At 61.4% G+C, this 43,678-nt stretch carries 43 protein-coding genes and 1 riboswitch (1 of these 44 running past the window's edge); of the genes, 25 read left to right on the top strand and 18 right to left on the bottom strand.

Annotation, left to right across the window (positions count from 1 at the left end; genetic code table 11):
• Nucleotides 1-274: 274 nt before the first annotated feature.
• Nucleotides 275-1,411, bottom strand: a complete 1,137-nt coding sequence (locus ACUY3D_RS05040) for an HNH endonuclease signature motif containing protein (RefSeq protein WP_448240451.1) — start codon at nucleotides 1,409-1,411, stop codon at nucleotides 275-277.
• 332 nt (nucleotides 1,412-1,743) lie between these two features.
• Between ACUY3D_RS05040 and ACUY3D_RS05035 the strand changes: the two genes are divergently transcribed.
• Nucleotides 1,744-3,933 (top strand): YhgE/Pip domain-containing protein, encoded by a 2,190-nt coding sequence (locus ACUY3D_RS05035; protein ID WP_070683313.1) that lies wholly within the window; start codon nucleotides 1,744-1,746, stop codon nucleotides 3,931-3,933.
• Here the strand turns inward: ACUY3D_RS05035 and ACUY3D_RS05030 are convergent.
• From ACUY3D_RS05030 to thiC, 6 genes are all read right to left on the bottom strand, one after another.
• Nucleotides 3,930-4,988, bottom strand: a complete 1,059-nt coding sequence (locus ACUY3D_RS05030; protein ID WP_070683315.1) for a ThiF family adenylyltransferase — start codon at nucleotides 4,986-4,988, stop codon at nucleotides 3,930-3,932. The genes ACUY3D_RS05035 and ACUY3D_RS05030 overlap by 4 nt on opposite strands.
• 25 nt (nucleotides 4,989-5,013) lie before the next feature.
• Entirely contained in the window at nucleotides 5,014-5,793 is a 780-nt protein-coding gene (locus ACUY3D_RS05025; protein WP_239248953.1) for a thiazole synthase, read from the bottom strand.
• Complete coding sequence (gene thiS, locus ACUY3D_RS05020; protein WP_269948054.1) at nucleotides 5,794-5,991, bottom strand: sulfur carrier protein ThiS; 198 nt, start codon at nucleotides 5,989-5,991, stop codon at nucleotides 5,794-5,796.
• Nucleotides 5,988-7,133: a glycine oxidase ThiO gene (thiO, locus tag ACUY3D_RS05015; RefSeq protein ID WP_448240450.1), complete on the bottom strand. Its 1,146-nt coding sequence runs from the start codon at nucleotides 7,131-7,133 to the stop codon at nucleotides 5,988-5,990. Before thiO ends, thiS begins: the two co-directional genes overlap by 4 nt.
• Nucleotides 7,130-7,780, bottom strand: a complete 651-nt coding sequence (locus ACUY3D_RS05010) for a thiamine phosphate synthase (protein ID WP_070562798.1) — start codon at nucleotides 7,778-7,780, stop codon at nucleotides 7,130-7,132. Before ACUY3D_RS05010 ends, thiO begins: the two co-directional genes overlap by 4 nt.
• Entirely contained in the window at nucleotides 7,773-9,575 is a 1,803-nt protein-coding gene (thiC, locus tag ACUY3D_RS05005; RefSeq protein ID WP_070565559.1) for a phosphomethylpyrimidine synthase ThiC, read from the bottom strand. Before thiC ends, ACUY3D_RS05010 begins: the two co-directional genes overlap by 8 nt.
• Nucleotides 9,571-9,685: riboswitch (TPP riboswitch) on the bottom strand. It overlaps the preceding gene by 5 nt.
• A gap of 173 nt (nucleotides 9,686-9,858) precedes the next feature.
• Between thiC and rplS the strand changes: the two genes are divergently transcribed.
• The 9 genes from rplS (at nucleotide 9,859) to ACUY3D_RS04960 (ending at nucleotide 17,118) form a co-directional block, all read left to right on the top strand.
• Nucleotides 9,859-10,203, top strand: coding sequence for a 50S ribosomal protein L19 (rplS, locus tag ACUY3D_RS05000; RefSeq protein WP_070533187.1), 345 nt, complete (start codon nucleotides 9,859-9,861; stop codon nucleotides 10,201-10,203).
• Between the two features lie 229 nt (nucleotides 10,204-10,432).
• Nucleotides 10,433-11,128, top strand: a complete 696-nt coding sequence (gene lepB, locus ACUY3D_RS04995) for a signal peptidase I (RefSeq protein ID WP_239248960.1) — start codon at nucleotides 10,433-10,435, stop codon at nucleotides 11,126-11,128.
• Nucleotides 11,106-11,807, top strand: a complete 702-nt coding sequence (lepB, locus tag ACUY3D_RS04990) for a signal peptidase I (RefSeq protein ID WP_070562804.1) — start codon at nucleotides 11,106-11,108, stop codon at nucleotides 11,805-11,807. The genes lepB (ACUY3D_RS04995) and lepB (ACUY3D_RS04990) overlap by 23 nt, the downstream gene beginning before the upstream one ends.
• Nucleotides 11,804-12,454 (top strand): ribonuclease HII, encoded by a 651-nt coding sequence (locus tag ACUY3D_RS04985; RefSeq protein WP_186312162.1) that lies wholly within the window; start codon nucleotides 11,804-11,806, stop codon nucleotides 12,452-12,454. The genes lepB (ACUY3D_RS04990) and ACUY3D_RS04985 overlap by 4 nt, the downstream gene beginning before the upstream one ends.
• 87 nt (nucleotides 12,455-12,541) lie before the next feature.
• Nucleotides 12,542-12,847: a DUF2469 domain-containing protein gene (locus ACUY3D_RS04980; protein ID WP_005528899.1), complete on the top strand. Its 306-nt coding sequence runs from the start codon at nucleotides 12,542-12,544 to the stop codon at nucleotides 12,845-12,847.
• 221 nt (nucleotides 12,848-13,068) lie between these two features.
• Complete coding sequence (locus tag ACUY3D_RS04975; RefSeq protein WP_070596895.1) at nucleotides 13,069-13,506, top strand: YraN family protein; 438 nt, start codon at nucleotides 13,069-13,071, stop codon at nucleotides 13,504-13,506.
• Nucleotides 13,493-15,016: a YifB family Mg chelatase-like AAA ATPase gene (locus tag ACUY3D_RS04970; protein WP_448240449.1), complete on the top strand. Its 1,524-nt coding sequence runs from the start codon at nucleotides 13,493-13,495 to the stop codon at nucleotides 15,014-15,016. The genes ACUY3D_RS04975 and ACUY3D_RS04970 overlap by 14 nt, the downstream gene beginning before the upstream one ends.
• Nucleotides 15,013-16,191: a DNA-processing protein DprA gene (dprA, locus tag ACUY3D_RS04965; protein WP_448240448.1), complete on the top strand. Its 1,179-nt coding sequence runs from the start codon at nucleotides 15,013-15,015 to the stop codon at nucleotides 16,189-16,191. Before ACUY3D_RS04970 ends, dprA begins: the two co-directional genes overlap by 4 nt.
• Before the next feature lie 15 nt (nucleotides 16,192-16,206).
• Nucleotides 16,207-17,118 carry a tyrosine recombinase XerC gene (locus ACUY3D_RS04960; RefSeq protein ID WP_070533173.1) on the top strand — a complete coding sequence of 304 codons (912 nt, stop codon included), beginning with the start codon at nucleotides 16,207-16,209 and terminating at the stop codon, nucleotides 17,116-17,118.
• On the opposite strand, the gene ACUY3D_RS04955 is transcribed toward ACUY3D_RS04960, so the two are convergent.
• A complete protein-coding gene (locus ACUY3D_RS04955; RefSeq protein WP_070562824.1) occupies nucleotides 17,081-17,587 on the bottom strand; it encodes a M23 family metallopeptidase in 507 nt (168 codons plus the stop codon). The two genes, ACUY3D_RS04960 and ACUY3D_RS04955, sit on opposite strands and share 38 nt — an antisense overlap.
• A gap of 393 nt (nucleotides 17,588-17,980) precedes the next feature.
• On the opposite strand from ACUY3D_RS04955, the gene rpsB reads away from it, so the two are divergent.
• From rpsB to ACUY3D_RS04930, 5 genes are all read left to right on the top strand, one after another.
• On the top strand, nucleotides 17,981-18,808 hold the full coding sequence (rpsB, locus tag ACUY3D_RS04950; protein ID WP_070533169.1) for a 30S ribosomal protein S2: 828 nt from the start codon (nucleotides 17,981-17,983) through the stop codon (nucleotides 18,806-18,808).
• A gap of 254 nt (nucleotides 18,809-19,062) precedes the next feature.
• Nucleotides 19,063-19,875: a translation elongation factor Ts gene (tsf, locus tag ACUY3D_RS04945; protein WP_070533167.1), complete on the top strand. Its 813-nt coding sequence runs from the start codon at nucleotides 19,063-19,065 to the stop codon at nucleotides 19,873-19,875.
• A 244-nt stretch (nucleotides 19,876-20,119) separates the two neighbouring features.
• The gene (pyrH, locus tag ACUY3D_RS04940) at nucleotides 20,120-20,857 is read left to right on the top strand and encodes a UMP kinase (protein WP_070533165.1); all 738 of its coding nucleotides are present in this window, start codon (nucleotides 20,120-20,122) and stop codon (nucleotides 20,855-20,857) included.
• 70 nt (nucleotides 20,858-20,927) lie between these two features.
• Nucleotides 20,928-21,485, top strand: coding sequence for a ribosome recycling factor (frr, locus tag ACUY3D_RS04935; RefSeq protein WP_070533163.1), 558 nt, complete (start codon nucleotides 20,928-20,930; stop codon nucleotides 21,483-21,485).
• 127 nt (nucleotides 21,486-21,612) lie between these two features.
• Nucleotides 21,613-22,467, top strand: a complete 855-nt coding sequence (locus ACUY3D_RS04930; protein ID WP_180952038.1) for a phosphatidate cytidylyltransferase — start codon at nucleotides 21,613-21,615, stop codon at nucleotides 22,465-22,467.
• Between the two features lie 2 nt (nucleotides 22,468-22,469).
• Here ACUY3D_RS04930 and ACUY3D_RS04925 read toward each other — a convergent pair whose 3' ends face one another.
• Nucleotides 22,470-22,874, bottom strand: coding sequence for a LapA family protein (locus tag ACUY3D_RS04925; protein ID WP_448240447.1), 405 nt, complete (start codon nucleotides 22,872-22,874; stop codon nucleotides 22,470-22,472).
• A gap of 93 nt (nucleotides 22,875-22,967) precedes the next feature.
• On the opposite strand from ACUY3D_RS04925, the gene rlmN reads away from it, so the two are divergent.
• The 3 genes from rlmN (at nucleotide 22,968) to ACUY3D_RS04910 (ending at nucleotide 26,553) form a co-directional block, all read left to right on the top strand.
• Complete coding sequence (gene rlmN, locus ACUY3D_RS04920) at nucleotides 22,968-24,074, top strand: dual-specificity RNA methyltransferase RlmN (protein WP_284848272.1); 1,107 nt, start codon at nucleotides 22,968-22,970, stop codon at nucleotides 24,072-24,074.
• Between the two features lie 71 nt (nucleotides 24,075-24,145).
• A complete protein-coding gene (locus ACUY3D_RS04915; protein ID WP_070533159.1) occupies nucleotides 24,146-24,967 on the top strand; it encodes an ABC transporter ATP-binding protein in 822 nt (273 codons plus the stop codon).
• A complete protein-coding gene (locus ACUY3D_RS04910) occupies nucleotides 24,964-26,553 on the top strand; it encodes an ABC transporter permease (RefSeq protein ID WP_246816458.1) in 1,590 nt (529 codons plus the stop codon). Before ACUY3D_RS04915 ends, ACUY3D_RS04910 begins: the two co-directional genes overlap by 4 nt.
• A 91-nt stretch (nucleotides 26,554-26,644) precedes the next feature.
• Here the strand turns inward: ACUY3D_RS04910 and ACUY3D_RS04905 are convergent, their stop codons facing one another.
• The gene (locus ACUY3D_RS04905; protein WP_448240446.1) at nucleotides 26,645-27,094 is read right to left on the bottom strand and encodes a DUF2631 domain-containing protein; all 450 of its coding nucleotides are present in this window, start codon (nucleotides 27,092-27,094) and stop codon (nucleotides 26,645-26,647) included.
• A 191-nt stretch (nucleotides 27,095-27,285) separates the two neighbouring features.
• On the opposite strand from ACUY3D_RS04905, the gene dxr reads away from it, so the two are divergent.
• From dxr to map, 5 genes are all read left to right on the top strand, one after another.
• Nucleotides 27,286-28,452, top strand: coding sequence for a 1-deoxy-D-xylulose-5-phosphate reductoisomerase (dxr, locus tag ACUY3D_RS04900; RefSeq protein WP_448240445.1), 1,167 nt, complete (start codon nucleotides 27,286-27,288; stop codon nucleotides 28,450-28,452).
• Nucleotides 28,453-28,466: 14 nt separating this feature from the next.
• Nucleotides 28,467-29,675: a M50 family metallopeptidase gene (locus ACUY3D_RS04895; protein WP_448240444.1), complete on the top strand. Its 1,209-nt coding sequence runs from the start codon at nucleotides 28,467-28,469 to the stop codon at nucleotides 29,673-29,675.
• 64 nt (nucleotides 29,676-29,739) lie between these two features.
• On the top strand, nucleotides 29,740-30,903 hold the full coding sequence (gene ispG, locus ACUY3D_RS04890; RefSeq protein WP_070445607.1) for a flavodoxin-dependent (E)-4-hydroxy-3-methylbut-2-enyl-diphosphate synthase: 1,164 nt from the start codon (nucleotides 29,740-29,742) through the stop codon (nucleotides 30,901-30,903).
• Between the two features lie 57 nt (nucleotides 30,904-30,960).
• Nucleotides 30,961-32,811, top strand: coding sequence for a penicillin-binding transpeptidase domain-containing protein (locus ACUY3D_RS04885; protein WP_448240443.1), 1,851 nt, complete (start codon nucleotides 30,961-30,963; stop codon nucleotides 32,809-32,811).
• 69 nt (nucleotides 32,812-32,880) lie between these two features.
• Nucleotides 32,881-33,750, top strand: coding sequence for a type I methionyl aminopeptidase (gene map / locus ACUY3D_RS04880; protein ID WP_070533153.1), 870 nt, complete (start codon nucleotides 32,881-32,883; stop codon nucleotides 33,748-33,750).
• Nucleotides 33,751-33,860: 110 nt separating this feature from the next.
• Here map and ACUY3D_RS04875 read toward each other — a convergent pair whose 3' ends face one another.
• The 6 genes from ACUY3D_RS04875 to ACUY3D_RS04850 form a co-directional block, all read right to left on the bottom strand.
• Nucleotides 33,861-34,295 carry a hypothetical protein gene (locus ACUY3D_RS04875; RefSeq protein ID WP_448240442.1) on the bottom strand — a complete coding sequence of 145 codons (435 nt, stop codon included), beginning with the start codon at nucleotides 34,293-34,295 and terminating at the stop codon, nucleotides 33,861-33,863.
• Between the two features lie 47 nt (nucleotides 34,296-34,342).
• Complete coding sequence (locus ACUY3D_RS04870; protein WP_269948064.1) at nucleotides 34,343-34,696, bottom strand: hypothetical protein; 354 nt, start codon at nucleotides 34,694-34,696, stop codon at nucleotides 34,343-34,345.
• A 309-nt stretch (nucleotides 34,697-35,005) separates the two neighbouring features.
• Nucleotides 35,006-35,404 carry a hypothetical protein gene (locus ACUY3D_RS04865; RefSeq protein ID WP_070533149.1) on the bottom strand — a complete coding sequence of 133 codons (399 nt, stop codon included), beginning with the start codon at nucleotides 35,402-35,404 and terminating at the stop codon, nucleotides 35,006-35,008.
• Between the two features lie 40 nt (nucleotides 35,405-35,444).
• Nucleotides 35,445-35,876 (bottom strand): hypothetical protein, encoded by a 432-nt coding sequence (locus ACUY3D_RS04860; protein WP_269948065.1) that lies wholly within the window; start codon nucleotides 35,874-35,876, stop codon nucleotides 35,445-35,447.
• Between the two features lie 340 nt (nucleotides 35,877-36,216).
• Complete coding sequence (gene mtr / locus ACUY3D_RS04855; protein WP_448240441.1) at nucleotides 36,217-37,602, bottom strand: mycothione reductase; 1,386 nt, start codon at nucleotides 37,600-37,602, stop codon at nucleotides 36,217-36,219.
• A gap of 58 nt (nucleotides 37,603-37,660) precedes the next feature.
• Nucleotides 37,661-38,662, bottom strand: coding sequence for an alpha/beta hydrolase (locus ACUY3D_RS04850; protein ID WP_448240440.1), 1,002 nt, complete (start codon nucleotides 38,660-38,662; stop codon nucleotides 37,661-37,663).
• Nucleotides 38,663-38,963: 301 nt separating this feature from the next.
• Between ACUY3D_RS04850 and mqo the strand changes: the two genes are divergently transcribed.
• The gene (gene mqo, locus ACUY3D_RS04845) at nucleotides 38,964-40,466 is read left to right on the top strand and encodes a malate dehydrogenase (quinone) (RefSeq protein ID WP_448240439.1); all 1,503 of its coding nucleotides are present in this window, start codon (nucleotides 38,964-38,966) and stop codon (nucleotides 40,464-40,466) included.
• 289 nt (nucleotides 40,467-40,755) lie between these two features.
• Here mqo and ACUY3D_RS04840 read toward each other — a convergent pair whose 3' ends face one another.
• Nucleotides 40,756-42,144 carry a protein adenylyltransferase SelO family protein gene (locus ACUY3D_RS04840; protein WP_448240438.1) on the bottom strand — a complete coding sequence of 463 codons (1,389 nt, stop codon included), beginning with the start codon at nucleotides 42,142-42,144 and terminating at the stop codon, nucleotides 40,756-40,758.
• Entirely contained in the window at nucleotides 42,137-42,952 is an 816-nt protein-coding gene (locus ACUY3D_RS04835) for a PhzF family protein (RefSeq protein WP_448240437.1), read from the bottom strand. Before ACUY3D_RS04835 ends, ACUY3D_RS04840 begins: the two co-directional genes overlap by 8 nt.
• 51 nt (nucleotides 42,953-43,003) lie before the next feature.
• On the opposite strand from ACUY3D_RS04835, the gene ACUY3D_RS04830 reads away from it, so the two are divergent.
• Nucleotides 43,004-43,678, top strand: partial view of a DUF4921 family protein gene (locus ACUY3D_RS04830; RefSeq protein WP_448240436.1) — the 5' portion only. The gene runs 639 nt beyond the window's last position; only the first 675 of its 1,314 coding nucleotides appear in the window; it begins with the start codon at nucleotides 43,004-43,006; the stop codon falls past the right edge of the window.

Raw genomic sequence — 43,678 nt, 5'->3', positions numbered from 1 at the left:
GCCATGCAACTCAACGACAGACCACGCGCAACCCTAGGCTTTGCCAAACCAGCCGAAAAAATGGCCGAACTGCTAGGCTATGCCACCGAAATCTAAAACCGTGTTTCCACGACCACTAGAATCCGCCGCTTCTTCTGTACGGACAGTGGGTTGGACAAGCCCGTGGAGTGGAGCGATCGCCGAAGGCGCGGAAGGCCTCATGAACGTTGAGGTTTCCGCGTGGTGCCGAGCTGAGTCCGGCGTGTGGACGTGCACGGCTACGCTGCCGCGAAGATTATCCGGGCGGCGCAGTGCTGGGTGGCGATGGGTGTATGTCCGGTGGAACGGGTGGTTGGCTTGGAGGGGTTCGCGTCGGGCTCGTGGCCTGTCGGTTCAAGGCCTCTTGGTAGGCCGGCTGCGCGGTAATCGGCGTTCCCCAGGGCGGGATGTAGTCAACCGGTCCCTTCAGCCGAAAGACATAACCTCTGCCGGTTGGGCTCGTAGGGTCATCGTCGTTAATGCCATTGTGGTAGGCACACAGCATGGTGAGGTTGGGAGGATTGGTTTCTCCGCCCGCTTGCCATGGGATGATGTGGTGGACTTGGCAGTAATCGGCTGGCTTGTTGCAGTCTTCGATCGCGCAGGTGGGGTGCTCCGCGCTGGCCATGATGCGCTGCTCGAGGCTGGCAAAGCGCGAAAGCCGGTGCAGCCACACCGGGCCGATGGTGGGGTGGACCAGTGTGGCGTAGCCTGTCTCGGCGAATTTGTAGGTTAAAAACTCTGCGCCGCTCATGCGCCCGCCGTTGGTGAGTTCGAGCTCGATGTCGTCGCCGTCGTGGTGGATGATTTTGTCGAGCTCGTCGAGTGTTATCACGACGTTTGTTCCCACCGCCGGACGGGAGCCAACGCCCTCCTTGAAGAAGACCTGGCGGGTGGCGTCTAGGAGGTCGGTAGGGTTAATGGATTCCAGGGTGCTGCGCATGGTGGAGATGTTGAGCGCGGAATCAGTAACCGTAAGCGAGTATGGACCATTCTTGCGGTAAGTCAGCCGCACCCCTGGTGAAGGCACGCGTTTCGGTTTGAGTTCCTTCACTCGCTGCGCCGCCACTGAAGGCACCCGTTCCGAGGGCACGGAGGCGAGCGCGACGCGCAAATTCCAGACGTCAACCTGCTTCTTCAGCTTCGCGGTGTAGGACTCAATCAGGCTCAGCGTGGCCAGGTCGTGGCCTTGGCGTTGGGCCGCCTGGCGGGCGGTGCGCTGCTTGCCGGTGAAGCGGGTATCGCCGAAATAGATGGCATGAAGCGACGCCAGCTCCGCCGCATCGCCGTGCGAGGCGCCAAGCGCGCGCAAGCTTTCGGGTGTGCTGGTTGCTGCTTCCACCAGCGCAATCCCCGAGTTGCGAAGGCGGATGTAGGTTTCTATATCCCCCATGTGCACAGAGAATAAAGCGGGTTAGCCCATCCCGCAACCGGAGAGGGAAACGCCCTGCCTACAGACAGTAAAGGACAGGGGCTTGCCGGGTGAAAGCCCGATTCGAATGCACTCGCTCGCCCGTCACAAGGGAGTGCGGGGTGATGTAATTCAGGTAGTGCGCAGCGCGGCACAACGTGACGAATGGCCATAAGTTCACAATGTCAACTTATTCGGTGGTATGTTTGTTGAAACAAATGACCTAGTGGCCTCGCTCACGTTTGCGTGTCTAGCTTAAAGGGCTGGATAAACGAATAAAAGCGGACCTCAACCATCACGCTAAGGAGACGGACATGAGCCGTGAGGCTGAATCCAACCGGGAAGCAGACGCGAATAGCGCTTCGCCCAGTCTGGTAAATGAGGGGAGTGCTGCTACCCAGAGCGCGGCAGGCCACGACAGCGAGGCCATGGGGTGGCACCGCGTCCTCGATTGGCGCCCCACGAGTACCTTGTCGCGCGTGCTCATCGTCTTCCTTCTCGTCGCACCCATCGTCATCGCCGGCACCATGATGTGGGCCATGTGGGACCCCTCCAAGTACATGCGCAACATTGACTTGGCGGTGGTGAATGAGGATGCGGGCGTCGAGAAGCAAGGCACCTACACCAACTACGGTGATCAGGTCGTGGAAGGCCTGATGGAGACGCAGTACCTGAACTTTGCCGAGGTCAACAAGGTGGACGGTGATGAGGGCCTGCTCAAGGGCAAGTACCTCATGGTCGTGACCATCCCGAAGAATTTTTCCGAGCAGGCCGTCACCATCATCAGCGATAAACCGGTCAAGCCGGAGATTCACTTCGCCACCAATGATTACTACGGCACGAATGGTTCGGTGATTTCCTCCAGCCTCATCCCGCAGGTGCAGACCAGCGTGGAGAATGCAATTTCCAAGAAGTATGCCGATCAGGTCATCGAGGGGCTGAATAAACTCAGCGATGGCCTGGGAACCGCAGCTGAGGGCGCGGGCCGGCTCGACGAGGGCGCGGGCAAGCTGCAGGAAGGCGGCGGGCGAGCGGTCGAGGGAATCGCCAAGCTGGACGCCGGTGCGGGCGATCTCAACAACGGTACGGGCCAGCTGCTCGACGGCACGACTCGTCTCAACGAGGGCGTGGGGCGCTTGAGCGGTGGTGCGGCGCAGCTGGATGATGGCGCCGCCCAGCTTGCCGACGGCTCCGACAAACTACTCGCCGGCACCGGCCGCCTGGCGGATGGCGCGGGTCAGATCGATGGCGGTGTCAATCAGCTCACCGGGATGCTCATCCCGATGCTCAAGCAGGCGCAGGTTGTGGCCCCGGCGCTGCTGCAGCTTGTCGACGTTCTCCGCGGCCTCGGCATGCACCAACAAGCCGATCAACTCTATTCCCTGGTGTCCAAGCTCGACCCGGCCGCCAGCGGAAACATGGTGGCGCAACTGGAGAAGCTTTCCGCCGGCACCGGCCAGCTCTATTACAACCTGTCCGATCCCAACTCGGAGTACCTGGGCGGCATGATGGCCCTCAATGACGGCGCGCACCGCTTGTCCGATGGATCGCAGCAGTTGCGGGCAGGCGTCGGCGAGCTGAGCAACGGTGCCGCCCAGCTGCAGGACGGAGCATCCCGCCTGCATGAGGGCACCGGCACGCTGAAGGACGGCACGAGCCAGCTGGCTGCCGGCGGCACGGAGCTCAAGGACGGCATGGACCAGCTCAAGGCAGGCTCCAATGAATTGGCCACCAAGCTTGCCGACGGCGCCGCCAAAGCCCCCTCCATCACCCAGCCGGATACGTCGGCGCAGAACATGGCCGTGCCCATCAACTTCACCTCCTCTAATCTCCACCCTGTACAGACGGTGGTCAGCCCGGTCGACCCGACCGAGAAGAACATCACGGGCGGCGCCTCCTTGCTCTTCGTGCTGGTCTTTGGGTTCCTCGTCATGCTGCTTCTGGCGATGACGTTGCCGTATTACCTGGGCCGCCGCGGAGAGGCAGTCACGAGCCCGGTGCGCGGCATCCTCGCGGCTTTCGGGGTGGTGGCGGGCCTGAACTTCCTGGTCTTGGCCTTTATGGGTCTGATGTCCTCCACCATGGGCTGGAACCCCGCCAGCTGGCCGATGATGCTGCTCGTCATCGCAGCGATTGCCGCCGTCGGCGCGGCGACCTACCAGTTCTTCCTCGTAACCTTCGGCCGTAAGATTGGTGCCGTCTTCGCAGTCGGTGCTTTTGCCTTAGGCGTCATGGTCTTCGGCGGCGTGTGGCCGGTGGCGGCTATTCCGCGGCCGCTGAGTTTGCTGCATCCTTTCCACCCGATGTCCTATGCAAAGAATGCCTTTACCCGAGCCACCGACGGTATCCACGATGGCACCTTCTGGGCGGGCATCGCGGTGCTGTTCATCGTGACGGCCCTGGCGTTGGTGGCCTCCTGCGTGATTTTCCGCGCCCGCCACCACGGCACGGCGCGCATCCTCGACGAGCACCTCTTCCGCAGGCCGGCGGTGGCCGGCGCTTAGAAATCGTGTGCTGCGAGGCCACCGGGGAGGTTGCGCAGCTCGATGCCCATGTCCGCTGCCAGATCGGCGTAGCGCAGGACAAAGCCAGCGCTTCGCCCACCGGAAGGGCAGGCCACGTAGACCAGTTCGGAAGAGCATGAAGTTAGCGCACGGCGAACGGAATCATCATCGGTAACGGTATGCCAGGGCATTGACACCGTGGCACGAGGAAAGGCGGGGTCCTCGGAGATATCAAGGAGGGCAGCGTGGCCGGTGACAAGTTCCGGCGGCAGGATGTGCCGGGCAGGTAGGGCAGTAACGAGGGGGCGGTCGGGATCGGCACCTACCCGCAGCGTGCGGAAGCTTCCGGGGAGCGCGTCGTAGGAGGTTACGCGCCCGATCATGTCTCGATGTTCCGGGAGTGCGCCGAGCGTGGCGACCGCCGCGGTGGCCATGAGCCCTGCGATCACCGATGTCGTCGCGCCCAGCACCCCGGCCGTCGAGCACTCGAGCGCCTCGCCGCTGGGCGGGGCGGGGAAGAGATCGCGCAAGCCCACCCCGCGCCCGTCGGCGGAGTCTTTCCCGGAGTGCCACAGCGCGGCTTGCCCGCCGTAGCGCAGCACGGTACCCCAGGCCAGCGGGGTAGAGGTGAGCTCGCAGGCATCGGCGACGAGGTACTTCGTGTCAAAGGTATCGGAGCCGTCGAGGACGAGGTTGGCCTCGGAACACAGGTCAAGAACGTTGGAGGAATCGAGGCGTTCCTTAAGAGCGGTGATGGTGAGCTCGGGGGCAAGCTCGCGGGCGCGCGCGGCGGCTACTTCCGCCTTGGGCTTGCCGACGTCCCCCGCACCAAACAGCACCTGCCTGTGCAGGTTGCTGATATCGACGCTATCGGAATCAATAAGAGTGATGCGCCCGATGCCTCCTGCGGCGAGCTGTTGGATAGCCGGGCAGCCCAGCCCGCCGGCGCCCACGACGAGCACGTGCGCGGCATGAAGCCGCTCCTGGGCCGCATCGCCGAAGCCGGGCAGGAGACGTTGGCGCGCGGTCCGGGCGCGTTCGGTTTCGCTGAGCATGATGTCTGTCCTTTTAAGCAGTGGCCTACAGGACCTGGTCTGCCCAGCTGGCCAGGCCTTCGAAGGTGGAGGAAGCCTGGGCGTGCTCGCGCTGCGGGATGCGCCCTGCACTTCGGGCAAGGCGGCCGGCTTCGACGGCGTGGCGCATGGCGGTGGCCATGGCTTCCGGGTTCTGGCAGCGGTTGACCGCGCTGGCGAGCAGCACGCCGGAGCAGCCGAGCTCCATGGCGAGGGCGGCGTCGGAGGCGGTGCCGATGCCGGCGTCGACAAGCACGGGCACCGAGGCGCGCGAACAAATGAGCTCGAGGTTGTGCGGGTTGAGGATGCCCAGACCGGTGCCGATGGGGGCGCCGAGCGGCATGACGGCCGCGGCGCCTGCATCCTCGAGGCGCTGCGCTGCCACGGGGTCGTCGCTGGTATAGGCCAGCACGGTAAACCCCTCGGCGGCAAGGAGCTCGGTGGCGTCGAGGGTTTCGAGGACGTCGGGAAGCAGCGTGTGCTCGTCGGCGATGACCTCGACCTTGACCCACGATGTGCCCAGAGCCTCGCGGGCCATGCGGGCGGTGAGGACCGCCTCGCGCGCGGTGCGGCAGCCGGCGGTATTGGGCAGCGGCGCGATGTTCAGGCGGCGCAGCAGATCGAAGACGCTCTCACCGTCGCTGGTGCCGGCATGGCGGCGCATGGCCACGGTGGTCAGCTCGGTCCCGGAGGCGAGGAGCGCGCGCTCGAGGGCCTCGTGGCTCGTGGCGCCACCGGTGCCCATGATGAGGTGGGAAGAAAAGGTAGTGTCGGCGATGGTCAGCATTTAGCCTCCTTGAACTGCGGTGAGGACTTCCACGGTCGCGCCTTCGTTGAGTGGGGTGGTGTCCCACCGCGAGCGGGGGATGACCTGTTCGGCGACGGCCACCGCGGTGCCGTCAGGAGCGATGTCCTTTTCCTCCAGCAGCTGGGCGACGGTGCTGGCCGCCGTGTCATAGGGCTGGCCGTTGAGGATGAGGATCATTGTTGCTCCTTGAGGTGTCGCAGGGGATTGCAGGCTGTGAGATCAATGCTCGGTTCGGTGCCCTCGATGAGCTCGCGGGCACAGCGCGCGGCCAGTGCCGTGAGCAGGATGCCATGGCGGAAATAGCCGGTAGAGATGACGAGCCTCTCGCTGACGCGGCCAAGATAGGGAAGGTCATCCGGAGTGCCGGGGCGAGCCCCCGCGCTGGCCTCGAGGAATTCGCATTCTTCGACGGCGGGAAGGACACGGATGGCGTCGCGAAGCAGTGCGTAGACGCCTCCGGCCTGCGCTGAGGACAGGGAATCCTCGCGGGTCGTAGCGCCGACGGCGAGGGTGCCATCGCCGCGCGGGATGAGGTAGATGGGGCGGTCCTCCACGAAGCCGCGCACCACTCGGGTCAGCAGCGGCTGCAGGTGATCCGGAACCCGCAGGCGCAGGATATCGCCGTACACCGGGCGCAGGTGCAGCGGGGACTGTTCAAGCCCAGCTGAGTCAGCCCACTCGATCTCACGCGCGCCTAGTCCGGCTGCGAGCACAACCTGTTCTGCTTCGAAGTCGCCGACGGCCGTGGTGACCACGCCCGTTGCAGCATCAATCGATTGGGCTGCCGTACGGAAGAAACGTACGCCGAGTCCTTGGGCCGCGCTCAGCAGTGCAGCCGCCCATTGGCGGGGGAAGACCTGCGTGTCGCCCGGGATGCTGACGGCACCGGCCAGACGCGGGGACAGCAATGGTTCCGCGCGCCGGGCTTCACGCACGGTGATGCGCTCGACCTCCATGCCGTGGAGGGATTGATACTCGGCCAGCTCGGTGAGGTGCTGGGCATCCGCGCGATCGGCGGCGACGACGAGCGTTCCCTCGGCACGGTAGCCGGTGGGCACCTCTGTGTGTGCGGCGACCAGATCGATGAGCTCCGGGTACCACGCGCCGGAGGCGCGCATGAGCGGGAAGAGCGGATCCTGCTGGTAGACCACCTCGGCGGCGGGGGCGAGCATGCCGCCGGCGAAGTGGGTAGCCCCGGAGGCTGGTGCCGGATCCAGCACCGTGACCTCGTGGCCCCGCGCGGCCAGTTCCACCGCGGTGGCCAGGCCGATGACGCCCGCGCCGATGATGATGACGGATGAATCAGAGCTAGTACTCATCGCGCACCTTCATCGAAGCCGGACAGCAGCTTGCGGCAATAGGCTTCCGGGTCATCGGCATGCATGATGCCACGCACGACAGCTAGGCCGGCCATGCCGGTTGCCGCAAGATCGGCAGCATCCTCGGCGGTAACATCCCCGATGGCCACGAGCGGTACGCGGGAGAGCTTCACCAAATCCGGGTAGGCATCAAGCCCCAACGGGGTGCGCTCGGAGTCCTTCGTCGGTGTGGCGCGGAACGGGCCGCAGCCGATGTAATCAATCAGGTCTGCTACCTCATTTGCGGCCTCGACCAACTCGCGCGTGCCGGTGGTCAGCCCAATAATCGCGTCCGGCCCCAACAACGCGCGGGCGGCGGCCACAGGCAGATCGTCCTGGCCGATATGCACGCCGTGCACCGGCTCGCCAGCGTGGCGGAGAGCGGCGGCGACGTCCACGCGGTCGTCGATAAGCACGCGCGTTTCTGGGTTGGTCTGCGCCACCGCGCGGGCTACGTCGCGGCCCAAGTAGTAGAGATCGCGGGCCGTAATCGGCTTGGAGCGCACCTGTACCACCCCGGCGCCGCCGCGCGCCGCTGCGGCAGCGATGCGCACGACGTCCTCATGCGAGCCCGCGCCCGTGACGAAGTAGCAGCGAAGATCAGGCATGTGCGGTCTCTTCTTCCTGATAGAGCTGTGAGCCCTGGGCCTTGAACTCCTCCGACATCTGCTTCTCGCCCGCGCGGGCAGCTGCCACGACCTCCGGATCGATGGCTCCCTTACCCGGGAAGCTTGGCATCCCTAGCGAATCGGAGAAGGTATCCCGGATGTCCTGGCTGATGCGCATGGAACAGAACTTCGGCCCGCACATGGAACAGAAATGTGCGGTCTTCGCCGGCTCCGCGGGCAGGGTCTCATCGTGGTAGGCCTGCGCGGTGTCCGGGTCGAGGGAAAGCGCGAACTGATCGTGCCAGCGGAACTCGAAGCGGGCCTTGCTCATCGCATCATCCCAGGCGCGCGCCCCTGGGTGGCCCTTGGCCACATCGGCCGCATGGGCGGCCAGCTTATAGGTGATCACGCCGGTCTTGACATCATCGCGGTTGGGCAGCCCCAAGTGCTCCTTCGGGGTGACGTAGCACAGCATGGCCGTTCCTCCCATGGCGATGTGCGCCGCGCCAATGGCGGAGGTGATGTGGTCATAGCCCGGCGCAATATCGGTGACCAGTGGGCCTAGCGTGTAGAAGGGAGCGTCCGAAGCCCAGTCCTGCTCCAGCTCATTGTTTTCCTGAACCATGTTGAGCGGGACGTGGCCCGGGCCCTCCACCATGACCTGGACGTCATACTCCCAGGCGCGCCGGGTGAGCTCACCGATGGTCTTGAGCTCAGCGAATTGGGCGGTGTCGTTGGCATCCGCCAGCGAGCCGGGGCGCAAGCCATCGCCCAAGGAGAAGGCGACGTCGTAGCGCGCGAAGATCTCACACAGCTCATCGAAGTTCTCGTAGAGGAAGGATTCCTTGTGGTGTGCCAGGCACCAGCCCGCCATGATCGAGCCGCCGCGGGAGACGATGCCGGTGACGCGGTCCGTGGTCAGCGGGATATACGGAAGCAGGACGCCGGCGTGGATGGTCATGTAGTCCACGCCCTGCTCGCACTGCTCGATGACGGTGTCGCGGAAAATCTCCCACGTCAGGTCCTCAGCTACGCCGTTGACCTTCTCCAGCGCCTGGTAGATGGGCACGGTGCCGATGGGCACCGGCGAGTTGCGCAGGATCCACTCGCGCGTGGTGTGGATGTCATCGCCGGTGGAGAGATCCATGACGGTATCCGCGCCCCAGCGCGTGGCCCAGCGCAGCTTCGACACCTCTTCCGCAATGGAGGACGTCACCGCGGAGTTGCCGATATTGGCGTTGATCTTGGTGAGAAACTTCCGCCCGATGATCATCGGCTCTGACTCCGGGTGATTCACGTTATTGGGCAGGATGGCGCGGCCGCGCGCGATTTCGGAGCGCACAAACTCCGGGTCGCAGTGCTCGCGCAGGGCCACGAACTCCATCTCCTTGGTGATGATGCCCTGGCGCGCGTAATGCATCTGGGTGACGCGCTTGCCCTCCTTCGCACGCAGCGGCTGGCGACGCTCACCCTTCCACTCCTGGGAAGCGGCACCGCGGCGCTCGGCGGAGCGGCCATCATCGGCGAGGTTGCGGGCGCGGCCCTCATACTTGTCGACGTCCCCGCGCTCCGCAATCCACTCCGCGCGCAGCGCCGGCAGGCCTACCTCTGGCTCACACTCTGGGCCCCGGGTGCGGTAGACGCGGAAAGGCTCATTCGGGCCGGTGGGGGAATCATCCAACTGAATCTCGGTCTCGGGTACCTCGAGGCCGTGCTCCCGGATGGGGGAGTAGGAGTGCTTGGGGTGAATCTCGCCGGAGTCAGAATTCTGAATGGGGGTATGGGTAGCCGTCATGGCTGCTCCTCTCTTCCTTCGCTGGTGCTAACCAGACAGGTTCAAACGGTGCAGGCGCGGTATCAGCGCCACTCTCAGCCCACTTCCCGTGGGCACCCGTGGGGTATCAGTGCGCCACCCACCTTAGAGCCCGCAACGAGGAGATGTCAGGCGTTTGGCACAATTTGTTCTGCGGGGGTGGGGTGTGGAAAGATAGCGATGTTCTGTGTAATAGGCACGAACCGGTCAGCCGCCGCGAGGTGGCGCCAGGGTCCTCTGTCTTAAACTGAAAAGGAAAACACCAATGGCAAACCTCATTGACAAGGTTGATGCAGCTTCGCTGCGCGACGATATCCCGTCCTTCCGCCCGGGCGATACCCTTGACGTCAACGTCAAGGTGATCGAGGGCTCCACCGAGCGTACCCAGCTCTTCAAGGGTGTCTGCATCCGCCGTCAGGGCGCTGGCATCCGCGAGACCTTCACCGTGCGTAAGGTTTCCTTCGGCATCGGCGTTGAGCGTACCTTCCCGGTTCACTCCCCGAACATTGCCTCCATCGAGGTAGTCCGCCGCGGCCGTGTTCGCCGCGCCAAGCTGTACTACCTGCGCGACCTGCGCGGCAAGAAGGCCCGCATCAAGGAGCGCCGCTAGTTCTAGCTGCTCTGTAGCCCTCAGCCCTTCGCTTCCACACCGATTCTTGTGGGTAAGGCGGAGGGCTTTGTGCTTTCAGCAGCCTCCGGCCGAGCCGCATACCGGGATGTCGGCGCGCATTGCTAGGATTTAGCCCGTGGAAAAAGAAAACGACATTACTGAAGGTTCCCAGGGCGTGGGGAAAGAGGCGTCGGAAAGCGCAGCACCCCCAGCTGAGGAAAAGAAGCAGATGCCTTGGTTGCTGGAGACCGCGCTGGTGGTGGTTTCCGTGCTTGCGGTCGTCGGTGTTTTCCAAAACTTTGTGGGCCGGCAGTACGTCATTCCATCAGGGTCGATGGAGCCGACTTTGCATGGCTGTGAAGGCTGCAATAACGACCGGATTTTTACCGAGAAGGTCTCCTATTACGGCGACAAGACCCCAGAGCCCGGTGATGTCGTGGTGTTCAAGGGAACGCCGGACTGGGACAGGAATTGGGTATCGCCGCGCTCCGACAACCCGGTCATCCACCGCATTCAGGACGCGCTGAGCTACGTTTCGCTCACCCCACCTGATGAGAACACCCTGGTCAAGCGCGTTGTTGCTACCGGTGGCCAGACCGTGTCCTGCCAGGAGGGTGATCCGGCGGTCATGGTGGATGGCAAGCCCATCGAACAGGACTATGTGCAGGACCCGCCGACGTATCGCGTTGATGAGACCACCGGTTCTTACGCCTGTGGCGGCGCGTATTTTGGCCCCGTGACCGTGCCAGAGGGCAATATCTGGGTGATGGGAGATAACCGCACGGCTTCCGCGGATTCGCGCTATCACATGCAGGATGAGTTCCAAGGAACGATCCCGCTGGAGAACGTCCGCGGCAAGGTCATGTTCATCTTCTTCCCCTTCAACCGCATTGGTGGAGTCGATGACCCGGACATCCAGTCCTAGAGGGCGCGATGTCCTCACGGCGCTAGCACTCACCTTCGTGGTGCTGGCGCTAATTCAGGCTTTAGTGGGGCGGATGTATCTCATCCCGTCTTCCTCCATGGAACCCACCCTGCACGGCTGCCCGGGGTGCACGAATGACCGCATCGCCGTGCAGAAGGTGAGCTATTACTTCAGCGATCCGCGCCCCGGCGAGGTTGTTGTCTTTGCCGGTCCTGACTCGTGGAACACGTCTTTTGAGGTCAAGCGGTCCCGCAATGTAGTGCTGCGCGGACTGCAAAACATTGGCGCCGTTGTGGGGCTGGTGCCTAATGGCGACAACATCCTGGTTAAACGCGTCATCGCTACAGGCGGCCAGACCGTGTCGTGCCAAGAAGGGGATCCGGCCGTCATGGTGGACGGCAAACCCACTAACCAGGACTTCGTTCTGGATCCGCCGGAGATTCCGATTGATGAACGCGTGGGATCACAAGCTTGTGGCGGCGCCTACTTCGGCCCCGTTACCGTCCCGGAAGGCCATCTGTGGGTGATGGGAGATAACCGCACGAACTCCTTGGATTCGCGCGCGCACCTCGGGGATAACCTGCAGGGCACAGTTCCTGTTGAGAACGTGCGCGGAAAGGTCGCCGCCGTGGTGGTTCCGGTTAGCCGTGCGCAAACTATCGATGACATGCCGTTATAAACGCTATGCGCCGACTGAAACAGAAGAGAACCTATGAGGTCGCGCTCTCCAAGGCAGGGCTCGGTCCAGTTGCAGGGGTGGATGAAGCTGGGCGCGGGGCATGCTGCGGGCCAGTGACCATCGCCGCGTGCATCTTGCCGGAGCGCATCCTGCCCGGCTTGGAACGGCTTGATGATTCGAAGAAACTCACGCCGGCGGCCCGGGAAAAGCTGGAGCCGCTGATTAAACGCCGCGCGCTAGCGTGGTCGGTGGTGCACGTGGGCGCGAAGGACATCGATACCTTTGGCATCCAACACGCGAATGTCTCAGGGATGCGCCGGGCGGTGGCACGACTGGGGGTCCGCCCGGGTTACGTGCTAAGCGACGCCCTCTTCGTCCCCGGTCTGCCCGCCCCGCAGCTGCCGATCATCGGTGGTGATGCCGCCGCGCGATGCATCGCCGCGGCAAGTGTCCTGGCCAAGGTGTCCCGTGATCACCTGATGATGGAGCTGGCCAAGCAGTACCCGGGATATGCCTTGGAAAGCCATAAGGGCTATGGCACGGCAGTACATCAGGAAGCTATCGCCCGGCTGGGGGCGACTCCTGAGCACCGCATGAGCTATCGCAATGTAGCTGACGCACATGCGCGATTCCTCGCGCGCGCCTGAAGCCTTATTCAGGACGCGGGAACTAAGCTGGTGCTGATTCTGTGACACCGTGAATCCGGGTAATTGTGAGCGAAGGAGAAGCACACCGTGAGCGCTGAGGAACTCGATAACTACGAGGCTGAAGTCGAGCTGTCGCTGTACCGCGAATACCGCGATGTGGTCAGCCAATTCTCCTATGTAGTGGAGACTGAACGTAGGTTTTATCTGGCCAACGCTGTGGAGCTTATTCCGCATACGTCGGGTCCGGACGTCTACTACGAGGTCCGCATGTCTGATGCGTGGGTCTGGGATATGTACCGCTCGGCGCGTTTTGTGCGCTACGTCCGTGTAATCACCTACAAGGACGTCAATATTGAGGAGTTGGACAAGCCGGATTTTGTCCTACCGGAATAGAGCCTTAGGTAAGTGATCTAGATAAAAGTGGGCGGGGGACGCCATGTTGGTGACCCCGGACTAGTTATCCACAGATTTGCGGTGGCGAGGCATTAAGCCCTCGCCACAACGCAGCTAATGGGGTGTTCTGGAAGTGCCGTAAGGGGGTGTTCGGCACGGGAATTGTCTTGTGTCGTGCTTGCGGCGTGTTGTGTACACGTTCAATTCCAAGGAGCACCATAGTGACAAGAAATCTAGCAACCACTCTGCATTCACCGACCGTGGGCCAGACCATCCGCCCGGCGGATGCACTGGGAAAAGCGGGGGAGAAATTCGCCGCTGACTTTTATCGTGCGCGCGGGGCGCAGGTCATCGCTGCGAACGTCCACTACCGTGTGGGCGAGCTCGATCTCGTCGTGCGTGAACCCGATGGGACCATTGTCTTTTGCGAAGTAAAGACTCGGGCAAACCGCAATTTCGGCGTCGCGGAAGCAGTAACCCCACGCAAGTTAGCGCGCTTGCGCAAGGCGGCCGCGCAATGGCTGAGCGCCGCACGGAGCGAAGGGCAGGCGTTGAGCAAGGTCCGTTTCGACGTACTCGGGCTGGTAGCCACCGGGGCGAAGTCGGGGGAGGCGTTTGAGGTGGACTACTTCCAGGGAGTCGATCATGGCTCTCGGTAGGTGCGACACGATAGCGCTGGATGGGGTCCTGGCCCGGGTGGTCACGGTGGAGGCCAACGTTGGCCCCGGGCTGCCGGGGGTTCACGTGGTGGGGCTGGGGGATGCCGCAATCTCAGAGTCGCGGGATCGCATCCGTACTGCGGTGAGCAATTCGCACTTGCCGTGGCCCAAGACGAAGGTGGTGGTGTCCATGTCGCCGGCCTCGCTGCCAAAAGCAGGGGCGCACTTTGATCTCCCGATGGCCTTGGCAATTCTAGGAGCAGGCCAGGCGGAGAAGAGTCGCCTTAGCGGGGCGCTGGTTCTTGGTGAGCTGGGGTTGGACGGGCAGGTACGGCCGGTCTCCGGCATCATCCCGGCCATTCTGGCTGCGCGTTCACAGGGATATGACACCCTGATCATTCCGGTGGGAAACGCTGCGGAAGCAGCATTGGTGTCCGGCATCACGGTACTCGTGGCCGAAACCCTGTGGGATGCTTTTGCGTGGGCGTGCGGGAGTGATTGCCTGCCGGACGCGCACCTCATTGCGCATGCGGCAGCGCCTGCGTGCGAGCAAGTCGCCGATTTCAGCGAGGTGGTAGGCCAGAAGGAAGCCAAGTGGGCGGCGGAAGTTGCTGCTGCCGGCGGCCACCACGTGATGATGGTGGGGCCACCCGGCTCCGGCAAGTCGATGATTGCCTCGCGTTTGCCGGGGATTCTGCCGCGCCTGAGCACAGAGCAAGCAGTGGAAGCCACGGCCATCCACTCGGTGGCGGGAGCCGTCGGCACCGCCATCTCACGGGCTCCGTTCATTGCGCCGCACGCTTCGGTAACGAGGGCCGCGCTGATCGGTGGCGGCTCAGGGCGCCCACGGCCAGGAGCAGTGAGCTTGGCGCACCATGGCGTGCTCTTCCTCGATGAGGTCAGTGAGGTGCCTGCGCAGGTACTCGATAGTTTGCGCGCCCCCTTGGAAGAGGGACAGGTGCGCCTGACGCGGGCGAGCAGGGAGGTTATCTTCCCCGCCCAATTCCAACTAGTGCTGGCTGCAAATCCCTGCCGGTGTGGAGCCGAAGAACCGGCGCGTTGCGAGTGCCGAGTATCAGACAGGATGAACTACTTGTCCAATTTGTCGGGGCCGCTGCGGGACCGCCTCGACATCATCGTGTCCCTGTCGGGGCAATCAGCGGTGCTCCAAGCGGAAGGGGAAGAGACCTCCGAGGTCATCGCCCAGCGCGTGGCCGCAGCCCGGGAACGCATGAAGGCGCGCTGGGAGGGTGACGGGTTGGGAAGCGTGGTCAATGGAGCAGTTCCGGCTTCATATTTGCGGCGCCACCGCCCCGCGGCGGAGTCTGCGATGATCATGCTCGCCGCCTACCTGGCGGAAGGGGAGCTGAGCCAGCGCGGGGTCGACCGTGTTCTGCGCCTAGCCTGGACGCTGGCAGACCTCGACGGCTCATCTCGCCCTGAGCTCGAGCACGTCAGCCGGGCGCTGGATCTCCGCGGGGCTGGGACGATCGAAAGGCTGGCGGCATGAGTGAGCTCAATCTATCGAGTAGCCGGCATACGTGGGCCTATCTCAATCGCGTGGTGGAGGGTCCTTCACCAACTCTTCACGGGCTGTTGACCCAATACTCGGCTGAGGAGATTGCTCGGGGAATCTACAAAGGAGAGGATTGGATTGGGCCCTTGCGGCAAGCCACGGCTTCGCGGCGTGAGTGGCTGCGGCAAGACGAAGACTTGGCTGTAGCGGAAGCGGAAGGCGCTCGGCTCATTACGCCCGCGGACGCTGAGTGGCCCGGGGAAGAGTTCTCCCGTGCCTTCGGTTTCTATCACCAAGGGGTGGTTGATGCCCCGGCAACGTTTGATGACCAAGCAGTACCACCGCACAGTCTGTGGGTACGCGGTGGAAACCTGCGCGAAGCGGTATCTCAATCTGTGGCCCTCGTGGGCACGCGCGCGGTGAGCAGGTATGGCTGGGAGGCTGCGTCACTCTTAGCGGGTGGCCTTGCGACTCATCAATGGACAGCGGTGTCCGGCGGAGCGGTAGGCGTTGATACGGCGGTCCATGAAGCGGCCCTCGATGCGGGCGGACTGACCGTCGCTGTGGCGGCCTGCGGCATCGATATTTCTTACCCAGCGCGAAATGCGAAACTCTTTGACAGAATCGCCGAGAAAGGATGCATTGTGTCTGAGTTCGCGCCGGGCACGCGGCCGCAGCGATTCCGCTTCTTATCCCGCAACCGCCTCGTGGCGGCGATGACGAGTGGCACTGTGGTGGTTGAAGCGGGGTTCCGCTCTGGTGCTCTTAACACGCTGAATTGGGCGGAAGCGCTGGGCAGGGTTGCCATGGCCGTACCGGGGCCTATTACGACATCTGGTTCCTTGGGGTGTCATCAACGAATTCAGGATGGGCGGGCCCAATTGGTGGCGTCTGCGGATGAAGTTCGGGGGTTGGTCGGCAAAGCAGGAGAGGTAGATGTGGTGGGACAGTATGAGCTCGAGTTTCAGCCGACTGCTGTGCAGCGCCTGTCCCGCAATGAGCTTCGGGTGTATGACTCCACTCCACCGGAAAGCGCGGAGGAAGGCGCGAGCGCTGAGGACATCGCGGCGGCCGCGGGAATGCGGGTGGCGTTGACCATTCACCTTCTCGTGGCGATGCAGAAGATGGGGGTGATTACTCGCTCGGGGGCGATGTGGCAGCGCACCTGAGTACACTCATGAGACATGAGTGGTGCAAGTGGTAACGGTGAGCGGCACGTGGGCGGACAGCTGGACGAGGCGATCGAAGACTTCGCGGACTTCCAGCGCATCGTCCGCGGCCGTTCCGATGCGACCGTTCGCGGCTATTGCTCCGACCTGCGCTTGCTGGCGACGGAGGTTCCGGACTTCTCAGCGTTCACACTGAATTCCCTGCGCGAATGGTTGGCCCACGCCGTTTCCGAGGGCAAGTCCCGCTCCACACTGGCGCGCCGCACCGCCGCGGTGCGTGCTTTTTCCACATGGGCTGCGCGTGAAGGCTATTTAAAAACTGATGTGGCGCAGCGTTTGGCCACGCCAAAGGTGGGCAAACACTTGCCGACGGTGATGTCGCCTTCAGCGGCGGGGGAGCTGATGGGCAATGCCGTCTCCGCCGATGAGATCCATTTCCTGCGTGATAGTGCCATGCTCGAATTCCTCTACGCCACCGGTGTGCGCGTGGCTGAGCTCGTCGGTCTCAACATCGGGGATATCGATGTGTCCCGGCGTACTGCCCGCGTCACAGGTAAGGGCAATAAACAGCGCGTCGTCCCGTTCGGGGATGCAGCTCACGATGCGCTTTGTGCCTGGTTGGAAACGGGCCGTCCCCAGCTTGCGGGTGATACGGAGGCGGTGTTCGTGGGCACCCGCGGCGGGCGTATCGACCCCCGCCAAGTCCGCCGTGTTGTCGAGCGCGCCGCGCAAGTGACGGGAACGCCGGGTTTGACCCCGCACGGGTTGCGCCACTCGGCGGCAACGCATCTGCTCGAGGGCGGAGCGGATTTGCGTATTGTCCAGGAGCTGCTCGGGCACTCTTCATTACAGACCACGCAGGTCTACACGCACGTCTCCGCCCAGCGGCTTAAGGACGTCTACGCCCGCGCCCACCCACGGGCTTGAGGCGAATGACAGGTTCCCCAAGCAAGTCCAGCGGATTGATGTAATCCTCGCGTCCTTCAATCGCGCCCCAATGTAGTCCCGGATAGCCGTCCACGGACGGGGCGAGGGTGCCAATCACGTCTCCTTCCTGTACCCGGTCACCTTTCTTGACTCTCGCAAACACTGGTTGATAGGTCGTGCGCAGGCCGTTCCCATGGGCAATCGATAGGGCGGGTTTGCCCGCGATCGAACCGGCGAAATATACGACGCCATCGCCGGCCGCGAGGACCACCCCGCCGACAGGCAGGTCCAGATCGACACCGCGGTGTCCCGCCATCCAGCGCTTTTCGGGAGGCTCGAAGCCGCGCAAAACACGCGAAACGACAGGTTCCCCGGTGGTGGGGTCGACGTAGGCGGCGGCTAGGGGGACGTCGACAAGCGCGGCCCAAGTACACAGCAAGACGGATACATAAAGAAGACGGTGACGCATGCCTCCAAGCCTGCGCTCGGACGCCTCTTCAGAGAAGAGGTGCAGCCACTGTTGTGGATAACCTGTTAAAGAAGAGGCCACTGTTGCAGCAGGGGAGAAGACCGTAGAGTCATCAACAATCCTGCTGAGATAAATCAGGCCCGTCGTTTGGAATCACCGTGTGTGCAGTACTAAGCTAGCCCACAGCAGTCTGTGCTCAGGCCTAAAGGCTGGTGCATGGATTGACTACGCGCGGCGAAGCAGCCGCTTCCTGGGTTAAGGAAGAGGCAGTCTGTGGTTGACGTGGTCCCCGCAATAGTGGGGTGTTGACCAGGGCCTTCGTTGCTAGGGTGCGGAATAAAACACCGCACAATTTTTGCAAAACCGAAACAACATATAGAAAGCGAGCGAAACATGGCAGTCGTAACCATGCGCGAGCTCCTCGACGCTGGCGTCCACTTCGGTCACCAGACCCGTCGCTGGAACCCGAAGATGAAGCGCTTCATCTTCACCGACCGTAACGGCATCTACATCATCGACCTGCAGCAGACGCTGACCTACATCGATGAGGCCTTCGAGTTCGTTAAGGAAACCGTCGCACACGGCGGCACCATCCTCTTCGTTGGTACCAAGAAGCAGGCTCAGGAAGCCGTTGCTGAAGAGGCAACCCGCGTGGGAATGCCCTACGTTAACCACCGCTGGCTCGGCGGTATGCTCACCAACTTCCAGACTGTCTCCAAGCGCCTGAAGCGCATGAAGGAGCTGCAGGCTATGGATGCGGCTGAGGACGGCTACAAGGGCCGCACCAAGAAGGAAGTTCTGATGCTGACCCGTGAGCGCACCAAGCTGGAGCGCGTCCTGGGCGGTATCTCCGACATGACCAAGGCTCCGTCCGCACTGTGGATCGTTGACACCAACAAGGAGCACATCGCGGTCAAGGAAGCTCAGAAGCTTAACATCCCGGTCGTCGCCATCCTGGACACCAACTGTGATCCGGATGAGGTTGACTTCCCGATTCCGGGTAACGACGACGCCATCCGCGCTACCAAGCTGCTCTCCGGTATCATCGCCACCGCTGTGGAAGAGGGCAAGAAGGCTCGCGAGGAGCGCCAGCTGGCTCAGGCCAAGGAGGCCGCCGGCGACAGCGCTGAGAAGGACGCCCGCGACGCCGCTGAGGCCGCCGCTGCGTCTGATCCGGCTTCCGCAGAGAAGTCTGAGGACGCTGAGAAGTCCGCAGAGTAATCTGCACACCTTAAGCCCCCGTACCGCACGGCCCACAGTGTCCGCGGCGATGGGGGCTTTTTCTCACGTGTTTTCTTAGCGTGCTAAGACGCGTGGCACATTAAAGGGTTGAAAACACCACGCTGAAGGTCTTCAGATTCTTCGCTGGGGGAGCTGGCGAAAAACTAGCACCCCCTCAACGCGACGTGGTGGTAGTGATTCCGCTACGCTGTTTCAACGAATACCGTTCAATTCCAAGGAGGATCGCTCCAACTATGGCGAATTACACTGCTGCAGACGTAAAGGCATTGCGTGAGGCCACCGGCTCCGGCATGCTCGATTGCAAGAAGGCTCTCGAAGAGTCCCAGGGTGACTACGACAAGGCCGTTGAGTACCTGCGCATCAAGGGCGCAAAGAACGTGTCCAAGCGCGCCGAGCGTGAGGCCACCGAGGGCCTGATCGCCGTTTCCGGCAACACGATGGTCGAGATCAACTGTGAGACCGACTTCGTGGCTAAGAACGAGGCTTTCAAGGCTTTTGCCACCAAGATCGCTGAGGCTGCCGGTGAGGCCAAGGTCAACTCCGGTGAGGAGCTCAACAACCTGGAGATCGACGGCAAGAAGGTCTCTGAGATCGTTGACGAAGAGTCCGCAAAGACCGGCGAGAAGCTGCAGGCCCGCCGCGCAGTCACCATCGAGGGCGACAACGTTGCTGTCTACCTGCACCAGCGTTCCGCTGACCTGCCGCCGGCAGTGGGTGTCCTGGTCTCCTACGAGGGCAACGCAGAAGGCGCTCACGCAGTGGCACTGCAGATTGCGGCTATGAACGCCGAGTACCTCACCCGCGAGGACGTTCCGGCTGAGGTCGTTGAGAAGGAGCGCGAGATCGCTGAGGCTACCACCCGCGAGGAGGGCAAGCCGGAGGCAGCCCTGCCGAAGATCGTGGAAGGCCGTCTCAATGGCTTCTACAAGTCTGTGGTTCTGCTTGAGCAGGCAGCTCTGTCTGACTCCAAGAAGACCGTCAAGCAGGTCGCAGACGAGGCCGGCACCACCATCACCGGTTTCATCCGCTACGAGGTTGGCGCTTAAGCTTTACTAGAGCTTTCGTAGCTAGGGAGTATTGCTCCGTAGCTGCGGTTTCTCCCTCCTCCTCTTTATCCCTGTGGCCGCCTGGCCGGTGGGGAAGAAGCGGGGGAGGGAGTTTGCTGTTTTCTGCCGCCCCTTAGGGTGGGGGTTGTGCGCAGCTGAATATATAAGAGCGGCTTCCTATGGTTAAGATGGAACGGAATTATTCGTGCGCTTAACTGAAGCGTCGCCATGCGTGAAGGAGACGATGAAGACCGTGACTAACCCTGAACCGAAGCGAACCGGATACAAGCGAGTCATGCTGAAGCTGGGCGGTGAGATGTTCGGCGGTGGCAAGGTCGGCATCGATCCTGATGTCGTAGAAAACGTCGCCCGCCAAATCGCCGAGGTGGCCGAACAAGGAACTGAGATTGCCGTCGTTATCGGTGGCGGTAACTTCTTCCGCGGAGCGGAGCTGTCCCAGCGCGGTATGGACCGCGCTCGCTCCGACTACATGGGCATGCTGGGTACAGTCATGAACTCCCTGGCGCTGCAGGACTTCCTCAAGCAGCAGGGCATCGACTGCCGTGTGCAGACGTCCATCAACATGGCACAGATTGCGGAGCCGTATCTGCCGCTGCGCGCCGACCGCCACCTAGAAAAGGGGCGTGTGGTTATCTTCGGCGCCGGCATGGGTATGCCGTACTTCTCCACCGACACCACCGCAGCGCAGCGCGCGCTGGAGATTGGTGCAGAAGTCCTCTTCTTGGCCAAGGCTGTCGACGGCGTCTATTCCGCTGACCCGCGCACGAATCCGGACGCGGAGCTCTACTCCGAGATCACCCCGCGTGAGGTCATCGAGAAGAACCTCAAGGTGGCTGATGCTACGGCGTTCAGCTTGTGCATGGATAATAATATGCCGATTCTGGTCTTCAACCTCCTCACCGAGGGCAATATCAAGCGCGCCGTGAACGGCGAGAAGATCGGCACGCTGGTCCAGTCTTAGTACAAACGGGCCGCGACCTGCTACATTCTTTCCCAGTACTTTTGACTATTTCAAGGGAGTTGTAACCCTCATGATCGACGAGATTCAGCTCGAAGCTGAAGAGCACATGACCGCCTCGGTGGAGCACGCCCGCGAGCAGCTGATCACCATCCGCACCGGCCGCGCCAACCCAGCCATGTTTAACGGTTTGGTCGCTGAGTACTACGGTGTGCCGACCCCGATTACCCAGATGGCAACCATCTCGGTTCCTGAGCCGCGCATGCTGCTCATCAAGCCTTATGAGCAGTCCGTGATGAATGAGATTGAGAACGCAATCCGCAACTCGGATCTCGGTGTGAACCCGACCAATGATGGTCAGGTGCTGCGCGTTACTATTCCGCAGCTGACTGAGGAACGCCGCCGTGAGATGGTCAAGCTGGCTAAGAGCAAGGGTGAGGACGGCAAGATTGCTATCCGTAACATTCGCCGCCGTGCCATGGAGCAGCTGAAGAAGCTGCAGAAGGACGGCGATGCTGGCGAGGACGAGGTCATCGCTGCAGAGAAGGAAATGGAAAAGATTACTTCCGGCTACATCGAGCAGGTGGATAAGCTCGTCGCCAATAAGGAAGAGGAGCTCATGGAGGTTTAGCCTCCACACACGAGCTTTGACTTGCCGCCGCGCCAGGCACCGACCAGCACGGCGGTCTTTTCTGTGTAGAGCTTAAGCACCCACGACTACCTGAGGAGCATGCGTGAGCACTGAGCACCCGAGCCGGATGCCGAAACCCAAGAATTCCGCGGGCCGAGACATGCCCGCGGCGATTGCCGTCGGCGTCGGCTTGGGCGCGCTCGTCGTTTTTGCGGTGTGGGCCGGGCCCTTGGTGTGGTATCTCGTCGTCGCCACCGCAGTGGGCTTGGGTATGTGGGAGGTTCTCACCCGGTTGCGGGAGCACTCCTACTATGTCCCGCGCACCCTGCTGATCGTTCTTGGCCAAGCCATGGTGTGGGTCTCGTGGTTCCTCAACGCCCCGGGCCTCGTTGCGGTCTATGTGGTTGCGGTTCTGGCGCTCATGTTCGGGCGCCTCTTCCACAACGGCAGGCACCGTCCGCCAATTAACTATCTCCGTGATATGTCGATGGGCATCTTCGTGCTGACCTGGATACCCCTCTTTGGCACGTTTGCCGCGATGCTTTCGCGGGTGGAGACGCCCTTTGCCTCGGGGGCGGCGTCGATTGTCGTGTTTATGCTCTGTGTCGTCGCCTCAGACACCGGTGGCTTTATCGCCGGCGTGATGTTTGGCTCGCATCCCATGGCCCCGGCGGTCAGCCCCAAAAAATCGTGGGAAGGCTTTGCCGGTTCGGTTGTTTTCGGAACCCTTACCGGCGCGCTTTCTTTCGCATTCCTTCTTCACCACAAGCCGTGGGTGGGCGCGCTCATGGGACTAGGACTGGTTTTCTGCGCCACTCTCGGTGACTTAGTGGAATCCCAGTTCAAGCGCGAACTGGGAATCAAAGATATGTCTGCCCTGCTGCCGGGGCACGGCGGCATCATGGATCGCTTGGACGGCATGCTGCCCTCTGCGATGGTGACCTGGGTGGCGATGAGCTTTCTCACCACCCTTGCACCTTAGATTTAGCGGCGAGCCTGCTTACGCACCTGTCGGCGCAGCTCGAACATGCGCCAGCCGCCGACGAGGGCCATGATGAGGGCTCCGGCGATGGCGCAGATGAGGTAAGTGACGCCCGCCGGGAACTGGACGGACCAGTTAAGGAAGTTCAGCGGTACCTGGTGTTGGTTCTGCAGGATGAAGATGATGAGGACGATGAGCAGCAGGAAGCCCACGATCAGGGCAATCCACGTGCTGGCAGCGAAAGAGCCCTTCACCTTGCCATCATTCTTATTCTCATAAGCCGTCGTGGTCGGAACTGGCTCTACGGAGCCTTCGGTGGCGGGGGCTTCCGCAGAGTAATCGGTCAACGGCTCCTCGGCCGGAGTGCTGGTGCGGAATTCTTCAGGGGAGTTTTCTGGATTCGTCATGCATCTATTAAATAGGTTGAGATGTCACTTTCGCCACTCCAGCAGAGTTTAGATTGGATAATGTGGCCGAAAACGTGGAAAATGGGCTCTACCATGGCTGAACCACTGAAACTGAATTTCTCCGCTCCGCGCCGCGGGCTACCCCCGAAGCACTTCGCGGACCTGACCGAGGCCGAGCGCATTGAGGCGCTCGCGGAACTTGGCCTGCCCAAGTTCCGGGCAAAGCAGCTGGCCAAGCACTACTACGTCCACCACACCGCCGATGTTTCTGAGATGACGGATATCCCGGCCGCCGCCCGCGAGGCGGTGCAGGAGCGTTTGTTCCCCACGCTCATGCAGCCCATTCGTCAGACCTCCACCGACGACGGGGAAACCACCAAGTCCCTGTGGCGCTTGCACGACGGCACCTTGCTGGAATCCGTGCTCATGCGTTACCCAGGGCGTGCCACCTTGTGTATCTCCTCCCAGGCTGGCTGCGGCATGGCCTGCCCGTTCTGCGCCACCGGCCAGGGCGGGTTGGACCGCAACCTGTCCACCGCGGAAATCGTGGAGCAGTTTAGGCACGCCGCTCGCCTCATGGAAGAGGAAGGCGGTCGCTTGAGCAACGTTGTTTTCATGGGCATGGGAGAGCCGCTGGCTAACTACAAGCGCGTGGTTCACGCGGTGCGCCAGATTACCGGCTCTGAACTCACAGGCTTCGGCCTGTCCCAGCGCAATGTCACGGTATCGACGGTCGGCTTGGCCCCGGCCATCCGCAAGCTCGCGGATGAGGATCTGTCCTGCACCCTCGCAGTCTCCCTGCACACCCCGGACGATGAACTGCGCGATACCCTCGTGCCGGTTAACAACCGCTGGCCGGTTGAGGAGGTACTTGATGCCGCTAAGTACTACGCCGATAAGTCGGGCCGCCGCGTTTCCATCGAGTACGCGCTGATCCGCGATAAGAATGATCAGGATTTCCGCGCTGACATGTTGGGCCGGAAGCTGCATGCGGCTCTGGGCTCCAAGGTTCACGTCAATGTGATCCCGCTGAACCCCACGCCGGGCTCGGAGTGGGATGCTGCCCCGAAGGCGCGCCAGGACGAGTTCGTTCGCCGCGTCATCGCGCAGGGCGTGCCGTGCACCGTGCGCGATACCAAGGGCGATGAAATTGCTGCGGCCTGTGGCCAGCTCGCCGCCGACGAGCGTGAGAGCGCTTAAGAGCTCTGCTTACAGTTTCCTAACAATAGTTTCGCCGGAGGAGAAAGCATTAATGGTTCTTGATACCGTTAATGCTTATGACTCATCCTTATCGCGAGGACTTAGCGGCAGATCCACGCACCCAAGCTTTAGCGGTGCGCGATCTGCGCAAGTCTTTTGGTTCTCAGATTGCCGTCAACAGCCTCAACCTGGATGTACCGCGCGGATCCATCTACGGGATAGTGGGGCCGAATGGCGCGGGCAAAACCACGATGCTGACCATGGCGTGTGGCCTCCAGCGCCCTGATGCCGGCCACAGCTTCATCGCCGGCCACAACGTGTGGGAGGAGCCCATCCCCGCCAAACAGGCCATGGGGCTGCTCATGGATGGGGCGCCGGTCTTTGACCGTCTCACTGGCGCTGAATACCTTCACTACCTCGGCGCCCTTCACAAGTTGGAGCGCTCCGAGTCGCTGCGCCGTGCGCAGGAGCTTCTCGACGCCCTCTCCCTCTCCGAGGCCGCCGATAAACGCATCGCGGACTATTCCGCCGGCATGACCAAAAAGATTCTCCTGGCCGGGGCCGTCCTGCACAACCCGGAGGTGCTTATCCTTGACGAGCCTCTGGAAGCCGTGGATCCGGTCTCCGGGCGCCTCATCCAGCAGATGCTGCGCGCCTATGCCTCCCGCGGCGGCACGGTTATTTTGTCCTCGCACGTCATGGAGCTCGTCGAGGGGCTGTGCGACCACGTCGCCATCATCAACGGCGGCCAAGTCATCACCGCGGGCCACGTCGACGATGTCCGTCAAGGCCAAAGCTTGAGCGACCTGTTTATCGCGGCCGTCGGCGGGCGGGACCTGGATGCCTCGAAGTTTGGGTGGCTGCGCTCGCCAGCGGCAGGTGACGCTGAATGACATCCACTCTGTTCAGCCTTCATCGCACTCTGTGGTGGCGAAGCGTTTCTTCCAATCCGGCGACGCTCATGATGGGGCTCATGATGCTGATCTACGGAGCAATCGGCCTCTTTTCCATCGCAGCCATGGTGTATGCAGATATCACCACGCCCGGACACGGCTACCAAGCACTGACCGTCGGCGTGGCGGGCGGCATGCTCATTTACATACTCCTCGCTCTCTTTATGCCGGCGGGGGAGAATCAATTGAGCCCGACAACTCTGGGAGCCCTTCCTCTGACTCCCCGTGAGGTCCTTCCGGGCTTGTTCTTCTCCGGTCTGCTGACCACCCGCGCCATCATGTCGGTCGTCTTTTCCCTGGTGTATGCGATCATCGGCAGCATTTTCCTCATCCTGACAGGAACCGGGTGGGCTGCGGTGCCCTTCGTCGTGGGCATGGTGCTGTCGTGCGCGACGACCATCATCGTTGGCGAATGTCTTGGCCAAGTGGCTTCCGCTATCGCGGATTCCCAAAAGTCGCGCACCCAAATTGCGGCGATGGTGGTTATGGGCCTGCTGGTCTTTGGCATGCTGCAGGCACAGAGCGTCCTCGAGTCCTTGCCTCCGCTCGATTCGGTGGGCACCATCATGGCCTGGACCCCGTTGGGTGCCGGGGTGGGGTGGGCGCTCGCGCTTGCCGACGGCCACCTCATCACCGCCCTATCCCAACTACTGATCGCGGTGGGCAGCCTTGTCCTGCTGGTATGGGCATGGTCCCGTCAGATAGGCGGCCTCATGCGCAACCCCGGAACAGGCGGTGACGCAGCCAGCGAAGTGACGGGCAAGGGTGTGTCCAAGTTGGAGTTGGGCGCTTGGTCTTATTCCAGCCCGGCGGCGATGGAATACTCTCGCGCACTGCGTTATCTCACCCGCGATAAGCGGCAAACCGGCATGCTCTACACGATGCCTTTGTTTGGCGTGCTGACCCTATATCAGTTGTGGAAGGGCGATGATTTCACCGCATATTTCATGCTGTGCTTCAGCGCGATCGTGCTCTCTTCGCTCTTGGCTAATGATTATGGCTTCGATGGGCCGTCGAATTGGGTCCACATGGTGGCGCCGGTTGCTCCGCGTACCATCCTTCATGCGCGCCACCTCGCACACGTCACTATTCCCTTGATCGGGTTTGTGCTGCTTGCTGTAGTGGTTCTTGTCTTTAGCGACAACTTCACCTTGGGCATGTTGTGCACAGCTGTGGCTCTAGGCGTGTTCATTTCCACGGCGGCGGTGGGCTTGGGACTGACCGTGCTCAACCCTTATCCCTTGTCAGCCCCGGGACAGAACCGGTGGAATGACAAATCCGGCTATTCCGCTGGCGCTTTCTTCACGGCGTTCGTCGGCATGATGCTGGTGTGGGTGCCCGCGCTTCCCGGCATCGTGGTTTCTGCCCTCAGCTATGAGCGCGGCGGCTGGCTGCTATATGCCGCTGTGATAGTTTCTCTGCTGGTTCCGTCACTTGTCTACGCCGCTGTCTGGCGCTTCGCCGGAAAGAGGGCGCAGGAGCGAACCCCGGAGATTTACGCCACGGTAAACCGTTACGTGAGCTAGGGGTTGAGCAGATAGTACAAAAGCTCCCTTCCATGTGCAGTTCATTCATGAACTGCGGGAAGGGAGCTTTTGTTTACAGCGAAGAAGCGCTTTAGTTAGCCACCGACTTGGCAGCGTGGCGGCCGTCGGACACGCCGCGGAGGTGAGCGACGCGGGAGGGCTCAATGTTGAGGGCACGCAGCTCGTCATCGGTCAGGGAAGCGTAGACGTTGCCAACGGTCTTCTGCTCGTATGCCCAGTCCGGCTCCTCATGGCCCACCGGCTTGTTGCGGGCAGTCAAGGTGCGTACCTGGGAGAGCTTCGGCTGCAGAGCGTAAATGACCAAGCCGAGGGCGATGAGGACTGCCAAGGCGATAAGCCAGACCGTCTCTACGTGGCCCTTGTGGTTACCAAAGTTATAAGCAAGCAGGAACGCGACGGACGTCCAGCCGGCGATCTGTACGCCCGAGCGGCTGATGCGGGACCAACCGAAACCTGCGGACGGGACGTCATCGGTGGATACGCCGTCGAAAACCTGCGATGCCGGCTTGTGGGAAGACACTTGCTCTCCTTTGCGTGTACATGCGGCCCGCCCTGGTTAGAACTAGTTGCGTGAGGCGAGCGCACGAAAATGCCAGTTATTCTGTGTAGTAGTTTAAATGATCCTGCCGGCAACCGCGATTAAACACCCCCGCTTATCGCTATCGGAGCGCACAGGACTCCGACTAGGGTTGACCGGCTAGGGTTGAGAGGGTGAGTACCCAACGCATTCTTATTCTCGGCTCTACTGGCTCGATCGGCACCCAGGCTCTGGACGTTATCGCGGATAATCCGGATAAGTTCACGGTCGTGGGCATTGCCGCCGGCGGTTCCAACCCGCAGCTTATTATCGAGCAGGCTCGTGCCCTCAACCTTTCGTTTGACCACGTGGCCGTCGCCAAGCCCGATGCGGCACGCACCGTCTCCGAGGCCCTCGGCGGCACCGTGCTCTCCGGCCCAGATTCCGCAGAGCAGCTGGTCCGGGCCATCGATGCGGACAAGGTCCTTAACGCGCTCGTCGGTTCAATGGGCCTAGCCTCCACGGTCGCGACTTTGGAAAAGGGTGAGCTTCTGGCGTTGGCGAATAAGGAATCCCTCGTCGCCGGTGGCTCCATCGTCACCCGTCTTGCGGGGGAGGGCCAGATCATTCCGGTGGATTCGGAGCATTCCGCCATGGCGCAATGTTTGCGCGCGGGCAGTGATGTGGAGCTTGATCACCTCGTGCTCACCGCCTCCGGCGGTCCCTTCCGAGGCTGGACCCGCGAGGAGATGTGGGATGTCACTCCGCGGCAGGCCGCGCAGCACCCAACGTGGTCGATGGGGCAGATGAACACTCTGAATTCCGCCACGCTGGTCAACAAGGGCCTGGAGCTCATTGAGGCCACGCTTCTTTTCGACGTCTCCCCAGAGCGCATCGAGGTCACCGTCCACCCCCAGTCCATCGTCCACTCGATGGCAACGTTCACCGATGGCTGCACCATCGCGCAGTGCTCGCCACCGTCGATGAAGCTACCGATCTCCCTGGCACTGGATTGGCCGCGCCGCGTGCCGGGTGCCCAGCCGGCGTTGGACTTTTCCACCGCACATGATTGGCGCTTTGAGCCGCTGGATGATGAAGCCTTCCCGGCCGTTCGCTTAGCGCGCGAGGTTGCCGCCGCCGGAGGTACGCACGCAGCCGTGTACAACGCTGCCAATGAGGAGGCGGCCGCGGCCTTCTTGGCAGGGCGCATTCACTTCCCGGAAATTGTTGACGTTGTCAGTCACGTCGTGGATCAGGCCGCGCAGTTCGCTGGTGTACCCTCTAGCGTCGATGATGTCCTCGCCGTGGAAGGCGAGGCCCGCCGTCGCGCCAACACGATGGTGGATTCGCTCGCTCGATAGAAAGCCCCTGATTTATGGCAAATGTCCTCGGCATAGTTCTCTTCGCCTTGGGGATCGGCATCACTGTTGCCCTGCACGAGGCCGGTCACATGTTTACCGCTCGTGCCTTCGGTATGCGTGTGCGCCGCTATTTCATCGGTTTCGGTCCACGCGTTGCGTCCTTTACACGTGGCCACACAGAGTATGGCCTCGCTGCCTTCCCGGTGGGTGGTTTCTGCGATATTGCAGGAATGACGGCGCAGGATGAGTTCCTCACGGAAGAGGAAAAGCCCTATGCCATGTACACAAAGCCGGCGTGGCAGCGCATCATCGTGCTGGCCGGCGGCATCACCGTCAACCTGCTTTTAGGATTTATTATCCTGCTGCTCATCGCCATGACGACGGGCTTGCCCAACCCAGACGCGGATGTGCGCCCGCGCGTTGGCGAGGTCTCCTGCGCGGCGAATCAGAAGGCCGATGGCGAACTCGAACCGTGCCAAGGAGTAGGCCCTGCTGGTGAGGCGGGCGTGGAACCTGGGGACATCGTTCTAGCGCTGAACGGCGAGACCATGGACTCCTTTGCGCAGCTTCGCGATACCGTCATGAGCTACCCCGGTGACACTGTCACCCTCAGAGTCGAACGCGATGGCGAGCCGCGTGACTTCGACATCACGCTTGCTACGGTGACTCGACTCAACGCCGAGGGGCAACTGGTGGAGGTCGGCGCCATCGGTATGAGCAACCAGATTATCGATATCAGGGAGATCTACTCCTTCGTCGACGCCTTCCCGGCGACCGCCCGCTACTCGGGCTATGCGCTCAACGCCACGGTCCAAGGAATCGCGCAATTCCCAGCCAAGATCCCGGGCGTGGTGGCCTCCATCTTTGGGCAGGAGCGCGATGTTAACGGACCAATGTCTGTGGTGGGAGCCTCCCGGGTGGGCGGCGAGTTGGTCGAGCGGAGCCTGTGGTCATCCTTCTTCATGATGCTGGCCACCCTCAACTTCTTCCTCGCGCTGTTTAACCTCATCCCGCTCCCGCCGTTCGATGGCGGCCATATCGCCGTCATTATTTATGAAAAGATCCGCGACGCTCTGCGCCGCCTCATGGGCAAGAAGCCGAAGGGGCCGGCGGATTACACCAAGCTCATGCCGGTGACCTATGTTCTGGCTTTCGTCCTCATGGCGGTGGGCGCGCTCATCATGATTGCGGATGTGGTGAACCCAATCCGGCTGTTTGGTTAGTGATCGGCCTGTCGCGTGCGGTGCTAGAGTGGGGGCGTTAAAACCCAATTAGCAAGGAGCACACATGTCGACCCCTATTGGTCTTGGAATCCCCGACGGCCCGCCTCCCACCCTGGCGCCGCGCCGCAAGACGCGTCAGCTCATGGTTGGCCAGGTGGGCGTGGGCTCTGATCACCCGATTTCAGTGCAGTCGATGACCACGACGAAGACGCACGACGTCAACGCTACCCTCCAGCAGATTGCACAGCTGACCGCCAGCGGCTGCGACATCGTTCGCGTTGCCTGCCCGAAGACGGTTGATGCGGAGGCCTTGCCAGCGATTGCGCAGAAGTCTCCGATCCCGGTGATTGCAGATATCCACTTCCAGCCCAAGTACATCTTTGCCGCCATCGATGCCGGCTGTGCCGCTGTCCGCGTCAACCCGGGCAACATCAAGGAATTTGATGGCCGCGTTAAAGAGGTTGCGAAGGCCGCCGGCGATGCCGGTATCCCGATTCGCATCGGCGTCAACGCCGGTTCTTTGGACAAGCGCATCATGGAGAAGTACGGCAAGGCCACCCCGGAGGCTCTCGTCGAGTCCGCACTGTGGGAGGCCGGCCTCTTCGAGGAGCACGGCTACGGCGATATCGCCATTTCCGTCAAGCACAATGACCCCGTCGTCATGGTGGAGGCCTACCGCCAGCTCGCCGCTCAATGCGACTACCCGCTGCACCTCGGCGTCACCGAGGCCGGCCCGGCATTCCAGGGCACCATCAAGTCTTCCGTGGCTTTCGGCGCCCTGCTTGCCGAAGGCATCGGTGACACCATCCGCGTGTCTTTGTCTGCGGATCCGGTCGAGGAGATCAAGGTCGGCGACCAGATTCTGCAGTCCCTCAACTTGCGCCCGCGCAAGCTGGAGATTGTCTCCTGCCCGTCCTGTGGTCGCGCACAGGTGGACGTCTACAAGCTGGCTAACGAGGTCACCGAAGGCCTCGACGGCATGGAGTTCCCGCTGCGCGTGGCCGTCATGGGCTGCGTGGTGAACGGTCCGGGCGAGGCCCGCGATGCCGATCTTGGCGTGGCCTCCGGTAACGGCAAGGGCCAGATCTTTGTCAAGGGTGAGGTCATCAAGACCGTTCCCGAATCCAAGATCGTGGAAACGCTCATCGAAGAGGCAATGCGCTTAGCTGAAGAACAAGGTTTGGAAGCTGTGGAGGGCGCCAAGGCTGAGGTCCGCGTTACCAAGTAACCCACCTGCGGTGTGGGGCGGCCGTCTAGCCGCCCCAGGCTGCTACGCTGCCCAAGCATGAAGAGGTTCGTGGCGCTGCTCGGTGCGGCAGGTATCGCGGCGTCGTCATTGGTGGGATGCACCCCCAAGCCGGTGTCCGCGCGCCCAGTCGCTGAGCAATTCCTGGAAGACATGGAAACCCGCAATAATGAGGACTTGGCGCAGCTTGTCGATGATGGCAGCACAGCTACGAACACGCTTGACGCAACCTTCGCGGGCCTGCAAGCGGAGGGGCTCGACGTCGAATTGACCGGGGTTGATCAACAAGAGGCCCAAGCCACCGCGCACTATTCGGTGACGTGGACCCTGCCTCGCAATCGTTCCCTGCGCTATGACACCTCGATGGCCTTAACGCGCAAGGAGAAAGACTGGACGGTGCGCTGGCAGCCCAGCATTATCCATCCCGATCTCGGCGCGCACCAACACCTCGAATTGCGCTCAATTGCGCCGAAACGCGCCGGCGTGGTCTCCTCCGATGGAGTGGAACTCATGTCTCCGGGCTTGCAATACCGCCTCGTTGTCGATACCGACGCCGTAGACGACCCACGCCCCGTCACCGCGAAAGTATCCGGCGCGCTGAGCCAAGCTCATCAAGAGGATGATTCCATCCCGGAGATTGACTCTGGTGAGCTAGCCAAGAATCTCGAGGAGGTCGATGGTTCCTACTCAGTCACCATGCTCAATGAGGCTCAGGCAGCGCGGCTGCGCCCGGTTCTGGAGAACCAGAAAGGGATCCGCTTCAACGAGGAACCCGCGCTTATCACGCGCGATACTGGCTTGGCCCCGGACATCCTCGCCCGCGTGCGCTCCATGGTCTCCGAGGAGGTCGACGGAACAAATGGATGGTCCGTTTCTGTCGTCAACGAACACGGAGCCGCGCTTTCCGACGTCGAGCATCACGAACCCGAGGCAGCTCCGTCCATCAAGGTATCGCTGGACTATGACGTCCAGCGTGCCGCGCAAGAAGCCGTCAATCAGCGTGCTGAATACGAGGCCATGCTCGTGGCCATGCGCCCTTCGACCGGCGAGATTCTAGCCGTGGCCCAAACCCCGGAGGCAGATAAGAAGGGCGATATCGCCCTCCAAGGTCAGTTCCCACCGGGTTCGGTGTTTAAGATCATTACGGCCTCGGCGGGCGTCGACAAGCAAGGCCTGTCTCCAGACTCTATCGTTCCGTGCCCCGGCACCATGGAGCTGTATGGGCGCACCGTCACCAACTACAACGGGTTCTCCCTTGGCTCGGTGCCGCTGCGTCAAGCCTTTGCACAATCCTGCAACACCACTTTTGCGCAGATCTCAACGGATCTGCCGAAGGGTGAGCTACGTGATGTGGGCAAACAATATGGTCTGGGAATTGACTATGAGGTGCCGGGCTTATCGACGCTCACCGGCTCCGTCCCCGAGGGCGAGACACCCCTCGAGCGCACGGAATCTGGTTATGGACAGGGCCTCGACCTTGTCTCTCCCTTCGGCATGGCGCTTGTCTCCTCGACGGTCGCGGCGGGCAAGACCCCGACGCCGACGCTTATTGAGTCACGTGAGACCAAGGTGTCCGAAAAGGTCCCCGCGCCCAGCGAGGAAACATTGACTCAGGTGCGGGACATGATGCGCCAGGTGGTGGCAAGCGGTACGGCATCAGGGATGCAGGCGCAGGGCACCGTCTACGGCAAGACCGGTGAAGCGGAGATCAATGGTGGCTCGCATGCCTGGTTCACCGGCTACCGCGACGACGATATCGCTTTCGCAACTCTGGTTGTTCTGGGCGGTGGCTCGACGATTTCGGTCAACATCACGGACAATTTCCTGCAGCGCCTCGACGCCCTCCGCGCGGAAGGCCACGGCGAGGTGGCCCCCGCACAAGAGCAGTAGCGCGTCGTAGTCAGCGCGCCTGTGGTGTCCTTTGTCGGGCGCTGGGGAAGAGGGCTACCATGAGTAGTTATGACTAAGCGCGCGATGCTGAAGCAAGAAAAAGATACTCCAATCCGCAAGGTACCGAAGGACATTGAGCGCCCGGAGTACGTGTGGAAGGACTCGGTCCAGGAAGCCCAGGGCGAGCCATTCGTGCAGACCCCAGAGGTTATTGAGGCCATGCGTGAGGCCTCCCGAATCGCCGCCAATGCTCTCCAGGAGGCCGGAAAAGCAGTGGCGCCTGGCGTGACCACGGATGAGATCGACCGCGTGGCGCACGAGTACATGTGTGACCACGGTGCTTACCCGTCGACTTTGGGCTACCTGGGGTTCACGAAGTCCTGCTGTGTCTCCCTCAATGAGATTGTCTGCCACGGCATTCCGGACACGACGGTGATTGAGGATGGAGACATTGTCAATATCGACGTCACTGCCTTTAAGAACGGTGTCCATGGCGATACGAACGCTACGTTCCTCGCAGGCAACGTCACCGAAGAACACAAGCTGCTAGTGGAGCGCACCAAGGAAGCGATGATGCGCGGCATTAAGGCCGCAAAACCGGGCCGTGAGATTAACGTTATCGGACGCGTCATTGAGTCCTACGCTCACCGCTTTGGCTACAACGTGGTCACTGACTTTACCGGTCACGGTGTGGGCCCCACCTTCCACAACGGGCTGGTCGTGCTGCACTATGATTCCATGACCTACCGCGACATCCTCGAGCCCGGAATGACCTTGACCATCGAGCCGATGATCAACCTGGGTTCCCTGGATTATGAGATCTGGGATAACGGCTGGACCGTCCAGAACACCGATGGCAAGTTCACCGCCCAGTTCGAGCACACCATCGTCATCACCGATGACGGCAACGAGATCCTCACCCTGCCGGATGAGGCCTAGCGTTTAAACGTCGAGCGTTTAAACATAGCCGAAACGAAACAAGCCCTCCACCTTCCCCGTGCAATACACGGTGGGGCGGAGGGCTTTGTGCTGCCAGTAAAGAGCGCTAACTAGAAGGAAACGTTCTTCAAAGCCTGGCCAACGTAGTCCGGGATCATACCGGAGTACACAGCGTAGTTGTAAGCGGCAACAGCGGTGGAAACAGCGGCAGCGGCGACCATAGCGATGGTGCCACCACGCCAGAGGTCCAGCCACTGCGGAACCTGGGACGGGTTCTTGGTGGAACCGAAAGCGTCAGCACCATTACCGGTGATGTCGCCGTCGGTCACGCCACCCAGCTTGGAGGAGAGGGAGCCTTCGCCCTCAGAAGAGAGTGCGGAAGACATCTCGGAAGAGGTAGCGTCCTTCTGGAGCTCCTCCTGAACCTGCTGGTCGGTCAGGCCGGAGCCCTCAACGGCCTCAGCGGCGGAAGCAACGGTGGTGCCAGCGAAGGCGACGGTGACGGCGGTTGCAGCAGCAACGGCGGCGGTGCGGAATTTACGCATCTTGAGTAAAGCCTTTCAGAAAGTGGGTTAGAAGGGGAAGGGGAGAACTACATGCCGTACTTGAGGTAGTTCAGTGCCGGGCCAACCAGACCACCGGCGATGGTGATGATGGTGGCGACGATGCCGATGCCGGCGAGGGCCTGTGCCCACTTCGGCTCACCGGAGATAGAAGACTTCTGGCCGAAGATGTTCTGGGCGTTGGCTTCCTTGTCGGCGTCGAGTGCCTTGCCCAGCTCGGAGGAGCCGCCCGCCTTCTGGTTGCCCTGCTGCTCACCAGCGGTTGCGGAAGAGTTGGTTGCAGAATCGTTGCTGCTGCCCTCTGCAGCGGAAGCAACGGCGGTGCCGCCGAATGCAACAGCGAGAGCGGTAGCACCGGCAATGGTGGCCTTGCGAATGCGCATAGTGTGAATCCTTTTAAAACTCGTAGGAACTGGAGTAACTAGGGTGTCCCAAGTCACTGGAGCGATTCTAGCGTAAACATTGGAGGGATTCACGAAATCTTCACCACTAGCTTTCCCATTTCCCTCTTAGAGAGCTCTAGTTACTTAGCTACGTTCACAGTCACATTAAACCGCTAAGAAATGATCAAGCCAGCATCAAGATTGTCCCGAATCATTAGAAAATCTGGCATGCAAAAGCGCCCATCCTCAAGAAAAGAGGATGGGCGCTAGAAAAAGCGCGCTGAGCTAGTCAGCGTACCCGCAGCTTAATTAGCGGCGGAAGATCGGATCGAGCACGTGCTGCGGAACGATGTTGTTGTACACAGCGAAGTTGTAAGCAGCGATCAGAGCGCCAGCGATAGCGGTGCCGAAAGCAGCGAAGGTGCCATCGCGCCAGATCTCAGCCCACAGCGGGTTGTCTTCAGCCTTCTCCTTGCCGAAGAGATCCTCGCCGGAGACCTTCTTGTCACCCTCGGTAGCGTCGCCCCACTTGGAGGACAGGGTAGCGTCGGAGTCGTTCTCCTTGACCTTGTCGCCAGCGGAGGACAGCTCGGAGGAGGTGGTGTTGGTCTCGGTATCGGCCTCTGCAGCGAAAGCAACGGAGGTACCAGCGAAAGCAACGGAAACAGCGGTTGCAGCAGCAACAGCGGCGGTGCGGAAGTTACGCATGAAATTTAAGCCTTTCGGAAAAGTGTGTGAGGGAGACGTCTTAGAAGGACGGGCCGTGGACGAAGAAGTTGTAAACAACGCCGATCAGGCCAGCCACGGAAGCGACGGCGCTAGCGATGCCCAGGCCGTAGAAGGTCTTGGCCCAAGTCGGCTGATCGCCGAGGGAGGTGCAGTCCTGGTCGGTCTCGTCAGCGTCGCAGTGCTCGTGCTTGGAGGAGCCGAAGATGGCGCGGCCGTCAGCCTCAGTGCCCTTGTTGTCGTTCTCATCAACGTAGAACCAGTCACCAATCTTGGAGGACAGGGAAGCCTCGCCCTTGGTACCTTCCTCGGAAGCGGAGGAGCCGTTCTCCTGGGAGGTGGAGGAGGCGTTCTCGTCCTGCGGAGCAGCGTCCTGTGCGAAAGCGACGGTGGAGCCGCCGAAGGTAACAGCGAGAGCAGTAGCGCCGGCGATGGCTGCATTGCGGATACGCATATCAAAAGTCCTTAGTGTCGTACGTGCAAGGCCTCTGGTTATGAGGTCTTGATTTACAGGGATAGGGATTAATTTGGTATCCCCAAAACACACTGAGCCGGTAGAGAGTATCGGCTCGTTCCGGTGTCCGTAATTAACCTAGCCAACGGTCAGGCAAAATGCACGTCAGTTGGAGCGTTCTTTTATCGCCTGCCTGTTATCACCCCCGGAATGGGTGATTTTCTTAAAGGTTTCTGGCAGATGTTGCTGGCGTTAAAACGTGCTTGTAGTGGCGTTCAGCGGGAATAGTGAATCTAGTTCAACGACAATGTGAAAAACGTCACTCATTTCGATGTAACTTTCACTCTAGCCACTCTAGTCCCAAAACTGCGTTTTCCACTACTTCTGGCAGTGCCGGATGGATCCAATACTGTGAGCGGGCGAACTTGCGCATGTCGAGGTCGTAGCTCATCGCGGTGATCAGTTGCTGTATAAGCGTGGAGGCCTGTGGGCCCATGATGTGGGCGCCGAGGAGCTTGCCGGTGGCCCGGTCGGCCACGAGCTTGCAGATGCCCGTTGAGTCTTCCATGGCCCAGCCATAGGCAACGTCGCCAAAGTTTTGCACCTTTACTGTGACGTCGTAGCCCTCCTCGCGGGCTTGCGCCTCAGTGAGGCCCACCGATGCAATCTGTGGGTGGGTAAAGACGGCGGCGGGAACGTGTTCGTGGGGCATGGGCTGGAGATCATCCGGGTGCAGCAGATTATGCTGCACTGCTCGTTGCTCCGCATTGGCCACATGCTTGAGCATGTATGGAGATGAAACATCCCCGAGCGCCCACACGCCTTCACACGTTGTGCGGCCGAACTCGTCGACCTTGATACGACCGTCCTCGTGCATCTCGATGCTGCTGGCGGAAAGATCCATCTTGTCGCCGTTGGGCTGGCGTCCCGTGGCGACGAGGATGGCTTCTGCCTCCACGACGTCCCCGCTATCCAAGGTAAGGCGTACTCCGTCCTCGGTTTCATCGAGCGCTGTGGCGGTTCCGATGCGGACGTCGAAGCGCTTGCGTGCGATGTCGTTGAAGTGGGAGCTTAGGTCCTCATCGAGGAAACGGAGGAATTTCTCCGAGCGGTTGACCACGGTGACGTCGGTCCCCAGCCCGTCGAAGACGTGAGCAAACTCCATAGCGATATAACCGCCACCGACCACTATGAGGCTGCGCGGCTGCTTCTCAAGCCGCATGATGTCTTCGTTGGTGTGAACTGGGGCAGTGGCGCTGGCATAAGGCTCGGGTAGCACGGGACGTGAGCCGGTAGCAATGACAATATTGTCACCGGTGATGATGTCCTCACCCGCCTGCAGGGTCTTTGGCCCGATGAACCGAGCGTGCTGATCGAAGACTGTAATATTGGGCGTTTCTTCGCCGCGGCGGTACTCTTCGCCGCCTCGGGCAATCTGATCAATACGGTTGTGGAACACGCGCTTGACGATGCCCTCCCAATCAACACCATCCACGTGGGCGCTGAGCCCAAGGCGCGTGGCCTCGCGCGCGGCAAGCGCAACGTCGGCGGCGTAGACGTACATCTTCGTGGGGATGCAGCCTACGTTGAGGCACGTGCCGCCGAAAGTTCCCTTTTCAATGATGGCGATGGATTTATCATCAAACTCGGGAGAGGGGATTGAATTTCCCGAGCCGGTGCCGATGATGACGAGATCAAAGTGCTGTGCGGAAGTCATGCCGATCATTCTAAAGGTTGACTAGCCGCAAACCGTGCAGGCTTTTAGCAGCGCGAGGCGCGGGAAGTTAATCCGTCTCAAGTGGTGCTACTGTCCTCAACCATTCCGCCGTGGTGGAGAGAGCGTCTTGTAGCGGCTCGGGGCGCGAGAGGAAAAGATCGTGGCGCCCATTGTTGACAACGTGGAGCGTGTAGCGAGCACTGAGCTCCTTGGCCCAGCGCTGGCTTTGGCGTACGTCGACCACAACATCGGCGGTATTGGAAGACTCGCTGTATGGCCGGTTGAGCTCGGAGCGCCCAGAGGTCATAGTGAGCAGCGGAAGCCCAATGTTGACGCGGCCGGAGTGGACTGCGTCGAAGCCGCGAAAGACTGCCGCAACCCAACCCAGGAACTTGGGGTGCCCGCCCAACGGCTTAAGGCGAAGATCGAAGTCCCAGTCACCCTGTTCCCCGGAATAGACTGACTCCCCATAGGTTGTGAGGTCACCGGCGGGTATTTCGAGTCGTGGGGCGATGGCAGCACCGGCATAGATAACGTGCTTGAGCGCCTCATAGGCACTATTCGGTATTCCCATCATGGCAAGCCAGGGGCTGTTGAATACGACACCAGCGATGCGTGCGAATCGCTCGCGATCATGGCGGCGAAGGCGATCGAGCCAGAGCGCGGTGATGGTGCCAGCGGTGGAGTGGCCCATGATGATGACACGCTGGTTGGGGAGGGCATCGAGAGCCGCGTTGAGATCAGCGTCGTAGTACTGCAAGTCGCTGATGTAGTGCCAGGTCTGTCCGTCTCGTCGAGAGCGTCCGCACTTACGCAGGTCGAGGGCGTAGAAGGCATAGCCGAGCTCATAAAAGTACCGCGCCACGTGGTCGTGGAAGAAATAGTCCGTCATCCCGTGGACCCACAGTAAGGCGGGCCGATCATCATGGGCATCGCCGCTGGGGCAATAGCGCACGAGCGTCGCGCAGACATTGCCTTCGCCGTCAGGGTCGGTGCCGAGTTCGAGTGAGGCGGCCTGGAAGTCGGGGCCGAGGATATCTTCTGACCATTCGAGTTCGTTATGCGTCATGGGATTCATGATAGGTCGCGCGGCCAGATGCGTCCGGCAGGGCGGAGCGCTGACGGGAAACACCCTGCACCACAAATGGGGTAACAAATTCGAATTCGGGCATTTATTTTTTCAGGAATGCCTATTTCGCAATAAGGGGCGTAAAGTGGAATTAATGCTTGACGGACCTTCCGCAGGGGTGGTCTGTATGCCAGCTTGGACCCTAGCATCGTCGAGCGCTTTCTCACCGCGCCCTGTGCACCCACATGTGCGGGGCATTTGACCACATCGAATACATCGACTTAAAGAGGTAATAAGTACAGTGTCCTCCGATAAGAAGACAGCACAAGTAGTAGACGAGGTTGAGGTCGCACTCATTGGTGCAGGTATTATGAGCGCCACCCTCGGCGCCATGCTGCGTGAGCTCGAGCCCAGCTGGACCCAGATGGTCTTCGAGCGCTTGGACGGCCCTGCGCTTGAGTCCTCCTCCCCGTGGAATAACGCTGGTACTGGCCACTCCGCGTTGTGCGAGTTGAACTACACCCCGGAGAAGAACGGCCGCATTGATGTTTCCAAGGCCATGAACATTAATGAGAAGTTCCAGGTTTCGCGCCAGTTCTGGTCCCACCAGCTCAACAACGGCATTCTGACGGACCCGAAGGCCTTCATCAATCCAGTTCCGCATGTGTCCTTTGCACAGGGTTCCATCCAGGTTGACTACCTGAAGCGCCGCTTCGATGCACTGAAGGATAACCACATGTTCCCGAACATGCAGTTCAGCGATGATGACGCTACTTTCCAGGAAAAGCTTCCTCTGATGTCGGAAGGCCGTGACTTCAACGCCCAGAAGGTCGCTATTTCCTGGACCGAAGTTGGTACCGACGTCAACTTTGGTGCCCTGGCCAAGCAGTTCTTCACTGCGGCTAAGGCAGCAGGCACCGAGATCCGCTACGGCCACGAGGTCGTTGATATCAAGCGCGATGGTTCCAAGTGGCGCGTGGTGGCAAAGAACCTGCACACCGGTGACTACGAGGCTATCCACGCCAAGTTCGTCTTTGTGGGCGCAGGCGGCTACGCGCTTGACCTGCTGCGCAAGGCTGGGGTCCGTGAGGTCTCTGGTTTCGCAGGCTTCCCGGTTTCCGGTCTGTGGCTGCGCTCTAAGAACCCGGATCTGATTAAGCAGCACCACGCCAAGGTTTATGGCAAGGCTGCCGTGGGCGCTCCGCCGATGTCCGTGCCGCACCTGGATACCCGCGTCATCGATGGCGAGCAAGGCCTGCTGTTTGGCCCGTATGGCGGCTGGTCCCCGAAGTTCCTCAAGAAGGGCTCCTACCTGGACCTGTTTAAGTCCATTCGCCCGGATAACATCACCTCTTACCTGGGCGTTGCTGCACAGGAGTTCGGCCTGACCAAGTACCTGGTTACTGAGGTCCTCAAGGACTTTGACAAGCGCGTCGAGACCTTGAAGGAGTACGTCCCGAGCGCAGATCCGGCAGATTGGGAGACCGTCATCGCCGGCCAGCGCGTCCAGGTGATTAAGCCGGCGGGTGCACCGCAGTTCGGCTCCTTGGAGTTCGGTACCACCCTCATCAATAACCCTGAGGGCAACATCGCCGGCCTGCTCGGCGCTTCCCCGGGAGCGTCCATCACCCCGGCCATCATGGTGGAGCTGCTGGAGCGCTGCTTCGGTGAGCACATGATCCAGTGGGGCGATAAGATTCAGGAAATGATTCCTTCCTACGGCACCAAGCTCTCCAAGGACAAGAAGCTCTACAACGAGATGTGGGAGTACACGCAGAAGACCCTGCAGCTTGAGTCCAAGTAATTTCTCCTTTCGGCTCGTAGGTGCTTGCCTCGCAGGTAATTCTCAGTAACTGGCAGGGAGCGTTCAGTGCACCGGAACGCTCCACCAAGGAGAGCGCACCATAATAATGGTGTGCGTTTGAGAGAGCGCATGCGAGAGAGATAGAGAGAACCCCAGCCGCGCGGGGCGGTCGGCCTGAGAAACCGACCGGGAGCGCGGCAGTGAAAGATAGAGACGCACCGCCGCCCCGAGACTCCGTTTCCTGTCCTACGGAGGCCTCGGGGCGGCGGTGTGTTTTCCTTTTCTTCTCTTACGTTCCGCAGTAAGTGAGGTAGCCTTCCGTGCCACCCGGTTGCTCGTATTCTGGAGCGTCAGTGAAGGGGTGCGTGGTGGCGTCAAGTAAACGGAGGAATTCTTCAGCATCGCTGAGTGCGGCCTCGACCAGACGCGGGCGGGGAATCACGCGGGGCACAGTTTGCTCGAGGGACTCGGCGTTGGGGCTACTAGCACGGTAGACATCAACGAAACGGGCGTCACCAAACATCTCATAGGCTACTGCCGGTTCACCCGCCGCAGCGCTGACGAGACTGCGGTTGGCTTGTGTGAGATCCGGAGCGGACTGTGCAAGGGCCGCACTGTAGTCCTGGAAGAGCTCGTCGGGAATCTGTAAACGGCACATAGCTTCGCGGCGGCGTGCCCTTTCATAGCGCTCGCCAAAGGAATTGATGGCCTCCTGAGCCCAGGTGAGAGCGGCGTTGGGGGAGACGTCGAAAAGCGGCAGCAGTGATTCCGCCAACCGCGCTAGGTTCCAACCCAGCATGTCGGGCTGGCGCCCAAAGCGGTAGCGACCCTGCGTATCGATGGAGCTAAACCAGGTATTGAGGTCATAGCTTTCTATGAACGCGCACGGCCCGTAGTCAATCGTCTCACCCGATAGCGTGGTGTTATCGGTGTTCATCACGCCGTGGATGAAACCCACCTGCATCCACCCGGCAACCGTCGCTGCCTGTGCGTCCATGACGCGGGTGAACAGCTCTCGGTAGTCGGCGCCAGGGTAGTGGCGTTCAATGGTGTAATCGGCGAGCTGTTGGAGTAACCCAGGCACGGGCGAGTGCGCGGCAAAGTGGAAGGAGCCAACACGGATGTGGCTCGCGGCAACGCGCACGAGAACGCCTGCTTCTTCCACCATCTGGCGCTGAATAGGGCGGCCGGTCCCGATGACCGCCAGCGATCGCGTGGTGGGCAGACCGAGGGCGTGCATTGATTCGGAGAAGAGATACTCACGCAGCATCGAGCGCAGCGTGCCGCGCCCGTCAGAGCCATAGCGCGAGTAGGGGGTTAGTCCCGTCCCCTTGGCATGCAGATCCCAGAGGCCCGTGGGGTTGTGAGGCGTGGCGGGGCCGGTGACTTCGCCCAAGAGGAGAGCACGGCCATCACCCATTGTTGGGTTGTATTGGCCGAACTGAAAGCCGGCGTAGGCCATCGTGTGGGGAGTAACTGGCCCGCGGCCGAGGAGAAACTCCAGCCCGTCTTCGCTGCGCAACCAGTCCGGGTCGAGGCCCAGTTCGGCGGCTAGCTCTTCGTTGAGCACCACCATTTGTGCCGCTGGCTGCTTTTCACCCTGGCTCGCCGTGACCATGTGGGGAAGGCGTTGGGCGAATTCGCTGCGTAACTCGAAAGGGAGGGAAGCCTCAGACATCGCGTGACTCCAGTGTTCCGCGCACGCGAACGTGGACGTTGCCGCCGACCCAGATGTCATTGCCGTCGTCGTTGATATAGACGCGGCCGTCGCGCCCTACCTGGCGGCCTTGTGCCGCGGTATAGCAGGCGGGGACAGCGCCCTTGGCGCGAAGGAATTGGGCAGCGCCGCCGTTGAAGGAACCGGTGACGGGGTCCTCGAATTGCCCGGTGATGGCGCGGACTTCATAAGCGGGGTCATCATCACCGGTGAGCCCGATCGCACCCACTTTGACTCCCGGGGTGGGCGTGGGGCTAAGCCCGCGCACGGTTTGTGCGGACTCGAGCTGGACTAAGCGCCACCCGGGCCCGTTGTCGACCCAGCCGGAGTCAAGGATGCTGCCTTCGTCGATCCCGAGGGCGGCGGCTGCCTCAGCCCGCTCCTCATCACTAAGCGCCCCATCACGCACCAAAGGCGGGGTAGCAAAAGCGAAACGGCCTTCTTCCTGGCGCACGGTGACCAAGCCAACTCCGCATTCCTGAATCAGGGTGCCGCTCTTGCCGAGCAGTTCCGCCGCCACGCGCGCACTGCCCAGTGTGGGGTGGCCGGCGAAAGGGAACTCCTCGTACGGGGTAAAAATCCTCACTCGGTAGTCTGCACGTGGATCCGTAGGCGAGCACAGGAACGTTGTCTCCGAAAAGTTTGTCCAGTGTGCGATGCGCTGCATCTCTTCGGTGCTCAAACCGTCGGCATCCGCAACCACAGCGAGGGGATTTCCCGTAAACGGCCCAGTTGCAAAGACATCTACTTCAAAGAATCGGTGCTGCATGAGGCCTAAGTCTAGTCGCACTGGTGAGCAGGGAGGTCTACGCTGGGCTGCATGAGCGAAGCACTCTTTAGCCGCGTCGAACCTATCCAGACCATGGCGGATGGGACCGTCAAACAAGTCAACCCCTTCTCCGGAACGGAGGTGTGGACGGTGCCGGGACGTGGAAACCGTCCGCTTGCGCATCCGGCGAAAGACCCGCAGCCGCTGGGGCCCGATGCCTTGACGCATAGCTGTGCTTTTTGCTCCGGGCGCATGTTGGATACCCCGCCGGAAAAGTCCCGCATCCTGGCTTCGGGGGAGATCCAGCGCGGGCTCCTTCCGCACGAGCTGGACACAACCCAGCCGGTGTTTCGCCGGGTTCCTAACCTTTTTGAGATCGTGTCTTATGACTACTGGCATGAGAACTATGGCTTCACCATGGACCCAGATCTAGCGCGTCACAAGGAGAAGTACGAAGCCGATGAGGCGGGGCGCCTGCACGTACTCAACGTGGTACGCACCAAGCTCAAGGCCGCGGGCAAGGACGCCGCGCTGGACGACGACTCCCTCCTCGCCCTCGCCGACGGCTTCTTCGGCGGCGGGCACGATGTCATCATTTCTTCGCGCCACTTTGTGGACGGCGCGGTCGACGACAGCCAGCTGGCTTCCTCCGGCACGCTGAGCCCCGATGAGCACTTCCTGCTCACAAACTTCACCGCGGAATCGACGCGCGAGCTCTACCAGCGA

The sequence above is a fragment of the Corynebacterium guaraldiae genome, from assembly GCF_053480195.1.
This window is presented reverse-complemented; position numbering and strand designations above follow the sequence as displayed.

Coding starts and splice junctions, on each gene's coding strand:
- ACUY3D_RS05040 (WP_448240451.1), bottom strand. CDS start 1,411: ATGGGGGATATAGAAACCTACATCCGCCTTCGCAACTCGGGGATTGCG.
- ACUY3D_RS05035 (WP_070683313.1), top strand. CDS start 1,744: ATGAGCCGTGAGGCTGAATCCAACCGGGAAGCAGACGCGAATAGCGCT.
- ACUY3D_RS05030 (WP_070683315.1), bottom strand. CDS start 4,988: ATGCTCAGCGAAACCGAACGCGCCCGGACCGCGCGCCAACGTCTCCTG.
- ACUY3D_RS05025 (WP_239248953.1), bottom strand. CDS start 5,793: ATGCTGACCATCGCCGACACTACCTTTTCTTCCCACCTCATCATGGGC.
- thiS (WP_269948054.1), bottom strand. CDS start 5,991: ATGATCCTCATCCTCAACGGCCAGCCCTATGACACGGCGGCCAGCACC.
- thiO (WP_448240450.1), bottom strand. CDS start 7,133: ATGAGTACTAGCTCTGATTCATCCGTCATCATCATCGGCGCGGGCGTC.
- ACUY3D_RS05010 (WP_070562798.1), bottom strand. CDS start 7,780: ATGCCTGATCTTCGCTGCTACTTCGTCACGGGCGCGGGCTCGCATGAG.
- thiC (WP_070565559.1), bottom strand. CDS start 9,575: ATGACGGCTACCCATACCCCCATTCAGAATTCTGACTCCGGCGAGATT.
- rplS (WP_070533187.1), top strand. CDS start 9,859: ATGGCAAACCTCATTGACAAGGTTGATGCAGCTTCGCTGCGCGACGAT.
- lepB (WP_239248960.1), top strand. CDS start 10,433: ATGCCTTGGTTGCTGGAGACCGCGCTGGTGGTGGTTTCCGTGCTTGCG.
- lepB (WP_070562804.1), top strand. CDS start 11,106: ATGACCCGGACATCCAGTCCTAGAGGGCGCGATGTCCTCACGGCGCTA.
- ACUY3D_RS04970 (WP_448240449.1), top strand. CDS start 13,493: ATGGCTCTCGGTAGGTGCGACACGATAGCGCTGGATGGGGTCCTGGCC.
- dprA (WP_448240448.1), top strand. CDS start 15,013: ATGAGTGAGCTCAATCTATCGAGTAGCCGGCATACGTGGGCCTATCTC.
- ACUY3D_RS04960 (WP_070533173.1), top strand. CDS start 16,207: ATGAGTGGTGCAAGTGGTAACGGTGAGCGGCACGTGGGCGGACAGCTG.
- ACUY3D_RS04955 (WP_070562824.1), bottom strand. CDS start 17,587: ATGCGTCACCGTCTTCTTTATGTATCCGTCTTGCTGTGTACTTGGGCC.
- rpsB (WP_070533169.1), top strand. CDS start 17,981: ATGGCAGTCGTAACCATGCGCGAGCTCCTCGACGCTGGCGTCCACTTC.
- tsf (WP_070533167.1), top strand. CDS start 19,063: ATGGCGAATTACACTGCTGCAGACGTAAAGGCATTGCGTGAGGCCACC.
- pyrH (WP_070533165.1), top strand. CDS start 20,120: ATGAAGACCGTGACTAACCCTGAACCGAAGCGAACCGGATACAAGCGA.
- frr (WP_070533163.1), top strand. CDS start 20,928: ATGATCGACGAGATTCAGCTCGAAGCTGAAGAGCACATGACCGCCTCG.
- ACUY3D_RS04930 (WP_180952038.1), top strand. CDS start 21,613: ATGCCGAAACCCAAGAATTCCGCGGGCCGAGACATGCCCGCGGCGATT.
- ACUY3D_RS04925 (WP_448240447.1), bottom strand. CDS start 22,874: ATGACGAATCCAGAAAACTCCCCTGAAGAATTCCGCACCAGCACTCCG.
- rlmN (WP_284848272.1), top strand. CDS start 22,968: ATGGCTGAACCACTGAAACTGAATTTCTCCGCTCCGCGCCGCGGGCTA.
- ACUY3D_RS04915 (WP_070533159.1), top strand. CDS start 24,146: ATGCTTATGACTCATCCTTATCGCGAGGACTTAGCGGCAGATCCACGC.
- ACUY3D_RS04910 (WP_246816458.1), top strand. CDS start 24,964: ATGACATCCACTCTGTTCAGCCTTCATCGCACTCTGTGGTGGCGAAGC.
- ACUY3D_RS04895 (WP_448240444.1), top strand. CDS start 28,467: ATGGCAAATGTCCTCGGCATAGTTCTCTTCGCCTTGGGGATCGGCATC.
- ispG (WP_070445607.1), top strand. CDS start 29,740: ATGTCGACCCCTATTGGTCTTGGAATCCCCGACGGCCCGCCTCCCACC.
- ACUY3D_RS04885 (WP_448240443.1), top strand. CDS start 30,961: ATGAAGAGGTTCGTGGCGCTGCTCGGTGCGGCAGGTATCGCGGCGTCG.
- map (WP_070533153.1), top strand. CDS start 32,881: ATGACTAAGCGCGCGATGCTGAAGCAAGAAAAAGATACTCCAATCCGC.
- ACUY3D_RS04875 (WP_448240442.1), bottom strand. CDS start 34,295: ATGCGTAAATTCCGCACCGCCGCCGTTGCTGCTGCAACCGCCGTCACC.
- ACUY3D_RS04870 (WP_269948064.1), bottom strand. CDS start 34,696: ATGCGCATTCGCAAGGCCACCATTGCCGGTGCTACCGCTCTCGCTGTT.
- ACUY3D_RS04865 (WP_070533149.1), bottom strand. CDS start 35,404: ATGCGTAACTTCCGCACCGCCGCTGTTGCTGCTGCAACCGCTGTTTCC.
- ACUY3D_RS04860 (WP_269948065.1), bottom strand. CDS start 35,876: ATGCGTATCCGCAATGCAGCCATCGCCGGCGCTACTGCTCTCGCTGTT.
- mtr (WP_448240441.1), bottom strand. CDS start 37,602: ATGATCGGCATGACTTCCGCACAGCACTTTGATCTCGTCATCATCGGC.
- ACUY3D_RS04850 (WP_448240440.1), bottom strand. CDS start 38,662: ATGACGCATAACGAACTCGAATGGTCAGAAGATATCCTCGGCCCCGAC.
- ACUY3D_RS04840 (WP_448240438.1), bottom strand. CDS start 42,144: ATGTCTGAGGCTTCCCTCCCTTTCGAGTTACGCAGCGAATTCGCCCAA.
- ACUY3D_RS04835 (WP_448240437.1), bottom strand. CDS start 42,952: ATGCAGCACCGATTCTTTGAAGTAGATGTCTTTGCAACTGGGCCGTTT.